Source organism: Bacillus sp. FSL K6-3176 (genome assembly GCF_038003325.1).
GTDB classification, from domain to species: domain Bacteria; phylum Bacillota; class Bacilli; order Bacillales; family Bacillaceae; genus Bacillus; species Bacillus altitudinis.
Genome location: NZ_JBBOOX010000001.1, coordinates 1266346 through 1322663 on the forward strand (window position 1 = coordinate 1266346; position 56318 = coordinate 1322663).

General features: G+C 41.4%; 63 protein-coding genes, 4 riboswitches and 1 other annotated feature (2 of these 68 only partly in view). Of the genes, 49 read left to right on the forward strand and 14 right to left on the reverse strand.

Annotated elements, in window-relative coordinates:
- The 6 genes from MHB38_RS06565 to MHB38_RS06590 form a co-directional block, all read left to right on the forward strand.
- Positions 1 to 272, forward strand: the 3' portion of a protein-coding gene (locus MHB38_RS06565; protein ID WP_019743462.1) for a dihydrolipoamide acetyltransferase family protein. The gene continues 1051 nt to the left of window position 1, outside the view; only the last 272 of its 1323 coding nucleotides appear in the window; its start codon lies off the left edge, out of view; it ends in the stop codon at positions 270 to 272.
- A 12-nt stretch (positions 273 to 284) separates the two neighbouring features.
- Positions 285 to 1667: a dihydrolipoyl dehydrogenase gene (lpdA, locus tag MHB38_RS06570; RefSeq protein ID WP_008346251.1), complete on the forward strand. Its 1383-nt coding sequence runs from the start codon at positions 285 to 287 to the stop codon at positions 1665 to 1667.
- Positions 1668 to 1698: 31 nt separating this feature from the next.
- Positions 1699 to 2394, forward strand: a complete 696-nt coding sequence (locus tag MHB38_RS06575) for an SDR family NAD(P)-dependent oxidoreductase (protein WP_052320225.1) — start codon at positions 1699 to 1701, stop codon at positions 2392 to 2394.
- Positions 2372 to 3157 (forward strand): SDR family NAD(P)-dependent oxidoreductase, encoded by a 786-nt coding sequence (locus MHB38_RS06580; RefSeq protein WP_008346247.1) that lies wholly within the window; start codon positions 2372 to 2374, stop codon positions 3155 to 3157. The genes MHB38_RS06575 and MHB38_RS06580 overlap by 23 nt, the downstream gene beginning before the upstream one ends.
- A 93-nt stretch (positions 3158 to 3250) precedes the next feature.
- Positions 3251 to 4207, forward strand: a complete 957-nt coding sequence (locus MHB38_RS06585) for a sugar-binding transcriptional regulator (protein ID WP_007498849.1) — start codon at positions 3251 to 3253, stop codon at positions 4205 to 4207.
- 63 nt (positions 4208 to 4270) lie between these two features.
- Positions 4271 to 4600 carry a bh protein gene (locus MHB38_RS06590; protein ID WP_341002948.1) on the forward strand — a complete coding sequence of 110 codons (330 nt, stop codon included), beginning with the start codon at positions 4271 to 4273 and terminating at the stop codon, positions 4598 to 4600.
- A gap of 13 nt (positions 4601 to 4613) precedes the next feature.
- On the opposite strand, the gene MHB38_RS06595 is transcribed toward MHB38_RS06590, so the two are convergent.
- Entirely contained in the window at positions 4614 to 5939 is a 1326-nt protein-coding gene (locus MHB38_RS06595; RefSeq protein WP_019743458.1) for an APC family permease, read from the reverse strand.
- A gap of 329 nt (positions 5940 to 6268) precedes the next feature.
- Here MHB38_RS06595 and MHB38_RS06600 point away from each other — a divergent pair, with 329 nt between their 5' ends.
- Positions 6269 to 7219 (forward strand): ring-cleaving dioxygenase, encoded by a 951-nt coding sequence (locus MHB38_RS06600; protein WP_046343339.1) that lies wholly within the window; start codon positions 6269 to 6271, stop codon positions 7217 to 7219.
- A gap of 242 nt (positions 7220 to 7461) precedes the next feature.
- Here MHB38_RS06600 and MHB38_RS06605 read toward each other — a convergent pair whose 3' ends face one another.
- A complete protein-coding gene (locus MHB38_RS06605) occupies positions 7462 to 8781 on the reverse strand; it encodes a S1C family serine protease (protein WP_341002951.1) in 1320 nt (439 codons plus the stop codon).
- 169 nt (positions 8782 to 8950) lie between these two features.
- Between MHB38_RS06605 and proG the strand changes: the two genes are divergently transcribed.
- From proG to MHB38_RS06655, 10 genes are all read left to right on the forward strand, one after another.
- Positions 8951 to 9775, forward strand: coding sequence for a pyrroline-5-carboxylate reductase ProG (gene proG / locus MHB38_RS06610; RefSeq protein ID WP_025207214.1), 825 nt, complete (start codon positions 8951 to 8953; stop codon positions 9773 to 9775).
- A 189-nt stretch (positions 9776 to 9964) separates the two neighbouring features.
- On the forward strand, positions 9965 to 10789 hold the full coding sequence (locus MHB38_RS06615; protein WP_025207215.1) for a M55 family metallopeptidase: 825 nt from the start codon (positions 9965 to 9967) through the stop codon (positions 10787 to 10789).
- An 18-nt stretch (positions 10790 to 10807) separates the two neighbouring features.
- The gene (locus MHB38_RS06620) at positions 10808 to 11743 is read left to right on the forward strand and encodes an ABC transporter permease (RefSeq protein ID WP_008346233.1); all 936 of its coding nucleotides are present in this window, start codon (positions 10808 to 10810) and stop codon (positions 11741 to 11743) included.
- Positions 11740 to 12702, forward strand: a complete 963-nt coding sequence (locus tag MHB38_RS06625) for an ABC transporter permease (protein WP_017359137.1) — start codon at positions 11740 to 11742, stop codon at positions 12700 to 12702. Before MHB38_RS06620 ends, MHB38_RS06625 begins: the two co-directional genes overlap by 4 nt.
- Before the next feature lie 7 nt (positions 12703 to 12709).
- The gene (locus MHB38_RS06630) at positions 12710 to 13723 is read left to right on the forward strand and encodes an ABC transporter ATP-binding protein (protein ID WP_007498841.1); all 1014 of its coding nucleotides are present in this window, start codon (positions 12710 to 12712) and stop codon (positions 13721 to 13723) included.
- Positions 13720 to 15339: a peptide ABC transporter substrate-binding protein gene (locus MHB38_RS06635; RefSeq protein ID WP_025207217.1), complete on the forward strand. Its 1620-nt coding sequence runs from the start codon at positions 13720 to 13722 to the stop codon at positions 15337 to 15339. The genes MHB38_RS06630 and MHB38_RS06635 overlap by 4 nt, the downstream gene beginning before the upstream one ends.
- A gap of 312 nt (positions 15340 to 15651) precedes the next feature.
- Positions 15652 to 16593: a S66 peptidase family protein gene (locus MHB38_RS06640; protein ID WP_017367085.1), complete on the forward strand. Its 942-nt coding sequence runs from the start codon at positions 15652 to 15654 to the stop codon at positions 16591 to 16593.
- Entirely contained in the window at positions 16590 to 17669 is a 1080-nt protein-coding gene (locus MHB38_RS06645; RefSeq protein ID WP_025207218.1) for a dipeptide epimerase, read from the forward strand. Before MHB38_RS06640 ends, MHB38_RS06645 begins: the two co-directional genes overlap by 4 nt.
- Positions 17669 to 18586, forward strand: coding sequence for a C40 family peptidase (locus MHB38_RS06650; protein ID WP_025207219.1), 918 nt, complete (start codon positions 17669 to 17671; stop codon positions 18584 to 18586). The genes MHB38_RS06645 and MHB38_RS06650 overlap by 1 nt, the downstream gene beginning before the upstream one ends.
- The gene (locus MHB38_RS06655; RefSeq protein WP_035700468.1) at positions 18576 to 19544 is read left to right on the forward strand and encodes an ABC transporter ATP-binding protein; all 969 of its coding nucleotides are present in this window, start codon (positions 18576 to 18578) and stop codon (positions 19542 to 19544) included. Before MHB38_RS06650 ends, MHB38_RS06655 begins: the two co-directional genes overlap by 11 nt.
- 61 nt (positions 19545 to 19605) lie before the next feature.
- Here MHB38_RS06655 and MHB38_RS06660 read toward each other — a convergent pair whose 3' ends face one another.
- The gene (locus MHB38_RS06660) at positions 19606 to 20466 is read right to left on the reverse strand and encodes a dimethylarginine dimethylaminohydrolase family protein (protein ID WP_035700470.1); all 861 of its coding nucleotides are present in this window, start codon (positions 20464 to 20466) and stop codon (positions 19606 to 19608) included.
- A 179-nt stretch (positions 20467 to 20645) separates the two neighbouring features.
- On the opposite strand from MHB38_RS06660, the gene MHB38_RS06665 reads away from it, so the two are divergent.
- The 5 genes from MHB38_RS06665 to MHB38_RS06685 all read left to right on the forward strand — a co-directional run bounded on the left by MHB38_RS06665 (position 20646) and on the right by MHB38_RS06685 (position 23728).
- A complete protein-coding gene (locus MHB38_RS06665) occupies positions 20646 to 21167 on the forward strand; it encodes an acyl-CoA thioesterase (protein ID WP_008346212.1) in 522 nt (173 codons plus the stop codon).
- 114 nt (positions 21168 to 21281) lie between these two features.
- Complete coding sequence (locus MHB38_RS06670) at positions 21282 to 21608, forward strand: PadR family transcriptional regulator (RefSeq protein WP_017367090.1); 327 nt, start codon at positions 21282 to 21284, stop codon at positions 21606 to 21608.
- 4 nt (positions 21609 to 21612) lie between these two features.
- Positions 21613 to 22365, forward strand: coding sequence for an HAAS domain-containing protein (locus MHB38_RS06675; RefSeq protein WP_017359130.1), 753 nt, complete (start codon positions 21613 to 21615; stop codon positions 22363 to 22365).
- 309 nt (positions 22366 to 22674) lie between these two features.
- Entirely contained in the window at positions 22675 to 23163 is a 489-nt protein-coding gene (locus tag MHB38_RS06680) for a small multi-drug export protein (RefSeq protein ID WP_007498817.1), read from the forward strand.
- 19 nt (positions 23164 to 23182) lie between these two features.
- Positions 23183 to 23728, forward strand: coding sequence for a GNAT family N-acetyltransferase (locus tag MHB38_RS06685; RefSeq protein WP_202734545.1), 546 nt, complete (start codon positions 23183 to 23185; stop codon positions 23726 to 23728).
- A gap of 18 nt (positions 23729 to 23746) precedes the next feature.
- Here MHB38_RS06685 and MHB38_RS06690 read toward each other — a convergent pair whose 3' ends face one another.
- Entirely contained in the window at positions 23747 to 24790 is a 1044-nt protein-coding gene (locus tag MHB38_RS06690) for a bifunctional transcriptional activator/DNA repair enzyme AdaA (RefSeq protein ID WP_024719619.1), read from the reverse strand.
- 199 nt (positions 24791 to 24989) lie between these two features.
- A riboswitch (guanidine-I (ykkC/yxkD leader) is annotated at positions 24990 to 25100 on the forward strand.
- A 66-nt stretch (positions 25101 to 25166) separates the two neighbouring features.
- On the opposite strand from MHB38_RS06690, the gene MHB38_RS06695 reads away from it, so the two are divergent.
- Both MHB38_RS06695 and MHB38_RS06700 read left to right on the forward strand, forming a co-directional pair.
- The gene (locus tag MHB38_RS06695; protein ID WP_017359127.1) at positions 25167 to 25496 is read left to right on the forward strand and encodes a DMT family transporter; all 330 of its coding nucleotides are present in this window, start codon (positions 25167 to 25169) and stop codon (positions 25494 to 25496) included.
- Positions 25493 to 25807 (forward strand): DMT family transporter, encoded by a 315-nt coding sequence (locus MHB38_RS06700; RefSeq protein WP_017359126.1) that lies wholly within the window; start codon positions 25493 to 25495, stop codon positions 25805 to 25807. Before MHB38_RS06695 ends, MHB38_RS06700 begins: the two co-directional genes overlap by 4 nt.
- Positions 25808 to 25840: 33 nt before the next feature.
- Here the strand turns inward: MHB38_RS06700 and MHB38_RS06705 are convergent, their stop codons facing one another.
- A complete protein-coding gene (locus MHB38_RS06705) occupies positions 25841 to 26026 on the reverse strand; it encodes a hypothetical protein (RefSeq protein WP_017359125.1) in 186 nt (61 codons plus the stop codon).
- A gap of 163 nt (positions 26027 to 26189) precedes the next feature.
- Here MHB38_RS06705 and purU point away from each other — a divergent pair, with 163 nt between their 5' ends.
- The 6 genes from purU to MHB38_RS06735 all read left to right on the forward strand — a co-directional run bounded on the left by purU (position 26190) and on the right by MHB38_RS06735 (position 31765).
- Positions 26190 to 27092 (forward strand): formyltetrahydrofolate deformylase, encoded by a 903-nt coding sequence (gene purU, locus MHB38_RS06710; RefSeq protein ID WP_007498809.1) that lies wholly within the window; start codon positions 26190 to 26192, stop codon positions 27090 to 27092.
- Positions 27093 to 27135: 43 nt separating this feature from the next.
- Positions 27136 to 27354 (forward strand) — a binding site (T-box leader).
- 56 nt (positions 27355 to 27410) lie between these two features.
- Positions 27411 to 28508 (forward strand): glutamate 5-kinase, encoded by a 1098-nt coding sequence (proB, locus tag MHB38_RS06715; RefSeq protein WP_202734544.1) that lies wholly within the window; start codon positions 27411 to 27413, stop codon positions 28506 to 28508.
- 12 nt (positions 28509 to 28520) lie between these two features.
- Positions 28521 to 29768, forward strand: coding sequence for a glutamate-5-semialdehyde dehydrogenase (locus tag MHB38_RS06720; RefSeq protein ID WP_341002956.1), 1248 nt, complete (start codon positions 28521 to 28523; stop codon positions 29766 to 29768).
- A 124-nt stretch (positions 29769 to 29892) separates the two neighbouring features.
- Positions 29893 to 31029, forward strand: a complete 1137-nt coding sequence (locus MHB38_RS06725; RefSeq protein WP_008346192.1) for a response regulator aspartate phosphatase — start codon at positions 29893 to 29895, stop codon at positions 31027 to 31029.
- Positions 31019 to 31153 carry a hypothetical protein gene (locus MHB38_RS06730; RefSeq protein ID WP_008346190.1) on the forward strand — a complete coding sequence of 45 codons (135 nt, stop codon included), beginning with the start codon at positions 31019 to 31021 and terminating at the stop codon, positions 31151 to 31153. The genes MHB38_RS06725 and MHB38_RS06730 overlap by 11 nt, the downstream gene beginning before the upstream one ends.
- A 183-nt stretch (positions 31154 to 31336) precedes the next feature.
- Positions 31337 to 31765, forward strand: a complete 429-nt coding sequence (locus MHB38_RS06735) for an organic hydroperoxide resistance protein (protein ID WP_017367099.1) — start codon at positions 31337 to 31339, stop codon at positions 31763 to 31765.
- 33 nt (positions 31766 to 31798) lie between these two features.
- On the opposite strand, the gene MHB38_RS06740 is transcribed toward MHB38_RS06735, so the two are convergent.
- Positions 31799 to 32245: a MarR family winged helix-turn-helix transcriptional regulator gene (locus tag MHB38_RS06740; protein WP_341002959.1), complete on the reverse strand. Its 447-nt coding sequence runs from the start codon at positions 32243 to 32245 to the stop codon at positions 31799 to 31801.
- A gap of 161 nt (positions 32246 to 32406) precedes the next feature.
- Between MHB38_RS06740 and MHB38_RS06745 the strand changes: the two genes are divergently transcribed.
- Complete coding sequence (locus tag MHB38_RS06745) at positions 32407 to 32826, forward strand: organic hydroperoxide resistance protein (RefSeq protein ID WP_008346186.1); 420 nt, start codon at positions 32407 to 32409, stop codon at positions 32824 to 32826.
- Between the two features lie 72 nt (positions 32827 to 32898).
- Here the strand turns inward: MHB38_RS06745 and MHB38_RS06750 are convergent, their stop codons facing one another.
- From MHB38_RS06750 to MHB38_RS06760, 3 genes are all read right to left on the reverse strand, one after another.
- The gene (locus MHB38_RS06750) at positions 32899 to 33369 is read right to left on the reverse strand and encodes a nucleoside deaminase (RefSeq protein WP_008346184.1); all 471 of its coding nucleotides are present in this window, start codon (positions 33367 to 33369) and stop codon (positions 32899 to 32901) included.
- A gap of 142 nt (positions 33370 to 33511) precedes the next feature.
- Positions 33512 to 35800 (reverse strand): 5-methyltetrahydropteroyltriglutamate--homocysteine S-methyltransferase, encoded by a 2289-nt coding sequence (metE, locus tag MHB38_RS06755; RefSeq protein WP_025207226.1) that lies wholly within the window; start codon positions 35798 to 35800, stop codon positions 33512 to 33514.
- Positions 35801 to 35956: 156 nt separating this feature from the next.
- A riboswitch (cobalamin riboswitch) is annotated at positions 35957 to 36149 on the reverse strand.
- Between the two features lie 112 nt (positions 36150 to 36261).
- Entirely contained in the window at positions 36262 to 37221 is a 960-nt protein-coding gene (locus MHB38_RS06760) for a S8 family peptidase (protein ID WP_007498796.1), read from the reverse strand.
- Between the two features lie 460 nt (positions 37222 to 37681).
- On the opposite strand from MHB38_RS06760, the gene MHB38_RS06765 reads away from it, so the two are divergent.
- The 9 genes from MHB38_RS06765 (at position 37682) to MHB38_RS06805 (ending at position 44377) form a co-directional block, all read left to right on the forward strand.
- Positions 37682 to 37984: a hypothetical protein gene (locus tag MHB38_RS06765; protein ID WP_008346180.1), complete on the forward strand. Its 303-nt coding sequence runs from the start codon at positions 37682 to 37684 to the stop codon at positions 37982 to 37984.
- A 1-nt stretch (position 37985) separates the two neighbouring features.
- Positions 37986 to 38189 carry a helix-turn-helix transcriptional regulator gene (locus MHB38_RS06770; RefSeq protein WP_008346178.1) on the forward strand — a complete coding sequence of 68 codons (204 nt, stop codon included), beginning with the start codon at positions 37986 to 37988 and terminating at the stop codon, positions 38187 to 38189.
- A gap of 199 nt (positions 38190 to 38388) precedes the next feature.
- Positions 38389 to 39075 carry a response regulator transcription factor gene (locus MHB38_RS06775; protein WP_008346176.1) on the forward strand — a complete coding sequence of 229 codons (687 nt, stop codon included), beginning with the start codon at positions 38389 to 38391 and terminating at the stop codon, positions 39073 to 39075.
- 3 nt (positions 39076 to 39078) lie between these two features.
- Positions 39079 to 40428 (forward strand): sensor histidine kinase, encoded by a 1350-nt coding sequence (locus MHB38_RS06780; protein ID WP_017359119.1) that lies wholly within the window; start codon positions 39079 to 39081, stop codon positions 40426 to 40428.
- 66 nt (positions 40429 to 40494) lie between these two features.
- Positions 40495 to 41184 carry a PepSY domain-containing protein gene (locus MHB38_RS06785; RefSeq protein ID WP_341002961.1) on the forward strand — a complete coding sequence of 230 codons (690 nt, stop codon included), beginning with the start codon at positions 40495 to 40497 and terminating at the stop codon, positions 41182 to 41184.
- 93 nt (positions 41185 to 41277) lie between these two features.
- A complete protein-coding gene (locus MHB38_RS06790) occupies positions 41278 to 41796 on the forward strand; it encodes a PepSY domain-containing protein (protein ID WP_008346169.1) in 519 nt (172 codons plus the stop codon).
- Positions 41797 to 41872: 76 nt separating this feature from the next.
- Entirely contained in the window at positions 41873 to 42016 is a 144-nt protein-coding gene (locus MHB38_RS06795) for a hypothetical protein (RefSeq protein ID WP_008346168.1), read from the forward strand.
- Positions 42017 to 42147: 131 nt separating this feature from the next.
- A riboswitch (M-box (ykoK) riboswitch) is annotated at positions 42148 to 42311 on the forward strand.
- 207 nt (positions 42312 to 42518) lie between these two features.
- Complete coding sequence (gene mgtE / locus MHB38_RS06800; RefSeq protein WP_341002962.1) at positions 42519 to 43877, forward strand: magnesium transporter; 1359 nt, start codon at positions 42519 to 42521, stop codon at positions 43875 to 43877.
- Between the two features lie 101 nt (positions 43878 to 43978).
- Positions 43979 to 44377, forward strand: a complete 399-nt coding sequence (locus MHB38_RS06805; RefSeq protein ID WP_268439991.1) for a hypothetical protein — start codon at positions 43979 to 43981, stop codon at positions 44375 to 44377.
- A 145-nt stretch (positions 44378 to 44522) separates the two neighbouring features.
- Here MHB38_RS06805 and MHB38_RS06810 read toward each other — a convergent pair whose 3' ends face one another.
- The gene (locus MHB38_RS06810; RefSeq protein ID WP_019743439.1) at positions 44523 to 45386 is read right to left on the reverse strand and encodes a LysR family transcriptional regulator; all 864 of its coding nucleotides are present in this window, start codon (positions 45384 to 45386) and stop codon (positions 44523 to 44525) included.
- 205 nt (positions 45387 to 45591) lie between these two features.
- Between MHB38_RS06810 and MHB38_RS06815 the strand changes: the two genes are divergently transcribed.
- A complete protein-coding gene (locus MHB38_RS06815; RefSeq protein WP_098680936.1) occupies positions 45592 to 45954 on the forward strand; it encodes a cupin domain-containing protein in 363 nt (120 codons plus the stop codon).
- 232 nt (positions 45955 to 46186) lie between these two features.
- Here the strand turns inward: MHB38_RS06815 and MHB38_RS06820 are convergent, their stop codons facing one another.
- Entirely contained in the window at positions 46187 to 46516 is a 330-nt protein-coding gene (locus MHB38_RS06820; RefSeq protein ID WP_007498778.1) for a MerR family transcriptional regulator, read from the reverse strand.
- Positions 46517 to 46708: 192 nt separating this feature from the next.
- On the opposite strand from MHB38_RS06820, the gene MHB38_RS06825 reads away from it, so the two are divergent.
- From MHB38_RS06825 to MHB38_RS06835, 3 genes are all read left to right on the forward strand, one after another.
- Entirely contained in the window at positions 46709 to 46864 is a 156-nt protein-coding gene (locus MHB38_RS06825) for a hypothetical protein (protein WP_008346151.1), read from the forward strand.
- Between the two features lie 38 nt (positions 46865 to 46902).
- Positions 46903 to 47061 (forward strand): hypothetical protein, encoded by a 159-nt coding sequence (locus MHB38_RS06830; protein ID WP_035700511.1) that lies wholly within the window; start codon positions 46903 to 46905, stop codon positions 47059 to 47061.
- Positions 47062 to 47417: 356 nt separating this feature from the next.
- A complete protein-coding gene (locus MHB38_RS06835) occupies positions 47418 to 47882 on the forward strand; it encodes a MarR family winged helix-turn-helix transcriptional regulator (protein ID WP_088004396.1) in 465 nt (154 codons plus the stop codon).
- A 30-nt stretch (positions 47883 to 47912) separates the two neighbouring features.
- On the opposite strand, the gene MHB38_RS06840 is transcribed toward MHB38_RS06835, so the two are convergent.
- Positions 47913 to 50336, reverse strand: a complete 2424-nt coding sequence (locus MHB38_RS06840) for a bifunctional diguanylate cyclase/phosphodiesterase (RefSeq protein ID WP_058213834.1) — start codon at positions 50334 to 50336, stop codon at positions 47913 to 47915.
- Between the two features lie 248 nt (positions 50337 to 50584).
- On the opposite strand from MHB38_RS06840, the gene MHB38_RS06845 reads away from it, so the two are divergent.
- The 4 genes from MHB38_RS06845 to MHB38_RS06860 all read left to right on the forward strand — a co-directional run bounded on the left by MHB38_RS06845 (position 50585) and on the right by MHB38_RS06860 (position 54433).
- Positions 50585 to 51199 carry a DedA family protein gene (locus MHB38_RS06845; RefSeq protein WP_116306779.1) on the forward strand — a complete coding sequence of 205 codons (615 nt, stop codon included), beginning with the start codon at positions 50585 to 50587 and terminating at the stop codon, positions 51197 to 51199.
- Between the two features lie 78 nt (positions 51200 to 51277).
- A riboswitch (yybP-ykoY riboswitch) is annotated at positions 51278 to 51448 on the forward strand.
- Between the two features lie 32 nt (positions 51449 to 51480).
- Positions 51481 to 52272, forward strand: coding sequence for a TerC family protein (locus MHB38_RS06850; RefSeq protein ID WP_017359112.1), 792 nt, complete (start codon positions 51481 to 51483; stop codon positions 52270 to 52272).
- Positions 52273 to 52487: 215 nt separating this feature from the next.
- Complete coding sequence (sigI, locus tag MHB38_RS06855; protein WP_008346139.1) at positions 52488 to 53243, forward strand: RNA polymerase sigma factor SigI; 756 nt, start codon at positions 52488 to 52490, stop codon at positions 53241 to 53243.
- Positions 53240 to 54433: an anti-sigma factor domain-containing protein gene (locus MHB38_RS06860; RefSeq protein WP_341002966.1), complete on the forward strand. Its 1194-nt coding sequence runs from the start codon at positions 53240 to 53242 to the stop codon at positions 54431 to 54433. Before sigI ends, MHB38_RS06860 begins: the two co-directional genes overlap by 4 nt.
- 39 nt (positions 54434 to 54472) lie before the next feature.
- Here MHB38_RS06860 and MHB38_RS06865 read toward each other — a convergent pair whose 3' ends face one another.
- Positions 54473 to 54667 (reverse strand): alpha/beta-type small acid-soluble spore protein, encoded by a 195-nt coding sequence (locus tag MHB38_RS06865; protein WP_017367112.1) that lies wholly within the window; start codon positions 54665 to 54667, stop codon positions 54473 to 54475.
- 124 nt (positions 54668 to 54791) lie between these two features.
- Positions 54792 to 55508, reverse strand: a complete 717-nt coding sequence (locus tag MHB38_RS06870; RefSeq protein WP_236810407.1) for a DUF1836 domain-containing protein — start codon at positions 55506 to 55508, stop codon at positions 54792 to 54794.
- A gap of 278 nt (positions 55509 to 55786) precedes the next feature.
- Here MHB38_RS06870 and htpX point away from each other — a divergent pair, with 278 nt between their 5' ends.
- Positions 55787 to 56318, forward strand: the 5' portion of a protein-coding gene (gene htpX, locus MHB38_RS06875) for a protease HtpX (RefSeq protein WP_008346130.1). 368 nt of this gene lie beyond the right edge of the window; 532 of the gene's 900 nt are visible here — the first part of the coding sequence; it begins with the start codon at positions 55787 to 55789; its stop codon lies beyond the right edge, outside the window.

The window sequence follows — 56318 nt, forward strand, 5'->3', positions numbered from 1 at the left end:
ACCAGTTGAAGGGGTCTACATTTACCATTAGTAACTTAGGGATGTATGCCATTGACACGTTTACCCCAATTATTAATCAGCCGGAAGTGGCGATTTTAGGTGTTGGACGCATTCAAGAAAAACCTGTAGTGATCGATGGAGAAATTCAGGTGCGGCCAATGATGGGCGTCAGTTTATCATTTGATCATCGTGTGGTAGATGGTGCACCAGCAGCAGCCTTTTTAACAGACCTTAAAAAAGTGCTTGAACAACCATTTGAATTGCTAATGTAGGAGATGAATCGGATGACAAAAACGTATGATCTGACAGTCATTGGCGGAGGGCCTGGCGGATATACTGCCGCCCTTCAAGCCGCTGAACGTGGACACAAGGTTGCATTGATTGAAGAGGATTTTCTAGGGGGGACTTGTTTAAATCGAGGCTGTATCCCTTCAAAGACACTGCTCAAACATGCAGAAGTCATTGAATCCATTGAGAAAGCAAAAAGCTGGGGAATCGAAACAGGTGAGATGGTTCTTTCTTTCGATAAAATGAGAAAACGTAAAGATGATGTCATCGAAAAACTCAGGGGCGGAATCGCCTTTTTATTAAAGCAAGGAAAGATTGATGTATATAACGGCAGAGGGACAGCTGTGACAAAAAATCGCATTGACATTGAAAAACAAGATGGGTCAGAAACGATTGAAACAAAAGAGCTGATCATTGCCACTGGCTCATCACCTGCTATTCCGCCTATTCCAGGGCTCAAAGAGATTCAATTTGACACAAGTGATACGATCTTTGACATCCCAGATATTCCTGCATCTGTCGTCATCATTGGCGGGGGTGTGATTGGTCTTGAGCTGGCCTGTATCTTCCAGAGTCTCCAATCAAAAGTCACCATTATAGAAGCCGCTCCGTCGATTATTCCGCAGGAAGATGAAGAAGCGTCGAAATTACTAGAAAAAGAATTGAAGAAAAAAGGCATCCATATCGCAAAGAAAACGACGGTGACAGAGGTAACAGAAAGCGAAGGAGTCAAAGCGATTCATGCGACAGACGATAAAGGAGAGACGCACATCTTTACGGCTGAAAGACTGTTAGTTTGTGTCGGAAGAAGACCAAATGTATCTGCTGTCAGTCAGCTCGATCTTCAGCTGGATGGCCCTTTTATTAAAGTAAACGACGAGATGAAGACAAGTGCTGAAGGTGTATATGCAATTGGCGATGTAGCCGGCGGCTATCAGCTCGCTCATGCGGCGATGGCAGAGGCAGCCGTTGCAGTTAGCAATATATGCGGCGAGCCTGAAAGAATGAATCACGACATCGTTCCTAGATGTATTTATACATTGCCAGAGGTAGCGAGTGTTGGGCTGACTGAGAAAGAGGCGAAAGCGAAAGGGCTGAACGTGCGGGCAGAGCGATTTGATTTAGCTGCAAGCGGAAAAGCGTTGGCAGCAGGTGTTCAAACAGGTTTTATTAAACTCGTGTACGATACCGTTTATGGTGAAGTCATTGGCGCTACAATGGTTGGTCCGCATGTAACGGAGATGATATCAGAGGCTTCCTCATTTATGTATTTAGAAGGAACAGCTGAAGAGATGGCCAAAATGATTCACCCGCATCCTACCATCTCAGAAGGCTTTTATGAAGCAGCTCTTGATATTGTGAGTAAGCTGAGAAAATAAATGCCAAACAAGGGATAGGGAGGAGATCCGTGTGCACGTCCAGCTTCATCAGAAAGTGGCACTTGTGACAGATAGCACAGATGGATTTGGAGAAGCCATCTGCCTGGCTTTGGCCCGGGCAGGTGCACATGTTTTCATACACGCTTTTCGTGATGAATCAAAAGCAAAGTCGATTAGCAAAGACATTGAAAAATTAGGCGGCCAATCAACTGTTGTCATCAATCCGCTTGAGACACCGCGTGATGCTACGCTTATGCTAAGACAAGTCATCGATACATGCGGCAAGCTTGATATTTTAGTCAATCAAGCCGAGCAAAAAGCAGATGGGGGGATTGATGACGTAAGTCCTGAGATATGGGTCGATGAAGTGGAAAGATCCGTAAATACAGTCTTTCTTTCCAGTCAAGCCGCTGTGTGGCATATGGTGGATCAGAAGCAGGGCTGCATTATTAATATTTCCTCATCAGGGAGCATAACAGGTGACGGTGGGATCTCACATGCTACATCAAATAGTATGTTGAATGCCATGACAAAAGGATTAGCGCGCGAATTTAAAGACAAAGGCATTCGGGTATTGGCTCTACTTCCGCCGCCTCTCCATTTGCTTCCTGACAAAGAGCAAATCAAGGAGACGGTGGCTCATATGACGGTTTTCTTAAGTACATCGTACGGTGCATTTACAGATGGAGCAGCGATTATGCTTGATGGGGGTGAGAGCGCTGGCTAATCAACAAAAACCAGTTCTCATCGTAGGTGGTGCCCAAGGGATCGGCAAAGAAATTGCTCAGCGTTTTTTAAAAGAAGGGCATCGTGTAGCTGTGTCAGATATAGATGAACAGGGACTTTCGCTTTTAAAACAACAGCATCCTCAGCTGCTGACGTTCCAAGCTGATGTTTCATCGTGGGAAAGTGTTCAGCAGATGACGTCAGCAGCTGAAAGGGAGCTGGGTGGCATTGGGCATCTTGTCTATTCAGCAGGAATGACGAAATCCCTTCCTTTTTTAGAAGTTGATTTTTCACTTTGGAAAAAAACACTGGCTGTGAATCTATATGGTCTTTTCTACTGTATCAAAGCATTAGCACCCTATCTATGTGAGCGGAAAGAAGGCAGCGTCGTCATTATTGGATCAGGATCTGCGATAACAGGCTCTGGCGGCGGCATCCAGTATTACGCGTCAAAAGCCGGGGCATTTGGTCTCATGCGTTCGCTTGTAAAGGAATTGGGTTCCCATCATGTCCGCATCAATGTCATTGCACCACGCGTCATTGAATCTCAGATGCTTGATACGCTCTATCCGACTGAGCTTGAGAAAAGTCAGCTTCGATCACTTATTCCTATCGGGAGATTAGGAAAACCAGAAGATATTGCTGGAGTCACTTTATTTCTCGCAAGTGACGAGGGAAGCTATTTGCACGGACAGATACTCTTATTAGATGGCGGGAGAACGTATCAGCCTAAATATAGCGAGGGAAAAAGAGCGGAGAGTTGATCGCTCTTTTTGTCATTTTCATAACAATTGTTCCAATTAGAAACGAATGTTTGGTATACTGGTAATCATAGTATATTAAAAGGATGATGTCACATGCTGAATTGGGAAGAAAGACGACAGCTCGTCAAGGTTGCTCATCTTTATTATACAGACGGGTGGACGCAGCAGGAGATTGCAAAAAAACTCAATGTCTCAAGACCAGTCATTTCAAAGCTCTTACAAAAAGCAAAAGATGTGGGAATCGTTGAAGTGTACATTAAAGACGAAAGTATTCATACAGTGGAACTTGAAAAACAGCTGGAAACGACCTTTCAATTAACGGATGCTGTCGTTGTTCCAAGTGTCGGGACAATGTCTGAGATGGTCAAACGGGCAGTCGGTCAAGCGGGCGCCTATTATCTTTCTAAAAACATGAAAGGCGCTGAGAAAATCGGTATTTCATGGGGGACCACACTTGCCGAGCTAGTGAAGGAATATCCATTTGAACGAAGAAACGATGTCAAAGTCATTCCTTTAGAGGGTGGAATGGGCAGGCAGGCGGTCGACATTCACGCGAATCAGCTGGCGTATGAGCTGGCAAAGAAAATGAATGGTACGTGCTCCTATTTATATGCACCTGCGATCTTAGAAACAGAAGAATTAAAAGAGCGGCTGATGGCGATGCAGGACATAGAAGCTGTGCTTGAAGAAGGCAGAAATGTTGATATTGCCCTCATCGGTATTGGGAATCCGCATAAAGGCTCTACATTGAAAACAGTCGGTTATTTAAAAGAAGAAGATTTGTCTGGTTTAAGGCAATCAGGAGCTGTTGGTGATATTGGTTTTCGTTTCTTTGACGGGGAAGGGAAACCAGTCCAAGATGAGCTGAACCAAAAGGTGATTGGATTATCGTTAGAACAATTAAAGAGCGTGAAAAAAGTCATCGCAGTTGTGGAAGGAACCCATAAAGCTGAAAGTATTTTAGGGGCTTTAAACGGCGGCTTTATTCAGGTGCTCGTCACCGATGAATTGACTGCGGCAGCTATTTTAAAGGAAGCATCTGTCCAATAAACAGCTGACAGCCATCGTATTGTATAAAAAGAGCAACATCAAACGAGAAAGGAGCTGTGTATCTTGAAGAAAACCGAAATGGAAGCAAACCTACACTGTACTCGGTGCCAAGAAGAGACCCTCCACAGCATCGTTTATGTGAATGATCAGATGAAAAGCGTTGAGTGTACAGAGTGTCATCAGATAATCAGTGTGCAAGTCGACATCATAAAGGAATTTTACAAAGAAGTATATGAAAAAATTGCGACAAAGCCGAAGCGGATGACGCAGGAGTATAAGGCGAATCTGAATGGATTTATTTCAAGACTCCCCATCCGGGTTTTAAGTAAGCCATACCGGCTGATGAGATATTTAAACGAATCTTATAAGGTCATTAAGCAATATAAAAAATAAAGCAGAGGCTATTTTAGCGCTCTGCTTTATTTTGTGTTTTTTTCATATAGTAATAAATCGGCAGTCCGGCAATGCCGATCAGCATGGAGATCAGGCAGCTTTGCCAATCGGTGATCATGGTGCTGATTAAGACAAAGAAAGAGCCGATAATCGCAATGATCGGTGTGAGCGGGTAAAGTGGTACGCTATAAGCGCGCTTCATTCCCTTGTTTTGTTTTCTTAGCTTAAAGACAGCGAAAAAGGCCATCACATAAAAGATGTAAATCATGAAAATTGAAACCTCTGACAGCTTCTCGGGATTACTGACGATCATAAACACAATGGCAATCAAAATCTGTACAAATACAGCGATCCAAGGTGTTTGAAAAGTAGGATGAATGCGTGAAATGGCTTTGGCAAATGGAATTTGTTTTCGTTCTGCCATCGCAAAAATGACACGCGGGAACGAAAGAACCTTTCCATTCAAACAGCCAAAGATACTAATGATGATTCCGATACTAATAATTTTACCGCCAATGGGACCAAAGAGCATTGTAGCAGCTGTGCTTGTTGCATTTTCACCTAGTTGAACGATTTGATCAGCTGGTAACACATGCAAAAGGGCGATGTTAATAAAGAGATAACATGCTGTGACAATTAAAATACCGCCTGCCATCGCGCGAGGAAGCAGTTTCTCTGGATTTTTCATTTCACCGCCAAGCGCTGCAAGCAAAATCCAGCCATCATAGGCGAATAATGTCGCCAAAATTGCTGCACCGAAGTTCATCTGAGCGATACTCTCATTGACGGCTGTGAAAATATGTTCATTTCCTTTCCATAAGCCAAACACAATAATTGCTGCAATTGGAACAAGCTTTCCAATCGTAGTCAGCCCTTGGACAAAACCGCCGTATTTCGTTCCCATGATGTTGATCACACATAAAAAAAGAACGGTGATAATGCCAATGGTTGTAGCCCATATAGATGAAAGAGAAAATAAATTAGCTAATAATGAACCAAAATAAAGACCAAGAGCACCAATAATCGCTGGCCCGTAAATAATAATTTGCACCCAGCCACATAAGTAGCCCCAAAATTCACCGTATACTTCTTCAAGATAGGCATATAAACCGCCAGTACGTGGGATTTGTGTACCAATTTCAGCGACTGTGAGTCCGCCTGCAAGGGTTAAGATCCCGCCTAACAGCCATGCGAATAAGGCGATGCCTGAGCTTCCTGAATAAGAAAGGACGTTGCCAGGCTTCATAAAAACGCCAGATCCAATAATTGTTCCGATGACAAGAGATAGGGCAAAAAATAAGCCGATGTCTTGTTTTAACGCTGGTTGTTCTTTGTTCATTACTCACGACCTCCTGCATCACTTTCATACGTTACTGTGACATGTATTTTGTTCATTGTAATACGATTTTAGGAAAACAAGAATTAAAAAAATTTTCTGATTTTCGTATTTGTATTTAAAAGTGTTCGTTTATTGGAGATATTAGGATGAATGTTGTCTTAAAAGCGAACAATAAAAGAATATTTTTGATTTAATGTTAATTTAATAGGCGAAAGCCGAACATCCAATAAAGATGCAGCCGAATGGTTGACTTTTCTTCTAAAATGACCTATTTTATTCATAAGGATATTATCTTGAATTCGAGATATTTTATAATAGGAGTGAACACAATGAAAATAAATGGGATTCACCACGTATCAGCACTAACAGCAAATGCTCAGAAAAACGTTGATTTCTACCGCCAAATCCTTGGCTTAAAACTGGTGAAAAAAACAGTCAATCAAGATGATCCATCGATGTATCATCTATTTTATGGAGATGAGGTCGCCTCACCTGGTACAGAGCTGACGTTTTTTGAAATACCGATGCTCGCCCGCCGGCTGGACGGAACAAATGCGATCTCACGCACAGGTCTGATTGTCACTTCAGAAGAGGCACTCGCCTTTTGGGAAAAGCGCTTTGAAGAAAAAGGTGTAAAGAAAGAAACAGCTTCTTTAAGAGGCGGCAGACCTGCCTTGAAATTTACAGATCCAGAAGGACAGCAGCTGTTTTTGACTGTAGAACCAAGCGTGCAAGATGGAGCGAAGCCGCCAGTGCATGATGAGATTCCTGCTGATTTTGCGATCAGAGGTTTGGGACCAGTAGAATTAACAGTCGCAGAAGCAGATAAAACGATCAGTGTGTTAACGAGCATCCTTGGTTTCACAGAAAAAGCACGTGAACAATCAAATGATGGGGAAATCGTGACGATTTTTGAATCAGGACAAGGCGGAGCTGGAACAGAGATTCATGTTATTGAAAAAGCAGAAGGACCTGTTGAGCGATCTGGCAGAGGGAGTGTTCATCACGTAGCTTTTCGTGTAGCGGACGCAGAAGAGCTTGAAAAATGGCATGATAAAATAGCCAAAGCCGGTTTCACCAACTCTGGTGTTGTAGAACGTTTTTATTTCAAAGCCCTATATTTTAGAGAGCCAAACGGCATTTTGTTTGAAATCTCAACAGACGGTCCGGGATTTACAGTGGATGAAAGCGTAGATGAGCTTGGTGATCAATTAGCACTTCCACCATTTTTAGAGCACAAACGAGCAGAAATTGAACAAAGATTGGTCCCAATCAAGTGAACATGAAAAAAGCAGCTCAATTTTTATGAGCTGCTTAGATTGTTGACAAAGGGCTAAAATGAACTTTATTTTAGCCCTTTGTCTTCTTTTCAGTGTGATAGAAAACCTTTGCAGTCTAGAAAGGACGAGCACTGGCACGGAGCGAATTTGACATTCGTGAGTACCAGCGCACAGGACTGACAAAGAATGCGAGGGTTTGTCTACACGCTGAGCAGCTCAATTTTTATGAGCTGCTTTTTTCGTTAAGAGCTGACTTGCTTTGATTCAGATTGTGTTAATGTCACTTGTTTTGTTTCTTCTTTTCCATTACGAACGAGAGTGATGCTGACGGTATCTCCCACTTTTGCATTCGTGTAAAGCTCGTGACGTAATTCACTGCCGGTTGTCACTTTTTTGCCATTGATGGCGGTGATGACATCCTCTGCCTTTAATCCAGCTTTTGCAGCAGGTGAGCCAGCAGCGATTTCTTTTACGTACACGCCTTTATCGAGCTGACTGCTTGTCAGTCCAAGCGTTTCCTTCTGATAAGCATCTGGAACTTGTTCGAGATCCAGCATGCTGATACCGATATAAGGTCGTTCGATTTTTCCTTTTGTGAGAAGCTGCTCTGCAATTGGTTTGACATCATTGATTGGGAGCGCAAACCCGATACCTTCCACACCTGTTTCAGAAATTTTCATACTGGTGATCCCCACAACCTTTCCGTCTGTTGTTAACAGCGGCCCGCCGCTGTTGCCGGGGTTAATGGCGGCATCTGTTTGAATGACATTAATACTGCTTTCGCCAGCTGATGTATCCATAGACACTGTTCGATCGACACCGCTGACAATTCCTTGCGTCACTGTTCTTGATAAATCTTCACCAAGCGGGTTTCCGATTGCGATGACGGTTTCTCCTGCACGAAGGGATGAGGAGTCTCCAAGTTCAGCGACTTTTGTAACGCCACTGCTACTAATTTCCACGACAGCAAGATCAGTCAGCGGATCAGAGCCGACTACTTTTCCTTCCACCGTCTTGCCATTATGCAAGGAGACTGTTAATTTACTTGCTCCTTCAATCACATGGTTGTTTGTTAATACATAGGCTTTACTGCCCGATTTTTTGAAAATAACCCCTGATCCGGTACCGCTTTCTTGCTCTTGACTGCTACTGTTTTGATTTTGCTGTGATCCATCAAAAGGTGTGTTCATATCACCAAAATCTGTGGTTGTTTGACTTTGTGTTTGATAGTTTGTAATGCCGACGATGGCTGGTGATACGTTTTCGACCATACTGGAAATACTGCTGGTCGAATTCGATGTTTGTGACGCTGTTGTTTTTGACGAATTTGTACTTGTATCATTTGTCGATACAGCGGCTGTTTTCGTTGACGAATCAGTTGAATGATTTTCTGAATGCTGAGCATATGGAGTTAGAACGTAAACACCTAACGCTAACGTACCGCCTACAATCCCGCTGACAAATGGCTTCAGCCAGCCACTTGGCTTCTTCTGTGTTTTTTTCGGCTGTTCAATGGTTTGTAATTCATAAGAAGTGTGTTTTTCATCTTTGTGTTGTGTCATTAAGATCACTCTCTTTCATCGATTTTTACATGTATGTGTTCAAGATGTTTGACCGTATGTGGTGGATACTGACTTTATCGTAAGAAAAAAGTGTGGGATAAAAATGAAAACATTGTGGGAAATTGTTAAAATAAGTAGTGAATCTAAGCAAAATAGAGGAGATTAAACTGTGGAGACTATTGGAATCATTGGATATGGAAGCATGGCAGATATGATGGTACAAAAATGGCTGGATAAAGGAGTACTTCATGCCAGTCAGTTTATGATCCATACACGAAGTGAAACGGAGCGTCTGCAACAGCTGAAAGAGAAGAACCAGCATGTCAACATTTGCTCTTTAGATGACATCTCTGCATCATGTGATGTCGTGTTTGTTTGTGTACCACCGCTTGCTGTACTTGATGTCTTAGATCAACTGAGCCTCGCAAAGACATCTCTTCATATCGTATCAGTGGCAGCGGCTGTCACGTTAGACAAATTAATGCAACATACGAATCAGCCGGTGTCTAGATACATTCCCACTTTGACATCAGCCGTAGGGACGGGTGTATCCCTTGTGGCGCATGGTGAAACCGCTGGGCAGGAGGCGCAAGAACGGCTCCACCGCCTGCTTTCAGCTTTTAGTATCGTCAGGGAAGTGGAAGAGGACCGCTTTGATGCGGCGAGTAATTTGACAAGCTCTTCTCCGGGCTTTATTGCAGCAATCTTTGAAGAAATGGCGAGAGCCGCTGTTCGGAATAGTGAGCTTTCTTTAGAAGAAGCCTATGAATTTTTAACATATGCGCTGCTCGGTACAGGACAAGTTCTTGTTGAACACGGACTGACATTTGCTGAAACGGTGAACAGGGTCGCAACAAAAGGCGGGATTACAGGAGAAGGCGCTGCAGTCATCCAGCAGCAGGCACCGCAAATGTTCGATGACTTGTTTACACAAACGATGAAAAAATATGCGCAACTAAAATCGCAAATCGATGAAGCAGACAAACACCACTAAAGACATAGCTAGTGGTGTTTTTTCTGTAAATTAAATCCTTTATCATCAATGCTTTTGACCTGTATTACCTGAGTCTAATTTCCTTATTTTCAGACATTGTATTGAAAAATCAATCAAGTTCTCATATAATTTTTTAGAAAATTTAGAAAAATATACACAAATTTTAAGTTTAATTAAAGGGGGATGGGGATGAAGCTCTATTTATCAGTCGATATGGAGGGAATTACTGGTCTAGCTGATCATACATTTGTTGATAGCCGCCAGCACAATTATGAGCGCGGGAGAAAAATCATGACAGGTGAAGTGAACGCCTGTGTAGAAGCTCTTCTTACACATGGGGCGACCGATATTTTAGTGAATGATAGCCATTCTAAAATGAATAATCTGTTGATTGAAGATTTGCATGAGGAAGCATCTCTCATATCAGGTGATGTAAAGCCTTATTCAATGGTCCAAGGATTAGATCAAACGTATGATGCCGCTGTTTTTTTAGGCTATCATGCAAGGGCATCAATGAAAGGTGTGATGTCTCACAGTATGATTTTTGGTGTCAGACATTTTTACATAAATGATCATCCGATTGGTGAAATGGGCTTTAATGCGTATGTCGCAGGCTATTATGGTGTTCCGGTCATTCTTGTATGCGGAGACGATCAAGCAGCACTTGAAGCTGAAAAGTTAATGCCTGGCGTGAAAACAGTGGCGGTGAAAGAAACCATTTCAAGATCTGCTGTGAAATGCTTAACACCAGCGAAAGTGAGCACCCTCATCTCGCAGCAAGTGGAAGCTGCCATGAAACAAATTCATCAAATGAAGCCGCTCACGCCTCCTGAGCAGCCAGTGCTGAAAATCGAGTTTGCCAATTATGGACAAGCCGAATGGGCGAATTTAATGCCGGGTACGGCCATCATCGAAGGGACAACAACGGTGACGTACCAAGCAGAGAATATATTAGAAGCCTACCAAGCGATGCTTGTCATGACAGAGCTTGCCGCACGTACAACATTTTGTTAAGCGAGGGGGAGACAGCAGATGGCCAGCTTTTTGCTCAAGCGTTTGATTGCCATGATTGCCACGATTTTAACCATCACAACTTTAACGTTTATTTTAATGAAGGTCATCCCAGGATCGCCCTTCAATGAAGAACGAAATACAAACGAAACTGTCCAGCGAAACCTCGAAAGCTACTATCACTTAGACGAGCCACTCTATGTTCAATATATGATCTATTTAAAATCCATCGTTACTTTTGATTTTGGTCCTTCCATTAAAAAGCCTTCTGAAAGTGTCAATGATTTATTGGCGAGAGGTTTTCCAGTCTCATTAGAACTTGGTCTTATCTCTATTTTGATTGCTGTCATCTCCGGCATCTTGCTCGGAATCATGGCTGCCCTCCGGCATAATGGCTTGATTGATTATATCGCCATGACGATTGCTGTTTTCGGTATATCCATACCCAACTTTATCTTTGCTACCTTATTAATTCAGCAGCTTGCTGTGAATGTAAAACTCTTTCCTACAGCGATGTGGACAAGTCCAATGCATATGGTGCTTCCTACCATTGCACTGGCGGTAGGTCCAATGGCGATCATTGCCCGGTTAACGAGATCGAGCATGATTGAAGTGCTGTCGCAGGACTATATTCGAACTGCAAAAGCGAAAGGACTTTCCCCTTATAAAATTGTGTTTAAACATGCCCTGCGGAATGCACTTTTACCTGTTGTCACGATCCTTGGCACACTTGTCGCAAGTATTTTAACAGGCAGTTTTGTGATTGAAAAAATATTTGCGATCCCTGGAATGGGAAAATACTTTGTCGAGAGTATTAACAACCGTGACTATCCTGTCATCATGGGAACTACTGTTTTTTACAGCATCATCTTAATTACCCTTCTTTTCATTGTAGATGTGACATATCGTCTGCTTGATCCAAGGATCCAGCTGCATCAGAAAGGAGGAAAGGCATGAGCATACACCTTCAGCATGATCAAACGAATCAAGCGCATGAAGTGCCAGATGAATGGTTTGCTCCTAAAGAACAAAAGACATCTGAAGTCCATGCCATTAAAAGACCCTCACTTTCGTATTGGGCAGATACTTGGCGACGGTTAAAACAAAATAAACTCGCTATGTTTAGTTTATCGGTGCTGATTTTTCTTTTCCTCATGGCTGTATTAGGTCCACTTCTTGCGCCGAATAGTGTGACAGAACAGCGGCTTTCTATGCAAAACTTGCCACCGTCAGCTGCTCACTGGTTTGGAACAGATGAGCTTGGACGTGATGTGTTTACACGTACTTGGTACGGCGCACGCATTTCATTATTTGTGGGCGTGATGGCCGCTCTCATTGATTTTGCAATCGGTGTCATCTATGGCGGTATTGCAGGCTATAAAGGCGGGAAGTATGACCATGTCATGATGCGGATCGTCGAGGTGCTTTACGGTCTGCCGTATTTACTCGTCGTCATTTTATTGATGGTCCTGATGGGGCCTGGGCTTGTCACTATTATTGTGGCGCTCACTGTCACAGGCTGGATCGGGATGGCAAGAATCGTGAGAGGTCAAGTCCTTCAGCTGAAAAGCCAAGAATATGTCCTTGCCTCGAAAACCTTTGGCGCAAAAAGCTTGCGCATCATCCGCAGAAATTTACTGCCGAATACGATGGGACCGATTATTGTCCAGATGACGCTAACTGTACCGACAGCGATTTTTGCTGAAGCATTCTTAAGTTTTCTCGGTTTAGGGATTCAAGCCCCGTTTGCAAGCTGGGGTGTGATGGCCAATGACGCCTTGCCGACAGTGCTGTCAGATAATGGCCACTGGTGGCGTTTATTCTTTCCGGCATTTTTTATTTCGCTGACGATGTTTTGCTTTAATAATTTAGGTGATGGCTTGCAAGATGCGCTTGATCCGAAGATGAAGAGGTGATGGCGTGATGAAAAAAATGCTTCGGATTATCGATCTGCATGTTAGCTTTCGGACATATGGCGGTTCTGTTCAAGCGGTACGCGGGGTGAATGTGGATGTGTATGAAAAAGAAACCCTCGCCATTGTAGGAGAATCAGGCTGCGGAAAAAGTGTGACGTCTCAAAGTATCATGCGGCTTCTCCCTGCATACAGCGCACAAGTCGATCAAGGGGAAATTTGGTTTCGTGATCGCAACTTGCTGTCATTATCTGAAAAAGACATGCGCAGCATCCGTGGTGTCGATATCTCCATGATTTTTCAAGATCCTATGACGGCACTCAACCCGACGCTAACAATTGGGGATCAGCTGATGGAAGCTGCAAAAGTGCATCAGAAGCTGACAAAAAAAGAAGTGAAAGAAGAGGCGCTTCGTATGCTTGACTTGGTGGGGATACCGCAGCCGAAAGAGAGACTGAAGCAATATCCGCATCAATTCAGCGGTGGCATGAGGCAGCGGCTCATGATTGCAATGGCTCTTATTTGTGAGCCGAAGGTGCTGATTGCAGATGAACCGACAACTGCACTAGATGTCACCATACAGGCGCAGATTTTAGAACTATTTAAGGAGATTCAGAAAAAAACAGGCGTGACGATTATTTTAATCACACATGACCTAGGGGTCGTAGCACAAGTCGCTGATCGAGTGGCCGTCATGTACGGGGGGAAAATCGTTGAAGTTGGGACAAGGCGAGATATCTTTTACAGTCCGCAGCATCCCTATACAAAAGGGCTACTGCAATCCGTTCCAAGGCTGGATATGAAAGATGAACTCATTCCTATTGAAGGAAGCCCGCCTGATTTATTTGCCCCGCCAAAAGGATGTCCATATACCGATCGATGCCCGTCTGCGATGAAAGTGTGTGATCATATCATGCCGCATGAAACGCAGCGTTCACCTACACATGCAGTACATTGCTGGCTTCAAGATGAACGAGCGAAGCAAACGGTTTTATCTTCAACACAAAGGGGGAGTTTTTCATGAGAAAAACAGGTTGGATTCTCAGTATGTGCTTTATCGCAGTGATGCTGCTTGCAGGATGTACAGCCAATGAGCAAGCAGGCAAAGGATCTTCAAGCAAGGGCGAAGAGAAAGTTTTAACATTAAATAATGAAAACGAACCGACATCATTTGATCCGCCCATTGGTTTTAATAATGTGTCCTGGCAAGGGCTCAATAACTTAATGGAAGGATTAACGAGACTGAATGAAAAGCACGAACCATCTGCTGCCATGGCGGAAAAATGGGACATCTCAAAGGACGGAAAAACGTACACGTTCCATTTAAGGGATGGGATTAAGTGGTCAAATGGTGATCCAGTCAAAGCAAGTGACTTTGAATATGCGTGGAAGCGGCTGCTAGATCCAAAGACGGGCTCTTCTGCGGCATTCTTAGCTTATATGATTGAAGGGGGCGAAGCGTTTAACAGCGGAAAAGGGAAGAAAGAAGATGTAAAAGTCAAGGCTGTTAATGATCAAACGCTAGAGGTCAAGCTAGCATACCCGCAGAAATCTTTCTTAAATATGACCGCAAACCCTGCCTTTTTCCCGGTGAATGAGAAGGTAGCGGAGAAGGACCCGAACTGGGCCAAGGATGCGAAAACCTTTGTCGGTAATGGACCGTTTAAGCTGACAGAGTGGAAGCATGATGAAAGCTTTACAATGGAAAAAAGTGACACGTATTGGGACAAACAAACGGTCAAGCTAGATCAAGTGAAATGGCTCATGATTAGTGACCGAAACACAGATTACCAAATGTATCAATCAGGAGATTTAGATACGGCCTTCGTTCCGGCAGAACAAAGTGAAGACCTGTTAAAAAGCAAAGATGTGCAAATTGAAGATCAAGCAGGGCTGTTTTTTTATCGCCTAAATGTCAACATGGAGCCTTTTCAAAATAAGAACATTCGCAAAGCCTTTCAAATGGCGATCAATCCTCAGGATATTGTAGAGTACGTGACGAAAAATGAAGAGAAGCCAGCACGTGCCTTCGTTTCACCAGGAATTTTAGATTCAAAGGGTGAAGATTTCAGAGAAGCTGGCGGCGATCTTGTCAAACATGATACGAGTGAAGCTGTAAAACTATTAGAAAAAGGGTTGAAAGAAGAAAACTATTCAAAGCTGCCGCCCGTCACATTAACATATAGTACAAAGCCTGAAAATAAGAAAAAAGCAGAAGCCATTCAGCAGCAATTAAAAGAAGCGCTAGGGGTAGATGTGAAGCTTGCCAACATGGAAGCAAATGTGTTTGCAGAAGATCAAAAGGCACTCAAATTCCAATTCTCGCAAAGTTCATTTCTAGCTGACTATGCAGACCCAATCAATTTCTTAGAGAGCTTCCAAACAGGAAATGCGATGAACCGGACAGGTTGGTCAAACGATACGTATGATCAGCTGATCAAAAAGGCGAGTCAAGAAGCAGGTGAACAAAAGAGAAATCGTATGTTGCATGATGCCGAGGCACTTCTGATGGAAGAAGCACCGATCATTCCCATTCATTTTTATAACCAAGTCTATTTACAAAAAGAAGGCGTAAAGGGCATTGTCCGTCATCCTGTTGGTTACATTGATTTGAAATGGGCACAGGTAGATGGAGAGTAAATGAAAAAATGAGAGAACGGGACGCTTTGAAAAAAGCGTCTCAGCGTGTAGACAAACCCTCGCATTCGGTGTCAGTCCTGCGCTTCGGTGCTCACGAATGTCAAATTCGCTCCGCGCCGATGCTCGTCCTTCCTAGGGCTGCAAAGGTTTTCTATCACGCTGAAAAGAAGACAAAGGGGTAAAATAAAGTTCATTTTAACCCTTTGTCAACAATCTGGGACGCTTTGAAAAAAGCGTCTGTTCCTTTATTCGTTCATGTTATGAAGAAGATGCCCATAGATTGAAAGAAACGAAGAGAAAGAGGGGATTGGCATGAACCATCTGCCAGTGGCACTTCAAACAGGAGATACAGTGGGAATCATTGCACCAGCAAGCCCGCCTGATGAGCTGAAATTAGCAAGAGGTATTTCTTTTTTAGAAAGCTTAGGGCTAAAGGTGAAAAAGGGGAAGTATATCGACTCCCGGTATGGTTATTTAGCAGGTCATGATCATGAACGAGTGGAAGATATTCATCACATGTTTCAAGATCCAGACGTGAAGGCAGTGATTTGTGCTTGCGGAGGATACGGAACAGGAAGAATTGCAGAAGCCATTGATTATGACCTCATTCGCCGGAACCCAAAAATCTTTTGGGGATACAGTGATATTACGTTTTTACATACAGCGATTCAGCAGCAGACGGGTCTTGTGACCTTTCATGGTCCAATGCTCTCCTCTGATGTGGGACTTGAGGAGGTTCATCCGTATACAAAAGATACCTTTTTACAGCTATTCACTCCGAAAGCCTTTTCGTATACGAACCACCTGTCACCTCTTCACACTTTTTATCATGGCACGGCTTCAGGCGAAATCACCGGAGGAAATCTTGCCCTTATCGTCACGACACTTGGTACACCTTTTGAAATTGATACAAAGGGGAAGCTTTTATTGATAGAAGATATTGACGAAGAACCATATAAAATCGATCGAATGATGCAGCACTTAGCATCTGCAGGAAAATTACATGATGCGGCGGGATTTATCATTGGTGATTTTCATCAATGTGAGCCGAAAAAGAAAGAGCAGTCGTTAACGCTCGATCAGCTATGGGAGACGTATATTGTCCCGCAACAGAAACCTGCACTTGGCGGCTTTCGGATCGGTCATTCATCTCCAAACTTCGCCATTCCAATCGGCGTGCAGGCTACATTAGATGCTACAGGGAAAAAACTGCATATTTCCCCAGGTGTTGCAGCGAAAGAGGCGATCAAATGAAAATCGTAGATGTTCGCACATGCAGAACGAGTGTACCGCTAAAGAAGCCTTTCAAAACAGCATTAAGAACGGTGTATGATGCCGCATCTCTTATTGTGATCATCACCTATGATCAAGGTGATGTCAGCTATGGAGAGGCAGTGCCGACATCGGTCATTACAGGTGAAACACTGGAAAGCATCGACTATGCTATTTGCGCTGTGATGAGGCCGATCTTGATTGGGGCCTCATTGTCACAATATGAACAAATCTTTTCAGCGATCGACCGTGTACTTGTAGGAAACACGAGTGCAAAGGCTGCAATAGATATGGCGATTTACGATGGTTTAGCGAAGCAGGCTGGCCTGCCGCTTTATCAATATCTTGGTGGTTATCGCGATCAGCTGGAAACGGATTACACGGTTAGTGTCAACCGTCCGCTAGAAATGGCAGAGGATGCGAAGCAATATGCAGCTGAAGGCTTTCGTACCTTAAAGATCAAAGTGGGAAAAGATGATATAGATACGGATATTCAGCGGATCAAGCGGATTCGAGAAAAAGTCGGGCCGGATATTCAAATCAGGCTTGACGCCAACCAAGGCTGGACGTGGAAGGAAGCGATTGTGGCCATTCGAAAAATGGAGGCACTCGATATTGAACTAGTCGAGCAGCCAGTGCCTAAAGAAGACATCGAGGCTCTGCGCCGGGTGACGGAAGCAACAGACACATTGATTATGGCAGATGAAAGTATTTTTAGCCTCCATGATGCCATCAAGGTGTTAGAAACGAGAAGCTGTGATCTCATCAACTTAAAATTAATGAAAACAGGGGGTATCAAAAAAGCGCTGAAAATCAATAGTTTAGCAGAAGCATACGGCGTCAAGTGCATGGTTGGCAGTATGATCGAGTCAAAACTAGGGATTACCGCAGCCGCTCATCTTGCTGCAAGCCAGCCGAATATTACCCGTTATGATTTTGATGCGCCGCTTATGCTCAAAGAGGACTTAATAGACGGAGGAATTGTCTATCAAGGAAAAGATATTCTCTTTCCACCGCATCATGGATTAGGCATTCAAGGAGTGAAAGGGGTCTTATGATGTTATATGAATCAAAGGTTCCAGTCGCAAATATATGGACAGCACCGCAGTCGCCGAGAGATATGGATCGACACGTTCTTCAAAGTTCCGTCCAGATCAAAGAATGGATTGATCAGCAAACATATGAACAGAAATTGGCCTTATGTGAAGAAAACCTTATTCAAACCCAAGTACTGCTTGGCGAACGAGTCATTGGGCTGGAGGAGACAGATGGCTGGATGAAAGTTGTCATCCCGCAGCAGGCAAGCCGGAAACACCCGCAAGGCTACCCAGGTTATATCCCTGTAGAGCAATTAAATGAAGTATCAGAGAGTGAACCAGCTGCTAGTCCCTTGATTGTTTGTCAGAAAAAAGCGGTTTTATATCAAAATGGAACACCGGATATGGAGGTTAGTTTTTTAACAGAACTAGCACCTGTTGAAGAAATGAGCGATTCCTTTGATGTTCTGACTCCAGTAGGAAGAAGAGAAATCAAAAAAGAAGATGTGCGCCGCGCTTCATCACCTTCTTCTATGAGCGGTAAGGATGCCTTAGCCATAGGAAAACAATTTATTGGACTGTCGTATTTGTGGGGCGGCATGAGCAGCTATGGCTACGACTGTTCGGGTTTTGTTTACAGCATGTACAAAGCGTGTGGATGTTTATTACCGAGAGACGCAAGTGACCAAGCAGTTCAAGGAACTCCAGTCGCATCAAATCATTTGGCGCCAGGTGATCTCATGTTTTTTGCCAATGACAATGGGAAGGGAGCAGTTCGCCATGTAGGGATGTATGCTGGAGATGGCATGATGCTTCACTCGCCAAAAACGGGCAGACAGATTGAACTTCTTTCTCTTTCTGGTACTTCATATGAACAGGAATGGGCAGGAACAAGGCGGTATTTGAAAGCTGAGAGGGGGAGATGTGATGGGAAGTGAACCACTTCTGCAAGTCAACAACTTAAAAAAGCATTTTCATCTATCGAAAGGAAGAACGTTAAAAGCATTAGATGGTGTCACCTTTCAGCTGAAACAAGGCGAAACCTTTGGTCTTGTTGGTGAGTCAGGCTGCGGTAAATCTACACTTGGAAAAGTGCTCATGCGGCTTTATGACCCGACAGAAGGTGAAGCTTTGTATGAAGGGAAAAGTCTCCATCACTTATCGAACCGAGAATCATTTGATTTCAATAGACAAATTCAAATGGTGTTTCAAGATCCGTATTCTTCTTTAAATCCTAGGCTCTCTGTAAAAGATATTATGCTAGAACCGATGGAGATCCATCAATTGTATGGCAGTCAAAAGAAAAGGATCGAGCGCGTGAAGGAACTGCTTGAAGCGGTGGGGCTAAGTCATGATTTTGCTACACGCTATCCTCACGAATTCAGCGGAGGTCAGAGGCAAAGAATAGGGATTGCTAGAGCACTCGCCTTATCGCCAAAGTTTATCGTGGCAGATGAGCCGATTTCTGCACTAGATGTATCCGTTCAAGCTCAAGTCGTGAATTTGCTGAAAAAACTGCAAAAAGAAGAAGGATTGACGTTTTTATTTATTGCCCATGATTTATCGATGGTCAAATATATTAGCGATCGAATCGGTGTCATGTACTTAGGACATCTCGTGGAGATGACCAGCAGTGATGCTTTATATAAAACACCACTTCATCCATATACACAAGCATTGCTGTCTGCTATCCCGATTCCAGATCCTGATGTGGAAGATAAACGCAAGCGGTTTATTTTAAAGGGAGAAATTCCAAGTCCAGTGAATCCGCCAAGCGGCTGCGTATTTCGGACAAGATGTCCTGCTGCAATGGATGTATGTGCGGACAAAAAGCCAGTATTACAAGCAGTCGAAGAAGGACATGAAGTGGCTTGTCATTTATATGATAGGAAATAGATAAAGGGAAGTAGACAAGCGTTTAAAAAGCCAGCGAGTAGACAAGCTGGCTTTTTGGCTTTTATGAACGCCTAATAGGTAATGTACAGCATCTAAAAGAGCCGCCGGATTTAATGATTTCTGAAAAATCTACTTCAATGACGGTGTAGCCGCGGGCTGTTAATGCAGCATTTGTTTCTTGATTGATTGGTAAGCTGATGACTTTTTTCTGACCAATGGACAACACATTTGGTCCAAGTGTGAACTGCTCTTGCTCACTTATTTCAATGAGATCATAATGCTTTTTGAGCATATGAAGATCCTTTTCCGTAAAAGCTTCAGGGTAAATCAAGATCTCATGATGAGAAAGAATATTCATCACACAATCAAGATGCAAAATGTGAGAAGGAAGATGAATAGGAATGATGTCGTGATTCGGCAGTTCTTTTTTGAGCTGCTGGATGGCGGCTAGATTTGTTCTTTTGCTGATCCCCACAAATACACGGGTTTGGTCTACAAGCACATCGCCGCCTTCAATCGTTCCATCATCCAGCGTGATGGTTGTCCATCCTTTTGTCTGTGCCCATTCTTTTAAGGAATGTTCTTCTCCTTGTCTGACAGGGGCTGCCATGTTTGAAACAAATAAAGTCTGTCCAATTGTAAATCCAATATCCCGAGTGAAGACTTGTTCAGGGAAACGTTCATTTGCAGGAAGAAGGACAGGCCGGACATGATGGTTTTTCAGCGTTTGGATGAATTGCTTATGCTGCGTGAGGGCTTTGATTTGAGAAATATTTTCTCTTGCAAAATGCTTTTGGGTTTCATTGATGATCTGTTTAATTTCCATATAAATTGGACTGCATAAGAGGACTTCTTGTAAATCATCATATTCACTCATACATTGCGGCGTTTTATACACTTTCTCTGATTTCATAGAATCCATCAAAGGGCCTCCTTGTTTATCGATAGTTATATTATTCCTCCTTCTAGTAAATGTTGAAACATTTCCGAAAGAAAATCTCTCATGAGAGACTAAAGCAAAAAGTTTAGACAAACCTAATAGAATAGTGTTTAATAAAAGTCGTTCCGCATCAACGAAAACAGCAAGAAGGAGCTATGACGATGAGTGAAGAAAATTTCAAATACTGCAAGGAATCAAAAGTTGTGAAAACCAGCAGGGTATTCCCTCTCGATACGAATAACCACCAAACGTTATTTGGCGGGAAATTAATGAGTTATATAGATGACATTGCTTCCATCTCGGCAGCAAGACACAGCCGTAGTGAAACAGTCACCGCATCAATGGATTCAGTTGATTTTTTAGAGCCGATTGGACAGAAGGAGTCCGTCTGCTTAGAATCTTATGTGACATGGGTCGGCACATCTTCTATGGAAGTATTCGTCAAAGTCATTAAGGAAAACTTGATGTCTGGAGAACGCAGACTCGCAGCAACTTCATTTCTTACATTTGTCTCGCTTGATGAAAACGGGAAGCCAAAACGAGTCCCGCAAGTCATGCCGGAAACAGAGGAAGAAATCATGCTTCATCAAACAGCGAAGCAGCGGGCAGAGGAAAGAAAAAGCCGCCGAAAGCATAGTAAAGCTTTGGCTGACGCACTTGGGACGGATAAGCCTTGGGCGTAAAAATCACCCTTTATGCGGTGATTTTTTTCTAAGTCAGTATCTTGCATAGCAAGATAGTGTGTGGTAAGATCATGCTATCTTGTCATGCAAGATACTGAAAGCGGAGGATCGATGATGACACAATCAACACAAATGCTAAAAGGAATTTTAGAGGGATGCCTACTGTCGATTATTTCTGAAGGTGAAATTTATGGATATGAAATGACAAAGAAGCTTGCGCACTATGGGTTTGATCAAATTAGTGAAGGTAGTATTTATCCGATCTTGCTGCGCATGCAAAAAGAACAACTAGTTCATACGTCCACAAAAGCATCGGCGAGCGGGCCGAAAAGGAAATACTATACGCTCACACAAAGAGGCGAAGAAGCGCTGACGGATTTTACCATGCGATGGAATGAGCTGTCAGGGAATGTAGAGCGATTATTACATAAAGGGAAGTGAGAAGATGGTAACAAAAGAAACGAGACACATCTTATTAGAGTTGCAACTCTATCTCATATCAAAAGGGAAAAATCAGGACGAGATCGACGAGGTGATGGATGAATTAACGACACACGCTGTCGAAGCTGAGAAAGATGGGAAAACAGGGGAAGATGTATTTGGCGGAGATCCACGGGGCTTTGCTGACGAGCTAGCAAAAGAGCTCTCTAGAAATCATAAAGACTGGGTTCCGTTTGTCAGTGCTTTTTTAATTGGATCTCTTTTTTACATGATGTTAGCAGATGCCATCAGTCAAAGTTTATCGTATTCTTGGTATGCACTCATTGGTTATCCGCTCATCATAGTGGCCAATGTGATCATGACCATTGTGATGTTTAGAGCTTCGGCCTTTCAAACAAGCAGGAGGGCATTCTTTTACTTTTGGATATTAGGTGTTTTTCAGATGACAGCCTTGATCACAGTGAAATTATTGGACCAAAAACTTGGTACTCCTTTACTTGTGCTGACCTCGAGCCAAAGATGGGGCGTCATTCTTCTGTTGCTGCTGTGTATTGTCTTATTAAATGCCATTTTAAAAGCCAATATGGTGTCGCTCATTCCGGTGATCTTCTTTGGACCGCAACTCCTATTCGAATGGCTTGGATGGACATCACCTCTCATGCTTCTTTTCACAAGTCTGGTATCCATTGTGATTTTAGTCTTGCTCACAATCGCTTTTTTACGGAAAACAAACAAGAAAAATGAACATTTAATGTAAATAGAGCACATCTCTTGCGATGTGCTTCAGCGTGTAGACAAACCCTCGCATTCTTTGTCAGTCCTGCGTGCTGGTGCTCACGAATGTCAAATTCGCTCCGCGCCAGTACTCGTCCTTCCTAGACTGCAAAGGTTTTCTATCAAGCTGAAAAGAAGACAAAGGGCTAAAATCAAGTTCATTTTAGCCCTTTGTCAACAATCTGGAGCACATCACTTGCGATGTGCTTTTCTTTTTCTAAAAAAATGTAGATATGGGATCACATTTTTCTTTACAATGAGAAGAGGACAAAAATGAAAAGGGGTTCTGTGATTGGATATTGTATGGGGGTATGTACTCGTTTTTATATTGGCTGCTTTACCTTTCTTTGAAGTGGTTGGTGTCGTTCCGCTGGGGATTTTAAGTGGTCTGCATCCTGTGACAACGGCAGTTATTGGATTCGTCGGCAACTTTCTTACCGTCTTACTACTCATCGTCTTCGTGGACCGATTTAAAGCGTGGTGGCTGAAGAGGAAAGAGGAGAAACATGATGAAAAAGGAGAGAAAAAACAGCTGAAAGCCAGAAAGGTTTGGGAACGGTATGGTCTCCCTGGTTTGGCACTTATCGGTCCTTTTATCATTGGCAGTCATTTAGCGGCTTTTATGTGTATGAGCTTCGGTACGAAAAGAAAACAAGTCACTGTGTGGATGACGGTCAGTTTAATCATGTGGACCGCATTAGCTGCTAGTTTAACGGGTGCGGGGTTCCATTACTTTGCCCCAGATTCAAATGGGTTGTTCGGAGATATTTTTAGCAAGTAAGCAGGGGAGAGGATAACAAATGACACATCAAACACGGATCGTGCTCGAAACAGAGCGTCTCAGACTGAGAACAATGGATGAACACGATGCATCTTTTTTATATGAAAAGCTATTCCAAGATGAAGAGGTCATGAAGTATTATCCTTCACTAAAGGATGAAGAGCAGACAAAAGGGTGGATTGCTTGGAATCAAAAGAATGACCGCACGTACCATACATCCCTGTGGATCATTGAAGAAAAAGAAACGAAAGAACCACTTGGACAAAGCGGAATTGTTCTCCAAAACGTCGAAGGACAAACAGAGCTTGAAATTGGCTATATGCTAAAGAGATCGGCATGGGGAAAAGGATATGCTGTTGAGGCTGCAAAAGGCTGTCTTGCGTATGGTTTTGACGAAATGAAGGTGAGGCGAATGGTCAGCTTAATTCGCCCTGACAATGAAGCGTCAGTCAAGGTCGCAATGAAAATGGGGATGAAAAAAGAAAAAACCATTTCAAAATGGGATCAAATGATTGATGTTTACAGTGTTACTCGTGACGGAAAAAGCGGCTCGCTTGAATCATAAGGAGAGCCGCTTTTTCTTTTATAGACGCTGTTCTAACTGAAGTAAATATTTCTTTCGTTCGATTCCCCCGCCATATCCGCCAAGTTCACCGCTTGTTTGAATGACTCGGTGACAAGGAATGATGATGGCCAACTGATTGGCACCATTTGCATTTCCAACTGCCCGAACCAAATGGGGATCGCCAAGCATGATGGCAAGATCTCGATACGATCTCGTTTCGCCTGGCGGAATCTGTAATAGAAGATCCCATACCCTTTTCTGAAAAGGGGTGCCATGTATAGCAAGTGGCACAGTAAACTGCGTGAGTTTCTTTTCAAAATATAAGGCCAATTCCTTTGCTAATTGCTGATGGACGTTTGTTTCTCCAACTAAAATACGGGCATGATGTTTTTTTCTGATGTTCTCAATTTCTCTTTCTAATCCTCGCCTGTCCATAAATTCAAGCAAATACACATGGGTTGCATCTGAAATGCTCATCATCCGCCCAATCGGAGTGGAAATAAAATTCGCATGCAAAATATTGACTTGCGCCTTTTTGGGTGGATTTCCCATGATTTTCGTAAAGGCATCATTGAAGGCACTGGAAGACTCGTAACCGAAGGTGACTTGCTGATCAATGACTTTTTTTCCGTTTAGAATCTCTTTAAACGCTAGTCCCATTCGGCGTGATCTAGCATATTGAACAAAGGTCATTCCATAGATTTCTTTAAATTTTCTCCGAGCTGTTGCAGAGTGAATCCCTAATTGGCGAAAATCTTCTTCTTTCCATCGTTTCTCAGGACTCTCTTCAACTGCTGATACAAGTGTTTTGACTTCTTCTGGAATGCTGTTAGGATATGTTAAAGGCGTGCATCGCTTACACGGCCGATACCCTGCAAGCAGCGCCTCCTCTGCTGTAAAGAAAAACTCGCAGTTTTCATATTTTGGTTTTCTAGCAGTACATGTGGCATGACAGAAGATGCCGGTTGTTTTAATACCTGCAAAGAACGTGCCGTCATATTGCGGATTCTTATCAACAAGTGCTTGATAAAATTCGTGTTTTTGTTCGTCGGTCATCATCATTTGATCCACCTCTTGTTTTATTATATCAGTGATGTGGTCGTTCCTCTTTCTAACATTTAGTATACTTCGCTTTCATCCACTTTCTTTCGAAAAATGAACAAGTATATTTGAAGGGGAAAAGCAAAGTGGTAGACCGGCATATCAGGGTGTGATACACTTTTTTATACAGAATCGGCTTTACGCTAGATCTGCTTATCATGAATTGGTTTTCTAGGGTTCCGTGCGGCAGCGCAGTCTGGACCGAGAGAAAACACATAGGGTCCTCTAAGAATGGGCCGTATGGACACGGAGGGATAAAAGCCCGGGAGATTTGATCAAACGATCGATTTCCGGGCTTTTTTTATTGCTTGGAATCGGTAAGAAAGGAAGAGATCGAATGAAATGGGGAAATGTTTTGATTGCAGCCGTATTTGAAGTCGGCTGGGTAATGGGGTTGAAATATGCTGACTCTATATTGGAATGGAGCGCAACCATCGTTTGTATTGTCGTCAGCTTTTATCTACTCCTGAAAGCCACGACTGTACTTCCAGTTGGCACACTTTACGCCGTTTTCACTGGACTTGGAACAGCAGGTACGGTCATAGTAGGGATGGTCATGGGTGAGCAGGTACAGCTAGTAAAATTACTTTTGATTATGGTCCTTTTAAGCGGTGTATTAGGACTCAAATTGACCACAGGTGAAAAGAAAGGGGAGGCTGAATCGTGAGCTGGCTTTTACTCATTGGGGCAGGCATCTTAGAAATGCTTTGTGTCACCATGATGAATCAATTCCAGAAAGATCGCCATGTCAAATGGATTTTCTTCATAGCAGCTGGCTTTTCGCTATCTTTTTTGATGCTGTCTCTTGCGATGAATACAATTCCGATGGGAACGGCGTATGCGATTTGGACAGGAATCGGAGCAGCTGGAGGAGCGATTGTTGGGATGCTGTTTTATGGTGAGTCGAAAGACGCAAAACGTATTTTATTTATCGCACTCATTTTATCAGCAGCGGTCGGGTTAAAAATCATTGAATAAGAAAAGGCTGGCAAACATGTGCCAACCTTTTTGCTACATCGAATGATGATTGGAATCGTTTTCATTTTTGCGGTAAAGCTGACTCACAAGCAGAAAACATACACCAAATGTAAGTAAAGGAATGAGTCTTTCTCCGGTCATAAATAGATAAATGCCCGTGATGAGACATACGATGCCGAGCCAAAAGCTCACTTTACCAAACAAAGTCATGTTTTTCATCTCCATCACTCCTTTTGTGATAAAAGGTCTATTCATATTATATCACGCTAGGTGCAGAATTGAATGAATATTCAATAAAAAACACGACGCTTAATTGCTTTTTCTCTTTCCAGTCCAGTATAATATTTCATTAGAATGAAAAATGTAAATGAGGTCATAAGACATGAGAACATTGATTACAGAGAAACTTGAATTACACAGACAAAAGCATGAGCAAAAAGGAAGGCTTTTAGTCAGCTGCCCGGATCAGCCTGGTATTGTGTCAGCTGTTTCTACTTTTTTATTTGAACATGGAGCAAACATCATTGAATCTAGTCAATACACAACAGATCATGAGAGCGGCCGGTTCTTTTTAAGAATTGAATTTGATTGGAAAGACATTTCTGCCAACTTAGATCAATTGAAAAGCAGCTTTGAGCCAATTGCGCAATCATTTCACATGACGTGGAGCATGTCGCGTGCAAGTGATCTGAAAAAGCTGGCGATCTTTGTGTCCAAAGAGCTTCATTGTTTACATGAACTTTTATGGGAATGGCAAAGCGGTAATTTAATGGCTGAAATAGCGGTTGTCATCAGCAATCATGAAACGGCAAAAGATACAGTCGAAGCACTCGGCATTCCATTCCACTTCGTGAAGGCAAATAAAGACATTCGCCAAGATGCAGAAAAACAACAGCTTGCATTATTAGAAGAATATGATATTGATGCGGTTGTGCTTGCAAGATACATGCAAATTTTAACGCCAGCCTTTATTGAACAGCACCCGAACAAAATCATTAATATTCATCATTCCTTCTTGCCGGCTTTTATAGGGGCTAACCCTTACAAGCGTGCATATGAGCGAGGGGTTAAACTGATTGGCGCGACTTCCCATTATGTCACCAATGATTTAGACGAAGGACCAATCATTGAACAGGATATTGAGCGGGTAGATCATAGAGATGATGCAGAGGCATTAAAAAATATTGGCCGCACGATTGAGCGCAGCGTGCTTGCCCGTGCTGTCAAATGGCATCTAGAAGATCGAATCATTGTCCATGAGAATAAAACGATTGTGTTTAATTGACCGCTTGACTTTTCTGAAGCAATTGGTGATAATATAAAAAAATTAACGAGCGTTGAGAAGGAATAGTAAGCAGGACCTGCTGTGTAAAGAGAGCAAATGACACGCTGAAACATTTGCCGCAGACAGCTGCTGAACCTACCCTTTGAGCCTTAGAGGAAAAATCTAAGCGCATGCCTGGCGTTACAGGAGTTGAGTGGAATAAGCAGACGTATGCTTATTCAATGAAGGTGGTACCACGGAAAATCCCTTTTTCGTCCTTTACATAAGGAGAAAAAGGGATTTTTTATGTGGTGAAAGGTATAGCGGAGGGAATCAATGATGAAAAAGCAAAGGATCGTCATAAAAATTGGTAGCAGTTCATTAACAGAGCAAAAGGGAGCCATTGATGAACAAAAAATGCAGGATCATGTCAAAGCCATCGCAAAGCTAAAAGAGGCAGGGCATGAAATCATTCTCATTTCGTCAGGTGCCGTTGCGGCGGGATTTGGCAGTTTAGGATATCCGTCAAGACCTGTGACCTTAAAAGGGAAGCAGGCTGCGGCTGCTGTTGGTCAAGGCTTGTTAATGCAGAAATATACAGAACTATTTTCACAGTTTCAGATGACGCCTGCACAAATGCTTTTAACACGTAATGACTTTTCAGATCGTACAAGATATCGAAATGCTTACGCAACAATGATGGAACTGCTCGAAAGAAAAATTTTACCGATCATTAATGAAAATGATTCTGTGTCCATCGAGGAGCTTACCTTTGGTGATAATGACATGTTATCAGCACTGGTCAGTGGCTTAATTCATGCAGACCAATTGATCATTTTAACAGATATCAACGGAATTTATGATGCCAATCCAAGTGAGAATCCTGATGCGAAGCGGTTTGATGTGCTGACTCACATTTCAGATGAATTGTTCTCATATGCGAAGAGTACGGGTTCAAAGGTTGGAACAGGCGGGATGAAATCTAAGCTTTCAGCTGCACAAACAGCTCTCTCCCTTGGCGTTAAAGTCTTCATTGGCACAGGTACAGGGGAAGACAAGCTTCTTCACATTCTCGCTGGTCAGGGGGACGGCACATATATTGGTGAACAAGACTTATCATCAGTCAATAACCGTCGCCAATGGATTCAATTCCACTCACCAGTCTCTGGGAAGATCATGATTGATGCGGGGGCAGAGGTGGCGATTTTGCATAATGGAAGGAGTCTTCTTCCAGCTGGTGTCATTGATGTAGCTGGTGAATTTTCTAAAGGAGAGGTCGTCGAAGTTGTTGGTCCAAACGGATTAGTCGGTAAAGGGCAAACATTGTATGATTCAGATGAGCTTCTTGGCATTAAAGGGATGCGAAGTCAGGAGCTTTCTTATGAAAAACCTGAAGTCATTCACCGAGATCACTGGGTTCAGCACGTACAAAACTGAGGAGGGAAAACGATGAATGAAGTTCTAGAAAAAGCAAAAAAGGCAAGCGCAGCCAAAGATCAGCTGCTATTAAAAACAACTGAACAAAAGAATGCTGCATTAGACGCTATTGCAAAAGCATTAAAAGCATCTTCAGCGTATTTAATTGCCGAGAACCATAAGGATGTTCAGGCGGCTATAGACAAAGAGTTCACGCCATCTGTGATCGACAGAATTACATTAACAGAAGAGAGAATTGAAGCGATTGCAGACGCTACGCATCAACTCATTCAGCTCAAAGACCCAATTGGTGAAACATTAGAGACCATTCAAAAAGAAAACGGGCTTTTCATTGAAAAAGTACGTGTGCCTCTTGGAACGGTTGGGATGATTTACGAAGCAAGACCAAACGTGACATTCGATGCGGCCACTCTTTGCTTGAAAACTGGAAATGCTGTGATTCTTCGAGGAAGTTCATCGGCCATTCATAGTAATAAAGCGATTGTGAAAGTCATTCATGAAGCGCTGCAACCAACGGATATTCCCGTAGACAGTGTACAATTGATTGAAGATACAGGCCGTGAGACGGCTAAAACCCTGTTCACTTTAAATGACTATCTAGATGTCCTGATTCCACGTGGCGGGAAACATTTAATTGATCTTGTTGTGAGAGAGTCTACTGTTCCAGTACTTGAGACGGGTGCAGGGAATTGTCATATTTACATTGATGAAACAGCCCAAAAAGAAATGGCTGAACAAATTGTTCTGAATGCGAAAACACAAAGACCATCTGTTTGTAATGCCATTGAGAGCATTGTCATTCATGAAACATGGGCAAAAGAACATGGTGCTTCGCTCTTTGAAGCACTTCAGACACATGGTGTAGAGATACGGGGCGATGAAGCAGTATGTGCACTTGCACCGAGTGCCACATTAGCGACGACCACTGATTTTGAAACGGAATTTTTAGCGCCGATTGTCAGTATTAAAACCGTCAAGACCATGGAAGAGGCGATACAGCATATTCAAATGTATAGCTCTAAGCATTCTGAAGCGATCATTACGGAAAACGACCAGCATGCGGCACTTTTCTTAACAGCCGTTGATGCTGCCGCTGTGTATCATAATGCATCTACCCGGTTTACAGATGGCTTTGAATTTGGCTACGGAGCGGAAATCGGCATTAGCACACAAAAATTGCATGCTAGAGGACCAATGGGTCTGCCAGCCCTAACCTCTGAAAAATTTGTCATTCGTGGGCAAGGACAAATAAGAGAATAACCAATCCAAAAGAGAGTCTTATCGCACAAGGCTCTCTTTTTCCTTTCATTTTTGTATTTCTCCGGTCAAGTATGATAAAATATGGTAATGTTTTATATTTTGAGAAGATTGGAGAAGGCAACGTATGGCGAAAATCATTCCCTCTTCGGATATTGGAGTGAAAATCAACAAGTGGTATGAATTAATCCGCAGATTTGATTCAGAACAAGCAGAACAGTTAAAGCAGGAAATTCGCACCTCTCTTGATTCAATGGAAGAAGATCAGAATTTGCTTCTCTATTTTTCTTTAATGGAATTCAGGCATGAGGTCATGCTCGATTATTTAAAGCCATTAAAGGAAGGAAAGCTTCGCGCCAACTTTTCCGAGCTTTCGAAAGAAATAGATGAGCATCAAACGCATGTCACAGGCATGCTTGAATATTACTATCATTTCTTCAGAGGCATGTATGAGTTCGGCCGGAGAGAGTACATTGCTGCCATATCGTCCTATCAAAAGGCAGAGCACAAGCTTTCTTTTGTATCCGACGATATTGAACGTGCAGAATTTCATTTTAAAATGTCAGAAATATATTATCACATGAAACAAACACACATTTCGATGCACCATGCCAAACTAGCGCTGGATGTCTATATTCAGCACGAACTATATGCGCTTCGTACCATTCAGTGTGAATTTATTGTAGCCGGTAATTATGATGATATGAGAAGGCATGAAAAGGCATTGCCACATCTCGAAAGAGCACTTGCAAGATCAAGAGACTTTCAGAATGTGCGTTTTATTGCTTCTTCTTTGTTTAATATGGGCAACAGCTATTACAGAATGGGAGACTTGAACCGCGCACTCGACTTAATGAAAGAATCCATCTCATTATTTGATCAAAACCAATCTGATCATCTTCGTCGATCGATAGACCCTCTTTATACAGCCGCTCAGATCTTATACAAACAAGGTAAAAACAATGAAGCATTATATTACAGAGAAGAATGTATGAAACGAGCAGAAGCTCTGCAGGATGACATTCATATTCAGAAGACCATTTTTTTAGAAGCATTGTACTTACGACAAGATGCAGAGCATATTAAACGGATATTCCATTTTTTAGAATCTTCCTATGCATATCCAGATATAGAAGAGCTGGCTTTAGACACCGCAAAGTATTATAATGAAATGGAGGATTATGAAAAATCTTCCATGTTCTATGGGGAAGCGGAACATGCTCGTATCTATATTCAGAGAGGGGATTGTTTATATGAATTTTAAAAAATGGGCAGTCGTCTGTACAAGCATCACGATCTTGGCATTATGGATCACATCACCTAATGCCGACCCCGATAACAGAAACCATACGTTAGAAAAACCGAATCCGCAGCATATCACGATCTAAAAAGAGCCCTTTTTAAAGGGCTTTTTTTATTGCCTTGATTGGTTCCATCATCGTGCGATGTACATTCATAAAAATAAAAAATGGAGGAAAGATGAAAGTGAGTGTTTTTCATTGACTCTTGAATTTAGATTGTGTACAATTCAATTGTAGAAAACATTAATAGAGCGAAAGAGGGTTATATTCATGTCAGAAGTTTTATTTACTGCAACGGTATCAGCTGTAGGAGGAAGAGAAGGTAAGGTTGTTTCAACAGATGGTGTACTAGAGCATGATGTAGCAATGCCAGGAACGCCAAGAGCGAAAAAGCTTGAGAAAGCAACGAATCCAGAGCAATTATTCGCAGCGGGCTATTCTGCATGTTTTGATTCAGCCCTTCAAATGGTCGCAAGACAAGAGCGTATCCGTTTTGAAAGTGAAGTAACGGCACATGTAAGCTTAGTCAAAGACAGTTCAGACGGCGGTTTCAAACTAGGTGTCAAATTAGAAGTAAAAGGAACTGGAATTGAGCAATCTGCACTTGATGAACTTGTTCATAAAGCACACGGCGTTTGCCCATACTCAAAAGCAACGCAAGGAAACATTGAAGTAGAATTAGTAGCTGTCGCTCAATAATAGACATCAAAAAAAGGCTGAGGGAATATTCCCTCAGCCTTTTGATTGTGTTAATTTTTGCAAAAGCTCATGTAAAGAAGCGCGAAGTGTTTTCAGCTCTTCTTCTGATCTGCCTGTTCCAGACAGCATTTGAAATGGAATCGAAGTGGCCTTCTCTTGTAAAGCTTCTCCGTATTCTGTTAAACGAATTTGGACCGAACGCTCATCCTCTTTTGAACGTTCACGGATGATGAGTCCATTTTGTTCCATTCGTTTTAGCATAGGTGTGAGTGTACCGGAGTCTAAATATAAAAGCTCTCCCATTGTTTTCACATTTAATGTCCCATGCTCCCATAACAAAAGCAGTGCCAAATATTGCGGGTATGTGATATTTAACTCTTCTAATAATGGTTTATACTGCTTCGTCATTTCTCTTGAACTTGCATATAACAAGAAACAAAGCTGATTTTCCAGCTTCATATGTTCAAATGCATTTGTCATATCTGTCACCAACTATTTTTTGTCATACTTATCATTGTATAAGATTTTCTTCCTTTTTAAAATATATACAGACTAAAAATGAAAAATTCTTCAATGTGCCAAAAATGTTTGAGCAACGAATAGAACGTGAAAGGTATAAGTAGAAGAAGGAGGAGATCAAGATGAAACCATTATTTACTGCAAAAGTAAAAGCACAACACGGAAGAGCAGGACATGTTCGTTCTGATGATGGTGTGCTTGACCACAACATTGTGATGCCAAACGCAAAGAAAGATGGAGAAACTGGTACGAATCCTGAACAATTATTTGCAGCGGGTTATGCGGCCTGCTTCGGAGGGGCGCTTGAACAAGTCGCCAAGAAGCAAGGTGTCGAAATTGAATCAGAAGTAGAAGGACATGTCAGTCTATTAAAAGATGAAAGTGATGGCGGTTTTAAACTTGGAGTGAAGCTGATTGTTTCCGCTAAAGGGCTTGACCATGACAAAGCGAAAGAGCTTGTTGAGGCTGCACATGAATTCTGTCCATATTCAAAAGCAACAAGAGGAAACATCGAAGTAGAGCTTGAAGTGGCGGAATCATGAAAAGAAAAAAGGGCTAAAATTTAGCCCTTTCTCAACAATCTACTGACACCTGCTGTGGAGCAGGTGTCTTTTTTAATATTCTTTCTTTTTGTCGTATGTGTCCCATGCTTCAAATGGAGCAAGGGTTTTTTGAAGGGTCAGCTGGTAAAATGGAATGTTTCTTGATTCGTATTCTTTATTGATTTCTTCATAAATAAAGGAGTCATCAAAACCAGAAGTCGCTGCATCCTTGTGTCCAGCGGCAAAATATACGGCCTTTGGTCTAGCCCAATAGATAGCACCAAGACACATTGGACAAGGCTCACAGCTTGTATACAAAATACAGTCTTCTAATTGATATGTATGTAGTGTTTGGCACGCCTTTCGAATAGCTGTCACTTCTGCATGTGCAGTTGGATCATTACTCGTTGTGACATTGTTGCTTCCCTCTGCAATAATCTGACCGTCTTTGACAATGACCGCTCCAAAAGGGCCGCCTGTGCCACTATTTACTCCTTCTACTGCAAGATCAATTGCGCGTTGTAAAAAAGCTTCGTGATTCATTGTCTTCCTCCCTTTGTTCGACTGACTTCTCTAGTATAAACGAATCATGATAGAAAAGGAATCATTGTAGGAGGAGATCGAACAGGACAATTTACGGATAAAAAACCCCTGCCAAATGTTCAGTAGGGGAAGAGTGAGTCCATTATGCGTGCTGCGCTAGCTTTTTACGAGCGACTTCAGCAGCTGTCACCATGTTTTTCAAAGCAGCAATGGTTTCAGGTTCTTGTCTTGTTTTCAGTCCACAGTCAGGGTTGACCCAGAAGCGATCTGTCGGACATACGTTCAGTGCATCATCAATGATTTTACTCATTTCTTCAACAGATGGAACGCGCGGGCTGTGGATGTCATATACCCCAAGTCCAAGACCTTTCAAATACGGGTGTTTTTCTAAATAATCGAGGAACCCGCCATGACTGCGTGAATGTTCAATCGTAATCACGTCTGCATCAAGGTCTTCAATCGTATCAACAATATCCTCGAAGTTGCTGTAGCACATATGTGTATGAATTTGCGTTTCATTTTGAACAGACGATGTCGATAGACGGAATGACTCTGCTGCCCAGTTTAAGTATGCTGCCCAATCACTCTCTTTTAAAGGAAGACCTTCTCTTAGCGCAGGTTCATCCACTTGAATCACTTGAATACCCGCTGCTTCTAACGCTTCTACCTCTTTGCGTAAAGCAAAAGCGATTTGGAAGGCAATGTCTTTACGAGAGATATCTGTTCTTGGGAAAGACCAGTTTAAGATCGTGACAGGTCCTGTCAGCATTCCTTTGACTTTTTTCTCTGTTAAGCTTTGAGCGTAAACCGTCTCTTTCACTGTCATTGGCTCTGTAAATTCTACATCTCCATAAATGATCGGCGGCTTTACGCATCGTGATCCATAAGATTGAACCCAAGCGAATTTTGTAAAGGCAAATCCAGCGAGTTTTTCACCGAAGTATTCAACCATGTCTGTACGTTCAAATTCTCCATGAACGAGTACATCTAGGCCAATCTCTTCTTGAATATCAATCCATCTTTTTGTTTCTTTTTTAATAAATTCATCATACTCTGCATCTGTCCACTCATTTTTGCGCCATTTTTGACGAGCACTGCGCACCTCAGCTGACTGAGGGAAGCTTCCGATTGTTGTGGTTGGAAGAAGCGGCAGTTCAAGAGATTCATTTTGAATGCGTAGTCGTTCTTCAAAAGCAACTGGACGTTTAAAATCTTTTGATGAAAGGCTGTTGCGCTCTGCTGTCAGGTCCGCATTTGTTCCTTTCGCGAATTCTTTTAGCGTCAGAAGTGCTTCATTTGCTGCATGGATGTCTGCATCAATGGCAGCTGCTCCTTTTGATAAGCCTTCTTTTAATAGCGTTAATTCAGCCAGTTTTTCAGTGGCATAAGAAAGTCCGTTTAATAGTTTTTCTTCAAGCTGTTCGCTCGGATGTTTTGCAACTGGTACATGTAGCAGGCTGCTTGAAGGCTGCAGCCATACTTCTTTCGGCTGCACGTCAGCAATCACTTCAGAAATAAACGATAATCTTTCTCCTAGATCTGATCTCCAAATATTTCTGCCGTCGATGATACCGGCTGCTAAAATTTTATCTTTTGGGAAGCCGTGTTTTTTCAATTGTTCAAGGTTTCGTCCTTGATCATGGACAAAATCAAGACCGATGGCTTCAACAGGATACGTCACAAGCTCTTCATAGGCATCTACTGAGTCAAAGTATGTTTGAAGGAGAACGTTTAAGGCAGGTACAGCTTCTTTAATCGTTTGATAGATGGCTTTTACTGCTTTCACGTCTTCACTTGAAGCTGTGACTAAAGCAGGCTCATCAATTTGAACCCATTTTACACCGGCTTCTTCAAGCTCTTTTAACAACTGAGTATAAAGCGGCACTAGGCGTTGCTGAATCTCTTTCACTTCATTGGCTTCATAGCCTTTAGAAAGAGAAACAAATGTATAAAGACCGAGAACGACAGGTTTTGTTTCAACACCAAACGCTTTTTTCACCTTTTCGTATGCTTCAAGCGGTTTGTTATGTGTGAGTTTGAATTCTGTGCTTTTTTCATATTCTGGAACGATGTAGTGATAGTTTGTATTAAACCATTTTGTCATTTCACTTGAGACAGCATCTTTTGTTCCTCTTGCTATCGCAAAGTATGTATCTAGCGGGTCTTTCAAGCTGCGGAAGCGCTCTGGAATCCAATTGAACATAACGGCAGTATCCAGCACATGATCATAGAAGGTGAAGTCGCCAGAAGGAACAACGTCAATTTGTTGATCAATTTGAGTTTTAATAGCGGCTAAAAATTGTTCATCGAGTGTGCTTAAGAGGGTTTCTCGGTCAGTTTGACCTTTCCAATAAGACTCAAGTGCTTTTTTCCATTCTCTGTTTAAACCAATTCGCGGGAAACCTAGATTACTTGTTTTAACAATTGTCAATTCCAATTCCTCCTCTAAATATAAAAAGACACTCACACTCATGGTCAAGATTGATGAGGGCAAATGTCTGGTTTAAAAAGACAAAATGTGTGTGCGAAAGAAGGCGTAAGTATCAATGACGAACGCTTTTCCGACATCTCCTATCAACCGTAGGGGGTTTGATGTGATAGAGCGGCTGGTATCCTGGCTCGCGAATTTGCAAGCTTTTCATCCTTCCCATCTTAATGACAGTGGATGATTAACGAAAAGCTCTCCTCACTTACAGTGGCGGGACCGCGCCGGATTTTCACCGGTCTTCCCAATTAAAATTCGATGTGTGATCGAATTACCGACTCTCAAACTATGAATTTATTGTGTTCGATTATATAACGTTCACTTCATTTCGTCAAAGTAAATTTTGAATAATTTTAATTAAAAAAATCCTGAGAAAATTCTATCTTTTCTCAGGACCTAACATGTACCTATAGAGACAAAAGTTCTGCTTCCAAAGTTTTCTCAAGAAGCACATCTGGTGCAGTTAAATATAAAAACCCATTTCCTACAAGGGTTTTCGATTGTTTTAGCGGAAGGGTTCTCCGTACGAGTTGAGCATATACCTCAGGTTCTGTCAGCTTACGCTGGAACGCTTCTTCTTCGGCATTTTTAATAATGGCGAGTGCACCGCTCACATGAGGGGCAGCCATGGAAGTGCCTGTTAGTCTTCCGTATTTATGGTTAGGGAGAGTGGATAAAATGTCTTCACCTGGAGCGACGAGGTCGATTTCTTTATTCGCATTGGAGAATTCAGAGGATTCTCTTGCAAGAGAGACAGAGCCGACGGCAATGACCTCGTTGTATGCAGCTGGGTAGGAGAACTCTTCAGTACGCTCGTCTCCGTCACCTTCATTTCCTGCTGCGCAGACAACAAGCACACCGCTGCTTACCGCATGTTGGATAGCCTTTTGCAGTTCTGGTTCATTGCTTGGCCCACCGAGAGACATGGAAATGATATCAACCTTCTGTTCAACCGCATAATTAATGCCATTGATAATCCATTCGTATTTCCCGCTGCCATTTTTCCCTCCAAGAACTTTCACAATCAACAGCTTGGCTTCAGGGGCAACACCTAAAATGCCACCATTTTGATCCGTTGCTGCAATCGTTCCTGATACATGGGTACCATGTCCGTTGTAGTCTTTTACATTCTCAGCATCTCCATTGTCATCATCGGTAAAGTTTTTTCCTCCGATAATCTGATCTTTTAAATCGGGATGCTCCGTGTCGCAACCTGTATCAAGGACAGCAATGGTTATGCCTTTTCCTTTGAAGCCACTTGACCAAAGTTCGGGTGCTTTAATCTCCTGAATACTTTCCGGCGTCTCTTTCGCTTCCATCACATTGGCTTTTACTTCATACGGAATTAAGCGAATTTCACCTTTCATAAGAAAGCCCTCCTTATTTTGTTTTCAAAGTAGATTCAGGTTGCGTAATGTTATTGTATAAAACAAATGTTTGATCGGAAAGGGTCAATTGTAATAATTTTTCAAATAATCAAATAATTATTCATTGTGCAGTTCTCCTCATATCTTGCCGAAAGAAGTCACCTTTTGAGGAAAACTCTTAGTATCATATGAAAAAGAAGGAAATGCTGCATAGTGAGCTTGCACCTGTATAGATGAAAATGGGTGAAAAGAACTAAAAAAGGCAGAGCGAAAAAGCAATCATATAAAAAGATAGATGATGACAGAAAAGAAAAAGGTACATGCCATGTGCGGATGATTGTTTTTTCATTATAATGATCGAAAGAATATAGAATGTAAAAAGTATTTGACATTTTTTAAGTGGATGATATGATTGAAATGTAAAAAGTATTTGACATTTTGATTGGGAGGGGACTAACCGTTGGATGTTGTAAAAGTTGTGTATTCAGTCATCTTATTAGTGGTCGGACTGTTCATCTTTATCGCGCCTATGATTCAAAAGGGTGATGAAAGAAAGAGATTTATCTACTCAAAAGCTCAATCGTATGCATTTATGGTGGTCATCGGTATGCTTTTATTAGAAGTCGCAAAGTCTATATTTTTAACGACTCAAGGGAACAATTCTGATAAGGGGTTTGGGATTTCTCCCATCATGTTCCTAACTGTAATTTCGGTCATATATTTAGTTACATTACTCATATACAGAAAAAAATATGGTGATTAAATTGCAAAATCATATAAGAGAACTAAGGAAATCCATTAAATTATCCCAAGAAGAACTTGCTAAACGGTGTAAGGTCTCGAGACAAACCATCAATGCCATTGAAAACGATAAGTACGACCCTACTTTACAATTAGCCTTTGACATCGCCTCTGTTTTGAATACGACTGTAGATGAGCTTTTTGTCAGTCAACCTAAAAAGAAGTAAGGGACTAGCCTCAGAAAAGAGGCTTTTTTTGTTGATTTGTGTAATGTGAAAGAATCAGCTGAAAATAAAAATCAACCATATTACATAACAATTCCTCATTCATGAAAAATAAGATATGAAAATTGTGACTGTTCCAATGGAGAAAGGCAACATATAATAATGGAAAGACAAGCTTGCCTTTTAGATAGGAGAGATAGAGATGAACAAAGGGAAGATACTCGTGGTCGAAGATGAAAAGAAAATTGCAAGAGTGCTGTCATTAGAACTTGAATATGAAGGATATGAGGTCACAGTCCAAGATACAGGGATGAAAGGGCTCCAGGCGCTCGAGGAGGAGAGTTTTGATTTAGTGCTTCTAGATGTCATGCTTCCAGAATTAAGCGGACTTGAAGTGCTTAGAAGGGTTCGAAAGACAAATACGGCAACACCGATCATTTTGATTACCGCAAGAGGAAGTGTTCCCGATAAGGTCAGCGGTCTTGATCTTGGGGCAAACGATTATATTACAAAACCCTTTGACATAGAAGAATTATTAGCGCGAATTCGTGCACAGCTGAGGTTCAATCACAATGCGCAAGAGGAAAAGGAAATTGAGCTAAGTATTGCAGATTTAACGGTGAATGAGAAAACAAGAGAAATTCAAAGAGGCGGTCAGACGCTTGAGCTGACACCGAGAGAATATGACCTGCTTGTTCATTTATTGAAACATCAACAGCAAGTGCTCACAAGAGATCAGCTTTTAACAGCTGTTTGGGGTTTTGATTATTTTGGTGACACGAACGTGGTTGATGTCTATATTCGCTATTTAAGGAAAAAAATCGATTACCCGTTTGAAAAACAATTGATTCACACAGTGAGAGGTGTGGGTTATGTGATGAAAGGATAAAGCATGAGATTAAAAAATAAGATCCAGCTTTATACATCGTTGTCCTTATTTTTAATGGTGCTGCTGTTTCATACAGCGATTTATTTTATTTTTTCGATGACCTTGACGCAAAAAGATATGTCCAGACTGTCGGAAGTAGCTGAAAATATTGCGATTGCACTAAAGAAGTCAGAAGAAGAGGGCCTTCCATCTTCAGAGCTTCTGAAAGCGTATCTGCCTCAAAATGGTATGATCCGTGTCGTCACAGAGAAAGGTGAATCAAAGCTGACCGTCACGAAGGAATCTACGTTTAGCTCACTTCCTTTTACATACGAATCTGGTCAGACAGCAGAAATTCAAGAATACAATAAGCATATGATTGCGTTCGCGGCTATCCCTGTCATTTGGACAAATGGGGACATTGTGTCGCTGCAAGTTTATGAAGAAATTGAAAATACAGAAGAGAACTTGGCGTTATTAAAAATGATTTTAATCGCTGCTGGCGTTTTGTTTATTGTGCTTTCTTATTTTGCAGGCCACATTTTAACGAAACAAATTGTCCGCCCAATTAGTCGAATGACCAATACGATGAAAGCAAGTATGAGAGAAAAGGCATTTAAACGAATTGAATTAACAGGCGATTCAAAGGATGAACTGTATCAAATGGGTCAAACCTTTAATGAAATGGCCGAAATTCTCGAGAAGCATTATGAGAAAGAGCAGCAATTTTTACACGATGCTTCTCATGAATTGAAAACACCCATTACCGTCATCATGAGCTACAGCAATTTACTAAAACGCTGGGGGCAAAGCCGGCCAGAGGTCGTAGAAGAATCCTCTCAAGCCATTCATGATGAGGCGAAAAAAATGAAAAGGCTGACAGATCAACTACTCACACTGGCGAAAAATGGGCAGCCGCTTTACTTGGACATGAAGCCGGTTGATCTTGGTCAATTGTGCAGCCAAGTCGGCCATACACTTGAAGTGGCAACCAATCGAACCATCCTTACTCATATACAAACAGATCAGCCTGTGATTGCTGAAGGGGACGAAGAGAAGATCAAACAGCTTTTGACCATCTTGATTGATAATGCGGTTAAATATAGTGCAGAGCCAGTTGATGTGAACTGCGGACGAGCAGGAGAGAAACCGTTTATTTCGGTTGTTGACAAAGGAATTGGCATAAAAGAAGAGGATCTGCCGAAAATCTTTGACCGCTTTTTCCGTGTGGATGAAGCGAGAAACAGTGAGACGGGCGGTACTGGACTTGGCCTGTCAATTGCGAAGCAAATTGCTGAAGAGCATGGGGCTGAGCTAAAGGTAGACAGCCGTATCGGTGAAGGAACCGTGATGACCATTCTTTTTCAGAAATAAGTAGGTCTTTTCTCATCAATTTCTCATTTCCTCCTTATAAAATAGGAAATAGGAAGGAGGCGCTGCATGTCTAGAAAACTGAAAATGCTGCTTACGCTCGCAGGGTGTCTTTTCATTCTTGTGGCCTTTGCAATGCTCATGATTCAAACCATTGACCAAAAAATATTAAGCGAAGCAGACATTAAAAAAATCATCGCAAAAGACTACAATGGAAACATCACAAATATTAATCTGATCAACCATAAACAGGACTATACATTGACGCTTGAAAATTCAAATGGCATCTATCAAATCATTGCATCTTCCTCAAGCGGTCAAATGAAAGAGATGAAACAATTAAAGAGCTATCAAAAACCAAATGAGAAAAATGCCGAACTCCAAGCAGAAGAGGTGGCAGTGAAAAAAGTGAAGGGTACCGTGATTCAAAAGAAAGAAAAATCGGATCGCTTTATCTTTACGATTCAATCAAAAAAAGAACTGTATCAAGTGGATGTTGAGAAAGACACGTTCAAGGTGATTGAAGCAGAAAAGAAAAAGCCAACCTCTAAAGAAAAGAAGCTCACAAAAATAACGGTAGAAGAAGCCATTCAAATTGCCGTAAAAGAAGTGGGCGGCACAGTGGATGATGCAGATCTTGAAACTTTTAGCGGAATGCTCGTGTTTGAGGTAGAGCTCGATTTGCCGGATGGAAGAGAGGCAGAGGTGTTAGTGAATGCCTATACAGGAGATATTGAAGGCATTACGTACGAAAACTAATCATTTTCTCATGATTTTCTCATGTTCCTTTCCTTCCTTTATCATCTTGTTTTTTTAAGATAAAGGAGAAATCAAACAGAGGAGGAATTAAACATGATAAAAAAAGTACTAGTAGCTACAGCATTCACAGGAGCACTTGTTGCAGGTGGTTTCACCCTTCAAGCGCAAAATACAAATCAAACGGCAAATGCCGAACAAGTGGTGCAAAAGAAATCTTCATTTGTCTCAAAGAAACAGGCTGAAAAAGCAGCATTAAAAGTTGTGAAAGGCTATGTAGATGATGTAGATCTTGAGCGTAAAAAAGGAAAATGGGTATATGAGGTCGAGATTAAAAAAGGCGGCTTTGAATATAAAGTATATGTCGATGCCAAAACAGGCAAAGCGCTCAATGATCCAGTCAAAGAAAAGAAACAAAATGTAAAAATCACCAAAAAACAGGCTGAACAAATTGCCCTTGCAAAAGTAAAAGGAACAGTCACAGATTCAGAATTAGATAAAGAAAATGGTGTGTACTTGTATGAAATTGAAATTACGACACCAAGCGGCGAAGAAGTTGATTTTGAGATTTCCGCTAAAACAGGCAAAATCCTCAAGCAAGAATGGGATGATTAAGGTATAAATGAACCTTACACTTTTATGTGTAAGGTTTTTTCATTGGGACAAACTACTGGAAAGGAGGCGAGAGAATATGATGAAGAAAAAAGAAGAAGAACAGACGATGGATCGTGCGGAATATGTTCCCCATCCTGATGGAGAAGGATATGCTTTGTTTTTGCATGATTCCTTTCATCTCCTCTCCCAAGAGGATATGAATCAGCCGGAAGAAGAATAAAAGACATGAAAGGGCGATGGTCAACTTGTCGATCGCTCTTTTTTTGAAAAGAAAGCGAATACATCAGGAAACTTGGCATCTTGCTTATTGACATCATTGCGCTTTTTCTGTAATCTCAGTGTGTCAACAATATGAGACTTCGTTAGGTGAGGCTCCTGTATGGAGATACGCTGCTGCCCAAAAATGTCCAAAGACGCCAATGGGTCAACAGGAATCATCGACATAAGGTGATTTTTAATGCAGCTGGATTAATCCTATGCCATACAGTGCTAAAGCTCTACGATTGAAGGAGCAAGTGTTTATTTGTCATGCTTACAAAGCGCCTTCATTCGGTTGAAGGTGCTTTTTTATGAGAAAAGGAGGTGTGGGGATGGATCATCCCGATTCGAGACACATAGAGAGTATGTCAAAAGATCAGATTGACGCATCAGATAGAGGAGATCCTGACCCCCGCACAATCTAAGGGATTCGGGTATCTCCTGATTTTGGGGAGGTAACAGCGATGATACAGAACATTACGTACGATGAACTCATTTTACGCATCATTATTTTACTAAGAGATGGAAAACGTAAAGAATTTAAAAACATTATGGAAGAACTTCAGCCTTATGATATGGCCTACTTATTCAAGGAGCTTCCAGAAAAACACCGCGGCCGCTTTCTCAGCTTTTTAACAGTCGATGACGTGACGGAAATGATGGGTGAACTGGAGCGGGAATATCAAGAGATTGTTCTTGAAAAAGTAGGGAAAGACAAAGCCACCTTCGTCACAAACAAAATGGATAACGATGATCTAGCCAACTTGTTTGATGAGATGGAGGATGAGCTGAAGGATCAGCTTTTATCTAACATGGAAGCAGAGGAATCCAAGGCCGTCCAGATTCTCATGAATTACCCTGCTGAGACAGCAGGCCGGATCATGACCAATCGGTACGTTTGGATTCCGCAGCATTATACGGTTCAGGATGCCGTGGTGAAGCTGAAAAGCTTTGCTGAAATTGCCGAATCGATCAACTACTTATATGTCATAAATGATCAAAAACAGCTTGTAGGGGTACTCTCATACAGGGATCTTATTTTAGGTGAGCCAGATGAAAAAGTGCAGGATCTTATGTTTACAAGAGTCATTGCCGTTGGTGCCTTTCAAGACCAAGAAGAAATCGCAAAGCTCATTGAACGATATGATTTCCTTGCCATCCCTGTTGTAGAAGAGAACAATGTCCTAGTCGGAATTGTGACAGTCGATGATATCATTGATGTTGTGATTCAAGAGGCAGGAGAAGACTATGAAAAGTTTGCTGCCTCTGGTAAAGATATCACGTTCGACACACCGGCATTTGTGGCGGCATACCGCCGTCTTCCGTGGCTTATTTTACTCTTATTCATTGGGCTGATTTCAGGCAGTATCTTGAATTATTTTGAAGATACTTTGCAACAAGTCGTTGCTTTAGCGTTCTTCATGCCGATGATTGCAGGTATGACAGGGAATACAGGGACACAGTCTCTAGCGGTTGTCATTAGAGGATTGTCAAAAGAAGAATTAACGAAAAAAACCATTATGCGCTTGATTTTCAGAGAGCTGAGAACAAGTATTTATATTGGGATTGTTTGTTCAATCATTATTACGGTCGTTGCCATGGTATGGCAGGGCAATATGATTTTAGGTTTTGTTGTTGGTTCCTCCCTTCTTGCAACACTGATTATTGGGACAATGGCAGGTACGGTCGTGCCGGTTATTTTACACAGATTAAACGTGGACCCAGCCATTGCATCTGGACCACTGATCACAACATTGAATGATATTTTATCCTTACTCATCTATTTTGGAATTGCAACAGCATTTCTTCATACACTGATGTAGTCAAAAGACTGTAAAATGTAACGTTTTACAGTCTTTTTTGAATAAAGATTGCATATAGCGCTTCCATCCTTTACATTTTAAGGAGAAGGTGGGAGAGAAAAATGAAGAAGTTTTTATTCATTTTCATGTGCATTGTTTTGCTAAGTGCATGTTCAAGAGAAGACGAGGGGAAAGACAGAAGACTGGTGGCATCAGAGCATATGCTTGAAGCGATAACTGAAGGAAATAAACGAAAAATGGACAATGTCTATGTCGAAGGCGCAATCCCAAGCCCAAATGACATTCTTAAATCGAAAAAGGAATGGGGAATTGAGACGCTTTCTTATGAAGATTTTCAATTGGAAGAAGCCAGCATCCACGTCTTTCATGCGAATTATAAAGATGCAAACACTGGAGAAAAAAAGGCGCTTGCCTTTCGGGTGAAAGAAGATCCTGAAAAAGGCGGCGTACGGATTGACTTTGTAGGAGTTGTTGAAGGAAAAGACGCTTCATCTAAATAAAAAGACTCGTTCATATGCTTTATGATCAGTCAGGCATAAGTTGAGGTGATTTAAGAGGATAGAAGAGCTGAAAGAATGTCGCTCTATCTATCCTCTTTTTTTTATCACACATGATCTTATTTATGAAACAATGATCTGTCTCAGATTACTTATTCGTGATGCCCATTAACTCCATAAATTGTGACAGGGCACTGGTCATGTACGAATCACGTCGCCTGATCAACACAGTGGGCACGATTCGATGTGGTTCTGGTAATGGATGACAGGTAAATTTGCCTTGTCCCCGAGATTCAACCATAGATTTTGGTAATACGGTCACTCCCAGCCCGCTTTCAACACATTTAAGGACGCCCTCTAACGTACCATATTCCATGACCTTCATAGGAGGATAGCCGTTGTTCTCTAGCCACTTTTGCCATCGTCCTAAATAAATACAATGGGCGAATGACGAGAGCAACGGCTCATGTAAAATAGATTCTACCTGGAATTGCTCCGTGGAGTAGCTTGTAATGAGAACGAGGGATTCTTCCAATACAGGATACTCGATGATTTCTGGATGAAGAATTGGCCCATCTACCAAGGCGCCGTCTACTTTGTAGTTGAGGATAGCGCTAACTTGATCGACTGTAGGTGCCATATACAAGCTCAATTCTACTTGTGGAAATTTTTTGTGATATTCTGTGAAAATGCTGGGCAATCTTGTAGATGCGGTGGACTCTATAGATCCAATGTGTAAAGATCCCCGCGGAGTAGAGGAAAGCTTTACTGCTTCTATCGCTTCTTCGTAATCGTATAGTAATTTATTTACATAGGGCAGCAGTTCACGTCCTGCAGGCGTTAAAGATATTTTCTTATGATATCGATAGAGAAGAGGTACACCTAACTCTTGTTCAAGACGTTGGATTCTTGCGGTGACATTGGACTGCACATAATTTAATTTTTGAGCAGCTTTTGTGATGCTTTGTTCAATGGCAACGGCTTTAAATACTTCCAAAGATTTAATATCCAAACTAACTCTCCTTTTTTGCATCACAAATTGAGATGATCTATATGCTATTTTTTGATTTTACGTGATCCAATGGAGTATGTAAACTAAATGATAGAAGAGGTTGATGCTCATTGCGTCCCTTTTATCTGATCGAGAGGAGAAAATGAGAATTTTTTAGCTGTGGCAATTAAAACAGACGTTTCCATTTAATAAGGAGGGGAATCGATTGATTTCAAAGGTAAATATCGAAGAAAAATTTTCGCAAATAAATGATTATTGGAATCCTAGAATAGGTGGAGAGTTGAATGACTCATACATGAAAATGGTGAAAATTAAGGGTGAATTCATTTGGCATCACCATGATGATGAGGACGAAATGTTCTTTGTGTGGAAAGGCAATCTAGTCATCCGTTTTAGGGATAGGGAAATAACGCTTCATGAAGGAGAATTTCTTGTGATTCCAAAAGGAGTTGAACATCAGCCAATTGCTGAAGAAGAAGTTCACTTGCTCTTAATTGAACCCAAAACGACGCTAAACACGGGGAATGTGCTCAATGAACGAACTGTTTCGATTCCTGAACAAATTTGAAAAACTAAATCGTTAAAGATCAAGTATCTTAGGTGATAAATAGTTGAATGGTTGTTTTAGCTAATAACGAGGCTGCAATTGCTGCCTCGTTTTGCTGTTTCAATGATTCATTGGCTTTCGTTGTCTGAAATAGACTCTTCTGCAAGAATCGGTCTTTGGGTAAGTTCGTGCTTTCATCGTTCCATATTCAGGTGCTAAGTCAATTTTGCCGAGTAAGCGATTTTTATTTAGTTCATCGATTTTTGTACCGGAAGTGTGCGTTAATTTGACCTTCCAGCATTTTTTTCTTATATTGTCCGCTTTTTAATGCCTGTTCTTTTTTCTTCATGTCTTTTAAAATTTCCGCTGTCTGCACACCATCTTCCCGTTTATTGGCGATATCCATTAAACGTTCTACATCAGAAAAAGAATATTTTCGTGTGCCTCTTGTTGAGCGCTGGGGGTAGATGAGTTTCCGTTCCTCATAATATCGGATTTGCCTGACGGAAAGCCCTGTTAATTCACTGACAATCCCGATTGAAATGACTTTTTTATCTTTATAAGATACATCTTCCTGCGTCATATCCTCACCCCTGCAAGTCTTTTCTTCATATTATATCGAACAGTCAGTAAAAAAACCTAACGTTTGTTAGATAATATAACACAAAAATGAAAAAAGTGAAAAACAATGGAAGGAAAATTAACATATAACGTGCAAATCATGTCACGTGAACATATGATAATAAAAAGAAAAAATGAGGAGGAGGCGCACTTGATGGAGAAAACACAGATCATCCGTATGGCAAAAGAAATCATCGCATTAGATGTGAAGAGGGATGAACTGCTGGAGCAGTTCATGCAGGCTGCGGGTCAGAATGCACATGCTCTTCTTAGAGCCGTACAAAATGATTTGTATAAAAAGTCCTCATAAGCACCCGATCCATATCCATTGATAGGAGGGGAGATGTCGTGCGGCTAAAAGAAGCTTTAGCGAAAGAAAGACATTATTATACGAAGCAGCTTTGCTCACTTGGGGTATATAGCCCTGATATGACCAAGAACATGACAATTAGTGACTTAAAAAAAGAGTATCATTTCTTTTTCAACAAAACAGACCGCTATCTTTAACATCCCTATCATGTGCACTGTCACATGAAGGGTTCTTTTTTTGCGTGTTTAATATTATAGCAATATTGAATTTTGTAGAAATTTGACGAATCAAATGTAAGAAAATATAGAGCCTTTACAGATTATGTTAAAATTTGTCGTAACTTGATGGTTTGCTGGAAAAGCTTTTTTTCGAGATGATTGTGAAAAATAAGAAGGATTTTAAAAGTTTATATCGAAATCTTATACATAACACGAATGGAGTCACTTATGTGGTTGAAAGGGTTTTCAAAAACGTACTTCTATTTTTTACGAAAGGCTCCAACTGCACCGCAAGAAAGCCTTGAAGTTAAAAAAATATTATAAGAGGTAGATATGTGATGAGACTATCGTTTAATGAAGAAGAAGTAGAACGTTCAATGACGCTTTACAAAGTTTTTGCAAGAGCATTTAAAAGCGTTTCCGAACACAGTATTAGAGACAGCAAGGAGCATGGATTCAATCCAACTGAATTTGCCGTTCTCGAATTACTGTATACGAGAGGTGCTCAAAAACTTCAGCAAATCGGCTCAAGACTCCTGCTTGTCAGCGGGAATGTTACGTACGTAATTGACAAGTTAGAACGAAATGGTTTCATTGAAAGAGAACAGGACCCAAAGGATAAACGGTCAGTTTATGCCCATTTAACGGATAAAGGGCGCAGTTATCTGGATAAAATTTATCCAATCCATTCTCTTCGAATTGCGCGGGCGTTTTCTGGTCTTTCGCGTGAAGAACAGGAGCAATTAATTAGTCTGCTGAAAAAAGCAGGTATTCACAGTCAGCATTTGTTATTTAGATAAAACGAAAAGGTGCCATGGTTGGCACCTTTTTTATGTATCCAGCTGATGAGCAGGATAGGCGATAAATTTTTCAATATCACTAGCCGGAAGTGGCTTGGCATAATAAAAGCCTTGTAGATCGTCACAGCCCTGCGCAGATAAAAGTTGTGCTTGTGCAAAAGTTTCAACACCTTCGGCAATGACTTCTAGAGATAGCTGGTGCCCCATTGCAATAATAGCCCCTGTAATTTGCTCAGACTTTGAATCGCTCAAAATATCCTCGATAAATGATTTATCAATTTTCAGGCGGTGAATCGGCAAATCCTTCAAATAGCTTAAAGAGCTATGGCCTGTACCAAAATCATCAATACTAATACGGACGCCAAGTTGTTTTAGAGATGTCAGTACTTGTTTTGACTGCTTGATGTTATCCATTGTCATGCTTTCTGTCACTTCAAGCTCAAGAAGTGATGGTTGAAGGTCGTATTTTTTTAGCGTTAGTTTGATCAAATCAATTAAGTCTTCAGAGTTAAACTGCTTAGCAGATAAATTGACCGCTACAGGGATTTTCAATTGCTTGTCATACCACAATTTTGCCTGCTGACATGCCGTGTCAATGACCCACCTTCCAATATCGATAATCAGGCCCGATTCTTCAGCAAGTTCAATGAAAGCCTCTGGTGATTTTAGAGAACCGTCTGGTGCTTTCATTCTTAAAAGGGCTTCAACACCTGTCATTTGTCTTGTTTTGGCGCTGATTTGCGGCTGATAATGAAGCACAAACTGCTTTCTTTGAATGGCATCTCGTAGCTCCAGTTCGCGATTAAGTCTGTCCTCACTCAATCTCTCCATAGATTCAGTAAAGAATTCATAGCGGCTTTGTTTATGTTTCTTTGATAAGTACATGGCCATATCTGCTTTTCTCATCAATTCCATGCCATTCTTTCCGTTTTGCGGAGAGATGGCGATTCCAATACTAATGGATGTAATGAGCTGATGGTTTTGAATGAAAAAAGGTCGTTCAAATTGGCGAATGATGTTTTTCGAAAGCTGTTCAATTTTATGTGTACCATGCTCCAGGTGAGGAAAGATCATTAAAAATTCATCCCCGCCAATTCTTGCAATAAAGCCATTGTCAGGCAAACATTTGGTTAATCTGTTTGCGGCGGCTTTCAACAGCAGATCGCCTATGTTATGACCAAGGGCATCATTAATAATTTTAAACCGATTTAAATCAAGAAAAAGAACTGCCGTTGACGTTTTTGTCTCTTCTTGAGCGGATAAAACATCATTTAAATGATTAATTCCATGACGACGGTTGGGCAGTTCAGTTAGTGCATCATAATGTGCCATCACATGAATTTCTTTTTCAGCAATCTTCTGCTGGGTTAAATCCTTTAAAACGAGATAAATGCTGTCAAGTGTATGGTTGACGTGTACGGGTATGTATGTAACATGATAATAATAAAAACGATCTGCTGCTTTCAGTTCTGCTTCACGCGTAATTGCTTTTTTAGATTGATCAATAAAGTCTTCCCACATCTCAGTCGGCATGACATATTGACTCACATCATCACCAATCCAGGAATTGCACATTTTCAAAATGTGTTTGCCTGGGTCATTCGCAGATATCACTTTTCGATCAACAGATAACACGATAATCCCATCTATATTATGTTTGATCAGTGATTGGAACCGCTGTTCATTTTCTTTTAGCTGATCGGATTGTGACATAATCCGGTGATCAATATAGGCGCCGAAAATCATAAGTGATTGGACGATAAGCGTCATCAGGCCGATGAAAATGGACAGGCTAAATGGTGACATTTCAAGAGAACCACCCGCAGCGGCATGACCATCTGAATGAAAAAACATCGTCGAAGACGCCATGCCAGTGTAATGCATGCCCGCAACAGCACCGCCCATCATCAGTGCACCCGCTATTTTTAACAGCTGATCTCCCCGCCTTTTCTCAGAGCGATGGAGCCGGAAAAAAAGGTGTAATGAAAAGAATGAAGCGAGCGCACCAATAAAAAACGAAAGAAAAAAGAGAACAGGGTCATAGCTGATGGTGACATTCGCCATTGATTCCAATCCGAGGTAGTGCATGCTGCAAATAGCTGAGCCCATCGTGATCGAACTAATCAAAAGTCGTCTTGTAGAAAGTTGCTGCTGAATACATATTGAAAATGCAATGAAAGAACCGATAAAAGAGGCCAAAATCGATAAAATGAGTAAGGGTGTTTCATATGTGATACCAGAGCGTAGATGAAACGCCATCATGCCAATAAAATGCATTGACCATATTCCCATCCCCATGATCATCGCACCAATGATCAACCATACTCTTTTCTTTGCGCCGCTCGACTGGATCACCCGGCTGGCTAATTGAAGAGCTGAGTAGGAGGCGACAGCGGCGACAGCGACTGACAGAAAGACAAGCCATCCGTTGTAGCTTCCTGTTAAATGTGTCATGTAAGAAAACCTCCTGTATCTAAAAACAGACATATACTTAATATATCGGATCAAGTGGCGCCTGTGTTCACTTTTCCTTTACTTAAAAAGGGCATTTAGCATTTTTTTTGAACATTTTTTATAGTAAAATCAAATTTAATGTAAAAAAACGAAGAAAAGTGAATCGTTTTTGGTTTTTTATTCGTTTAATAGGTGGCACGGTACGATTTGCAAGCATAGCCTGTCAAACTGATTATGTGTGAAAGGGATTGATAAACATCGAAGATTTTATTATTTCATTAGCTGATGCCTTTAAGAATTTGTCGTACTTCGGCATCTTTCTTGCATTATGCATTGAATTTGTTCCTGCTGAAGTGGTGTTGCCTCTTGCAGGTTACTGGGTTTCAAAAGGGGACATGGCCTTCATTGGTGTTGTGGCTGCCGGTTCTATTGGCGGTGTTGCAGGCCCCTTGACCTTGTACTGGTTAGGGCGTTATGGAGGGAGACCCTTTTTAAATAAATATGGGAAATATTTCTTTGTGAAACCTGAGTCACTTGATAAATCGGATGCCTTTTTTGAAAAACATGGCGGATTTGTTGCGTTTAGTGGCCGGTTTATTCCAGGGATCAGAACCCTTATTTCCATTCCGTGCGGGATTGCGAAGATGAATGTGTGGGTTTTTTGCCTGTATACGTTTTTGGCGATTACGCCAATTACATTTGTATATGTGTACCTAGGATTTGTCCTTGGGGAGAACTGGCAAGAGGTTGGAACCATTTTAGAACCATATGTATTGCCGATTGGAATTGGTATGCTCTTATTGTTTGTTCTCTACGTGTGGCTGAAACGAAGAAAAAGAAAAACAGAAACACCAACGGCTTAATCAATGGGTGGAGATAAAAAGTCACCTGTTGACAATCAGGGGTCTGTTGATTATGATATAAGTAATCTAAATATTCTTAATCCCACCAAAGGGGAGTAGCGTCCGGTTTTTACCGGAAACAAAGTCGTCATTACATGGAACCTCATTCCATCGGCTTTGTTGGCATGATTTACATATCACATGTCTAGCAAGACCTTTGCCATTACAGGCAAAGGTCTTTTTTGCATTCATAAGCCTTTGTCTGTTGTGGGACAATAGATAAAAAATAAGGAGGAATGATGATGGATGCAGCAATTATTTTAGAGTACGGGTGGGTTCTTCTCGTATTGATTGGGTTAGAAGGGATTTTAGCAGCTGATAATGCGCTGGTTATGGCTGTGATGGTCAAACACCTTCCTGAAAAACAAAGAAAAAAGGCATTGTTTTACGGACTTGCGGGAGCATTTGTCATGCGATTTGGTTCTCTTTTTCTTATTTCGTTTTTAGTAGATGTGTGGCAAGTTCAAGCCATTGGCGCAATTTATCTTCTATATATTTCGATTCACCATATTTTAAAATCGCACGTATTTAAGAAAAAGGAAGCAGACACAAACATGAAACAAAGCGGCTTTTGGGCAACCGTCGTGAAAGTTGAGCTTGCTGACATTGCATTTGCAGTAGATTCTATTTTAGCAGCTGTTGCATTAGCTGTGACTCTGCCAGCAACAAACCTTCCACAAATTGGCGGGCTTGATGGCGGTCAATTTATTGTCATTCTATTGGGCGGTATCATTGGTCTAGTGATCATGAGGTTTGCGGCGACTGTATTTGTGAAACTGCTTAAAACGAGACCAAGCCTAGAAACAGCGGCATTTGTCATTGTCGGATGGGTTGGCGTGAAGCTGACGCTCTATACACTTTCTCATCCAGCCATTGGGGTCGTGTCCTCTCATTTCATTCATTCAACATTATGGAAAATCATTTTCTGGACGGTCCTTCTCGCAATTGCAGCATTTGGTTGGTTTTTATCAAGTCCATCAAGAAAAGGCAGCCAGCAAAGCGAGGAAAAACAAGAGATGCGGCTGGAAGAGTAGGTTTTTTGAAAGAAATATCATTTCATTTTCATAACACGTATATTACAAAAAAGGGGGGGATACCCCCTTATTTCTTTGCTTTTAAACGAAACGTTGTAAAGTAGATAGAGAAATACATGTCACAATTGAGTAACAGGAAATGAATTCCTCATTTCTTCCTTTGCGCTTCCCTCATAAATTAGCTATCATAAATGAGTAATATAGGGAGAACTGAGGTGAAACCATTGCTTAGCCTTTTGTTTAAAAAGGGAAAGAAAAAGCAAACATTAGAGCAGTCGGCAATCAACATCCAACAGGGTGATACCGAGCTGCAAAATGCATTAATCGAGCAATACAAACCATTTGTCGCTAAGACGGTTTCATCCGTTTGTAAACGATATATAGATGAAAAAGATGATGAATTTAGCGTAGGCTTAATTGCCTTTAATGAAGCGATAGAAAAATACTCTGCCGAAAAAGGCAACTCACTCCTTGCATTTGCGGAGTTAATTATTAAAAGAAAAGTAATCGACTATATTCGAAAAGAAGCAAGAAACGCGCCAACGGTTCAAATGGACCTTCAAGAAAGTGAGAATGGCGAGTACTCGCAAAGCATGATTGAAGCAGAGCTTTCTGCAAATGAATATAGGCGTTTAATTGAACAAGAACATAGAAGAGAAGAGATTGAACATTTTAAAGAACGATTGAAAGTATATGGTCTTACGTTTCAAGAACTGCTTGAGCATTCACCAAAGCATGCGGATGCGAGACAAAATGCCATTAAAGTGGCCCATACACTCGTGAAGCACGATGAACTGAGAACCATTTTATTTCAGAAAAAACAATTGCCAGTCAAACAGCTGGAAAAGCTAGTGGAAGTCAGCCGCAAAACGATTGAGAGAAATAGAAAATATATTATTGCGATGGCGATCATTATGACAGGTGATTATGTGTATTTGAAAGATTACCTTAAAGGGGTGCTTAATTCATGAGAAGAGGCATTATAGTAGAGAAAAACAAAAAATATGTCACACTGCTGACCCCTGATGGACAATTTCTGCGGACAAAGTATGAACAGCAAGACTATGAAATCGGTCAAGAAGTGACGTTTCCGAATGAATCACGTCTCGAAAGAAAAAGAGCCGGTTTTTTTGACCTGCTTCGTTTACGTCCGTTAAATGCAGGAATTCTATCAATTGCAGCAATTATTGTCGTGATTTTCACTATGATGCCATCTTTCTCAAGTCAAAAAGCATATGCATATATGACGATTGACATTAACCCAAGCTTTGAGCTGAAACTCGATCACAATTATCAAGTGATCGGTGTCACTCCGCTGAATAAAGATGCGAAGCAAGTACTGGCCAGTATGAAAGATTTAGAAAAAAACGACATGACCAAAGTCGTGCAGGAAATCATCGATGATTGTGATAAAAAGGGATACGTGAACGACTCTAAAAGCATTTATATTTCAACTGTTTATGAAAACAAGCAGGATCATACATACAAAACAAACGTAAAAAGTAAAATCAGCACCATCTCGGGGGAATATCAAAAGCGCAATTATAAGCTGGAAACTGTGGAAGGTGACCTGGAAACAAGAGAAAAGGCACAAAAAGCAGGCATTTCAACAGGAACTTATATTAGAAATCAAGAAATGCAAGACCACGAACAAGAGGACGTTAAAAAAGAAGATGAAGATCCAGCAGATGACGAGGCTGTCAAAGAAGAAGAGCCGAAAAATGCTGATGAAGATCAAAAAGACGAAGACAAAAAAGAAGACATCAAGACAGACGATAGCGATGAGATGCAGCCTGATAAAGAAGCTCCTGAAGGCGAAGACAAAGAGCAGAAGGAAGTTGAGAGGGAAGAGCAAGGAGCTGTTCAAAAGCCTCACCAAACAAGCCCTAATCATGAAAATAAAGAGAAAAAGGGAAAAGAAGAAAAGGACCGCCCTTTTGAAAAAGACAAAGAGCAAAAAAAAAATCACTCGACTGATCCTGATGAAAAAAGACATCCAAATGGCACATCACGTGGTGATGCTGAAAAGCATGTAAAAAAAAACGACAGTGGTCAGAATCGTCCGTACGTCGAACGTAACAGAAATGACGTCAAACAAAAAGGGAAAAATACACCGCCTTCATACCGTGAAAACCGGGATGAGCCTACATATGAACAGTAAAAAAACGCCAGAATAGATCCGGCGTATTTCACCATGTCTTTATTTAGTTGAATGGCCCATTTGAGATTGCGCCTGCTGTACGAGTCTTTTTGTCATCTCGCCGCCAACAGAACCGTTTGAACGTGCGACTGTATCTGAACCGAGAGTCACGCCAAATTCTTGAGCGATCTCGTATTTAAATTGATCTAATGCTTGTTCTACTCCAGGAACAAGAAGTTGATTTCGATTTGCCATCACAGATTCCTCCTTTCACCTCATGTTTGTTGCGCCTTCTTATTTTGAAAAAAACAGCCTGCAATTATGCTGGCAATTGCTGCACAAAAAAGCCGAGGTGATGAAGGTCACCTCGGGCTCTGTTTTAAGCCTTTTTCAGCTGAAGCGTATTAAACATCATTTCTTGCGCTGTGCTTTGCAAGTGAGAAGTGAAAACGGAGAAAACGGTAGAACTGATAATGCCTTTAATCAAATGCCATTGCGGCTTCGTCAATTCTGTAAACTCTTCGTGGAGCTTGTCCGTCTGCTCTTCTGTCATTTCTCGTAAATTCGTTTCCTTTAATGGAAAATGTGTATGGTGATAAATAAAATCAAGGACGTGCGCATATGCTTCATAAAAACGGATGGGGCTGATAATATCATCCGTTCGATCTGTGATCGTATTAAATAAGGCAGATAAGATCATACGAATAGAATCAAAATCAAATACTGATTTTAAATCCCGGACAATTAATAAAATAACGACCTGATCAATGGAGTACTTCTTGCCAAGCTCTGGATGGCCGATCATATCTTTAATATCGCGCTTGATCCAGTTTTGAATGGCTGTCGATTTAAGAGAAGTCAGCTCACACAAGTTGCCAAGCTCAACGATTTCGTTCGTTGAAAGCCCGTGCTCTGATTTTTGCTTCCGCCGTTCGAGTTTTTCAAAAAACGAAGGGATTTTTAATTCATCATATTCATGTTCCTTATCGCTTTTTACAGATAAATTCAAAAGCTGAAGCGGAGTCAGATCTCCCTCGCCTTTTAGAGAATACAGAAGTCTCGTCATGTCAATTCTCGTTAATTTAAAAGTCACCATGTTCCACCTCATTTGTACGTCAAAAACGTGATTATTGATCTAATTCAACATCATAATCTCTTTTTAATGAAAATGCAAAATAAACTAAAATAGGACCGCTGCGTCACAATTTGTTCACTTTTTAGCGGATGCAAGTAGCGTAATCATTGAAATGACGAGGTTTGAGCCAGTATGATAAACATAGAAAACGATTCCTTTTTCCTTGCAATTTGAGACGTTTATTTTTATAATTTTATTAATAAGTTCAAATGAACTTAATATGACAGCGGAGGTTATGTATGGGTAAAAGAATATTTCTGTTTATATTAACGAACATTCTTGTTATCACTACGATTGGTATTGTCCTATCGGTTATTAGTGCAGCAACTGGTGTTGGTTCTTATATAGGAGCAGACGGAAGACTTAATATCCTTTATCTTCTTGTATTCAGTGCAGTTGTTGGTTTTGTAGGCTCGTTTATGTCACTAGCGATGTCTCGCTGGATGGCAAAAATGATGATGGGTGTGCGTGTGTTAAATCCAGAAAAGGATTCTTTAACATATGATGAGCAGCAGCTTGTTGACCGCGTTCACAGACTATCAAGAGCAGCAGGACTTTCTAAAATGCCTGAGGTCGGTATTTACCAATCATCTGAAGTAAATGCTTTTGCGACAGGTCCTTCTAAGAGAAGATCGCTTGTTGCCGTATCAACTGGATTGCTTCATGAAATGGATGATGCAGCAGTTGAAGGGGTTATCGCTCACGAAGTCGCTCACGTAGCGAACGGTGACATGGTCACAATGACGTTACTTCAAGGAATCGTCAACACGT

Excerpts from the sequence above, each read along its gene's own strand:
- lpdA (WP_008346251.1), top strand. The coding sequence starts at position 285 with ATGACAAAAACGTATGATCTGACAGTCATTGGCGGAGGGCCTGGCGGA.
- MHB38_RS06580 (WP_008346247.1), top strand. The coding sequence starts at position 2,372 with ATGGGGGTGAGAGCGCTGGCTAATCAACAAAAACCAGTTCTCATCGTA.
- MHB38_RS06585 (WP_007498849.1), top strand. The coding sequence starts at position 3,251 with ATGCTGAATTGGGAAGAAAGACGACAGCTCGTCAAGGTTGCTCATCTT.
- MHB38_RS06595 (WP_019743458.1), bottom strand. The coding sequence starts at position 5,939 with ATGAACAAAGAACAACCAGCGTTAAAACAAGACATCGGCTTATTTTTT.
- MHB38_RS06600 (WP_046343339.1), top strand. The coding sequence starts at position 6,269 with ATGAAAATAAATGGGATTCACCACGTATCAGCACTAACAGCAAATGCT.
- MHB38_RS06605 (WP_341002951.1), bottom strand. The coding sequence starts at position 8,781 with ATGACACAACACAAAGATGAAAAACACACTTCTTATGAATTACAAACC.
- MHB38_RS06615 (WP_025207215.1), top strand. The coding sequence starts at position 9,965 with ATGAAGCTCTATTTATCAGTCGATATGGAGGGAATTACTGGTCTAGCT.
- MHB38_RS06620 (WP_008346233.1), top strand. The coding sequence starts at position 10,808 with ATGGCCAGCTTTTTGCTCAAGCGTTTGATTGCCATGATTGCCACGATT.
- MHB38_RS06625 (WP_017359137.1), top strand. The coding sequence starts at position 11,740 with ATGAGCATACACCTTCAGCATGATCAAACGAATCAAGCGCATGAAGTG.
- MHB38_RS06630 (WP_007498841.1), top strand. The coding sequence starts at position 12,710 with ATGAAAAAAATGCTTCGGATTATCGATCTGCATGTTAGCTTTCGGACA.
- MHB38_RS06635 (WP_025207217.1), top strand. The coding sequence starts at position 13,720 with ATGAGAAAAACAGGTTGGATTCTCAGTATGTGCTTTATCGCAGTGATG.
- MHB38_RS06640 (WP_017367085.1), top strand. The coding sequence starts at position 15,652 with ATGAACCATCTGCCAGTGGCACTTCAAACAGGAGATACAGTGGGAATC.
- MHB38_RS06645 (WP_025207218.1), top strand. The coding sequence starts at position 16,590 with ATGAAAATCGTAGATGTTCGCACATGCAGAACGAGTGTACCGCTAAAG.
- MHB38_RS06650 (WP_025207219.1), top strand. The coding sequence starts at position 17,669 with ATGTTATATGAATCAAAGGTTCCAGTCGCAAATATATGGACAGCACCG.
- MHB38_RS06655 (WP_035700468.1), top strand. The coding sequence starts at position 18,576 with ATGGGAAGTGAACCACTTCTGCAAGTCAACAACTTAAAAAAGCATTTT.
- MHB38_RS06660 (WP_035700470.1), bottom strand. The coding sequence starts at position 20,466 with ATGGATTCTATGAAATCAGAGAAAGTGTATAAAACGCCGCAATGTATG.
- MHB38_RS06665 (WP_008346212.1), top strand. The coding sequence starts at position 20,646 with ATGAGTGAAGAAAATTTCAAATACTGCAAGGAATCAAAAGTTGTGAAA.
- MHB38_RS06670 (WP_017367090.1), top strand. The coding sequence starts at position 21,282 with ATGACACAATCAACACAAATGCTAAAAGGAATTTTAGAGGGATGCCTA.
- MHB38_RS06675 (WP_017359130.1), top strand. The coding sequence starts at position 21,613 with ATGGTAACAAAAGAAACGAGACACATCTTATTAGAGTTGCAACTCTAT.
- MHB38_RS06685 (WP_202734545.1), top strand. The coding sequence starts at position 23,183 with ATGACACATCAAACACGGATCGTGCTCGAAACAGAGCGTCTCAGACTG.
- MHB38_RS06690 (WP_024719619.1), bottom strand. The coding sequence starts at position 24,790 with ATGATGATGACCGACGAACAAAAACACGAATTTTATCAAGCACTTGTT.
- MHB38_RS06695 (WP_017359127.1), top strand. The coding sequence starts at position 25,167 with ATGAAATGGGGAAATGTTTTGATTGCAGCCGTATTTGAAGTCGGCTGG.
- MHB38_RS06705 (WP_017359125.1), bottom strand. The coding sequence starts at position 26,026 with ATGAAAAACATGACTTTGTTTGGTAAAGTGAGCTTTTGGCTCGGCATC.
- purU (WP_007498809.1), top strand. The coding sequence starts at position 26,190 with ATGAGAACATTGATTACAGAGAAACTTGAATTACACAGACAAAAGCAT.
- proB (WP_202734544.1), top strand. The coding sequence starts at position 27,411 with ATGAAAAAGCAAAGGATCGTCATAAAAATTGGTAGCAGTTCATTAACA.
- MHB38_RS06720 (WP_341002956.1), top strand. The coding sequence starts at position 28,521 with ATGAATGAAGTTCTAGAAAAAGCAAAAAAGGCAAGCGCAGCCAAAGAT.
- MHB38_RS06725 (WP_008346192.1), top strand. The coding sequence starts at position 29,893 with ATGGCGAAAATCATTCCCTCTTCGGATATTGGAGTGAAAATCAACAAG.
- MHB38_RS06730 (WP_008346190.1), top strand. The coding sequence starts at position 31,019 with ATGAATTTTAAAAAATGGGCAGTCGTCTGTACAAGCATCACGATCTTG.
- MHB38_RS06735 (WP_017367099.1), top strand. The coding sequence starts at position 31,337 with ATGTCAGAAGTTTTATTTACTGCAACGGTATCAGCTGTAGGAGGAAGA.
- MHB38_RS06740 (WP_341002959.1), bottom strand. The coding sequence starts at position 32,245 with ATGACAAATGCATTTGAACATATGAAGCTGGAAAATCAGCTTTGTTTC.
- MHB38_RS06745 (WP_008346186.1), top strand. The coding sequence starts at position 32,407 with ATGAAACCATTATTTACTGCAAAAGTAAAAGCACAACACGGAAGAGCA.
- MHB38_RS06750 (WP_008346184.1), bottom strand. The coding sequence starts at position 33,369 with ATGAATCACGAAGCTTTTTTACAACGCGCAATTGATCTTGCAGTAGAA.
- MHB38_RS06760 (WP_007498796.1), bottom strand. The coding sequence starts at position 37,221 with ATGAAAGGTGAAATTCGCTTAATTCCGTATGAAGTAAAAGCCAATGTG.
- MHB38_RS06775 (WP_008346176.1), top strand. The coding sequence starts at position 38,389 with ATGAACAAAGGGAAGATACTCGTGGTCGAAGATGAAAAGAAAATTGCA.
- MHB38_RS06780 (WP_017359119.1), top strand. The coding sequence starts at position 39,079 with ATGAGATTAAAAAATAAGATCCAGCTTTATACATCGTTGTCCTTATTT.
- MHB38_RS06785 (WP_341002961.1), top strand. The coding sequence starts at position 40,495 with ATGTCTAGAAAACTGAAAATGCTGCTTACGCTCGCAGGGTGTCTTTTC.
- MHB38_RS06790 (WP_008346169.1), top strand. The coding sequence starts at position 41,278 with ATGATAAAAAAAGTACTAGTAGCTACAGCATTCACAGGAGCACTTGTT.
- MHB38_RS06795 (WP_008346168.1), top strand. The coding sequence starts at position 41,873 with ATGATGAAGAAAAAAGAAGAAGAACAGACGATGGATCGTGCGGAATAT.
- mgtE (WP_341002962.1), top strand. The coding sequence starts at position 42,519 with ATGATACAGAACATTACGTACGATGAACTCATTTTACGCATCATTATT.
- MHB38_RS06805 (WP_268439991.1), top strand. The coding sequence starts at position 43,979 with ATGAAGAAGTTTTTATTCATTTTCATGTGCATTGTTTTGCTAAGTGCA.
- MHB38_RS06820 (WP_007498778.1), bottom strand. The coding sequence starts at position 46,516 with ATGACGCAGGAAGATGTATCTTATAAAGATAAAAAAGTCATTTCAATC.
- MHB38_RS06825 (WP_008346151.1), top strand. The coding sequence starts at position 46,709 with ATGGAGAAAACACAGATCATCCGTATGGCAAAAGAAATCATCGCATTA.
- MHB38_RS06840 (WP_058213834.1), bottom strand. The coding sequence starts at position 50,336 with ATGACACATTTAACAGGAAGCTACAACGGATGGCTTGTCTTTCTGTCA.
- MHB38_RS06850 (WP_017359112.1), top strand. The coding sequence starts at position 51,481 with ATGGATGCAGCAATTATTTTAGAGTACGGGTGGGTTCTTCTCGTATTG.
- MHB38_RS06860 (WP_341002966.1), top strand. The coding sequence starts at position 53,240 with ATGAGAAGAGGCATTATAGTAGAGAAAAACAAAAAATATGTCACACTG.
- MHB38_RS06865 (WP_017367112.1), bottom strand. The coding sequence starts at position 54,667 with ATGGCAAATCGAAATCAACTTCTTGTTCCTGGAGTAGAACAAGCATTA.
- MHB38_RS06870 (WP_236810407.1), bottom strand. The coding sequence starts at position 55,508 with ATGGTGACTTTTAAATTAACGAGAATTGACATGACGAGACTTCTGTAT.